General features: G+C 37.4%; 51 protein-coding genes, 2 tRNA genes and 1 other RNA gene (2 of these 54 cut by a window edge). 38 read left to right on the forward strand and 16 right to left on the reverse strand.

What is annotated here, in order from left to right; translation table 11 throughout:
- From rfbA to mtaB, 5 genes are all read left to right on the forward strand, one after another.
- Positions 1-557 carry the 3' portion of a glucose-1-phosphate thymidylyltransferase RfbA gene (gene rfbA, locus H9I37_RS05455; protein WP_187381449.1) on the forward strand. It extends 316 nt beyond the left edge of the window, so 557 of the gene's 873 nt are visible here — the last part of the coding sequence; its start codon lies off the left edge, out of view; it ends in the stop codon at positions 555-557.
- A 110-nt stretch (positions 558-667) separates the two neighbouring features.
- Positions 668-1,264, forward strand: a complete 597-nt coding sequence (gene rfbC, locus H9I37_RS05460; RefSeq protein ID WP_187381450.1) for a dTDP-4-dehydrorhamnose 3,5-epimerase — start codon at positions 668-670, stop codon at positions 1,262-1,264.
- A 1-nt stretch (position 1,265) separates the two neighbouring features.
- Positions 1,266-1,640, forward strand: coding sequence for a bactofilin family protein (locus tag H9I37_RS05465; protein WP_187381451.1), 375 nt, complete (start codon positions 1,266-1,268; stop codon positions 1,638-1,640).
- Positions 1,630-2,265, forward strand: a complete 636-nt coding sequence (locus H9I37_RS05470; protein ID WP_187381452.1) for a tetratricopeptide repeat protein — start codon at positions 1,630-1,632, stop codon at positions 2,263-2,265. Before H9I37_RS05465 ends, H9I37_RS05470 begins: the two co-directional genes overlap by 11 nt.
- A 22-nt stretch (positions 2,266-2,287) precedes the next feature.
- A complete protein-coding gene (gene mtaB, locus H9I37_RS05475; protein ID WP_222864182.1) occupies positions 2,288-3,748 on the forward strand; it encodes a tRNA (N(6)-L-threonylcarbamoyladenosine(37)-C(2))-methylthiotransferase MtaB in 1,461 nt (486 codons plus the stop codon).
- Positions 3,749-3,812: 64 nt separating this feature from the next.
- Here mtaB and H9I37_RS05480 read toward each other — a convergent pair.
- A tRNA-Pro gene (locus H9I37_RS05480) sits at positions 3,813-3,885 on the reverse strand.
- Positions 3,886-3,994: 109 nt separating this feature from the next.
- Entirely contained in the window at positions 3,995-5,749 is a 1,755-nt protein-coding gene (gene thrS / locus H9I37_RS05485; protein WP_187381453.1) for a threonine--tRNA ligase, read from the reverse strand.
- Between the two features lie 227 nt (positions 5,750-5,976).
- Between thrS and H9I37_RS05490 the strand changes: the two genes are divergently transcribed.
- Both H9I37_RS05490 and ssrA read left to right on the forward strand, forming a co-directional pair.
- Entirely contained in the window at positions 5,977-6,942 is a 966-nt protein-coding gene (locus H9I37_RS05490) for an Hsp33 family molecular chaperone HslO (protein ID WP_187381454.1), read from the forward strand.
- Between the two features lie 136 nt (positions 6,943-7,078).
- Positions 7,079-7,462, forward strand: a transfer-messenger RNA (tmRNA) gene (gene ssrA / locus H9I37_RS05495).
- Between the two features lie 62 nt (positions 7,463-7,524).
- Here the strand turns inward: ssrA and H9I37_RS05500 are convergent.
- The 6 genes from H9I37_RS05500 to H9I37_RS11630 form a co-directional block, all read right to left on the reverse strand.
- The gene (locus tag H9I37_RS05500) at positions 7,525-8,079 is read right to left on the reverse strand and encodes an ATP-binding protein (protein ID WP_187381455.1); all 555 of its coding nucleotides are present in this window, start codon (positions 8,077-8,079) and stop codon (positions 7,525-7,527) included.
- 49 nt (positions 8,080-8,128) lie between these two features.
- Complete coding sequence (locus H9I37_RS05505; RefSeq protein WP_187381456.1) at positions 8,129-8,467, reverse strand: anti-sigma factor antagonist; 339 nt, start codon at positions 8,465-8,467, stop codon at positions 8,129-8,131.
- 21 nt (positions 8,468-8,488) lie between these two features.
- Entirely contained in the window at positions 8,489-10,033 is a 1,545-nt protein-coding gene (locus H9I37_RS05510; protein WP_187381457.1) for a GAF domain-containing SpoIIE family protein phosphatase, read from the reverse strand.
- A 182-nt stretch (positions 10,034-10,215) separates the two neighbouring features.
- A complete protein-coding gene (locus tag H9I37_RS05515; RefSeq protein WP_187381458.1) occupies positions 10,216-11,184 on the reverse strand; it encodes a transcriptional regulator in 969 nt (322 codons plus the stop codon).
- 9 nt (positions 11,185-11,193) lie between these two features.
- Positions 11,194-11,904 (reverse strand): metallophosphoesterase, encoded by a 711-nt coding sequence (locus H9I37_RS05520; protein ID WP_187381459.1) that lies wholly within the window; start codon positions 11,902-11,904, stop codon positions 11,194-11,196.
- Positions 11,904-13,262 (reverse strand): tetratricopeptide repeat protein, encoded by a 1,359-nt coding sequence (locus tag H9I37_RS11630; RefSeq protein WP_370586896.1) that lies wholly within the window; start codon positions 13,260-13,262, stop codon positions 11,904-11,906. Before H9I37_RS11630 ends, H9I37_RS05520 begins: the two co-directional genes overlap by 1 nt.
- Before the next feature lie 160 nt (positions 13,263-13,422).
- Here H9I37_RS11630 and H9I37_RS05530 point away from each other — a divergent pair, with 160 nt between their 5' ends.
- Together H9I37_RS05530 and H9I37_RS05535 are read left to right on the forward strand one after the other, a co-directional pair.
- A complete protein-coding gene (locus H9I37_RS05530) occupies positions 13,423-14,790 on the forward strand; it encodes a tetratricopeptide repeat protein (protein WP_187381460.1) in 1,368 nt (455 codons plus the stop codon).
- Positions 14,790-16,682 (forward strand): tetratricopeptide repeat protein, encoded by a 1,893-nt coding sequence (locus H9I37_RS05535; RefSeq protein ID WP_255422556.1) that lies wholly within the window; start codon positions 14,790-14,792, stop codon positions 16,680-16,682. Before H9I37_RS05530 ends, H9I37_RS05535 begins: the two co-directional genes overlap by 1 nt.
- 43 nt (positions 16,683-16,725) lie before the next feature.
- On the opposite strand, the gene mutL is transcribed toward H9I37_RS05535, so the two are convergent.
- From mutL to xseA, 3 genes are read right to left on the reverse strand one after another with little or no spacing between them, the layout of a single operon-like run.
- A complete protein-coding gene (gene mutL, locus H9I37_RS05540) occupies positions 16,726-18,618 on the reverse strand; it encodes a DNA mismatch repair endonuclease MutL (protein ID WP_187381462.1) in 1,893 nt (630 codons plus the stop codon).
- Between the two features lie 30 nt (positions 18,619-18,648).
- Entirely contained in the window at positions 18,649-18,909 is a 261-nt protein-coding gene (xseB, locus tag H9I37_RS05545; RefSeq protein ID WP_187381463.1) for an exodeoxyribonuclease VII small subunit, read from the reverse strand.
- A gap of 39 nt (positions 18,910-18,948) precedes the next feature.
- Positions 18,949-20,160 (reverse strand): exodeoxyribonuclease VII large subunit, encoded by a 1,212-nt coding sequence (gene xseA, locus H9I37_RS05550; protein WP_187381464.1) that lies wholly within the window; start codon positions 20,158-20,160, stop codon positions 18,949-18,951.
- Positions 20,161-20,220: 60 nt separating this feature from the next.
- Between xseA and H9I37_RS05555 the strand changes: the two genes are divergently transcribed.
- From H9I37_RS05555 to H9I37_RS05605, 11 genes are all read left to right on the forward strand, one after another.
- Positions 20,221-21,750 carry a spiro-SPASM protein gene (locus H9I37_RS05555; protein WP_187381465.1) on the forward strand — a complete coding sequence of 510 codons (1,530 nt, stop codon included), beginning with the start codon at positions 20,221-20,223 and terminating at the stop codon, positions 21,748-21,750.
- On the forward strand, positions 21,725-22,687 hold the full coding sequence (locus tag H9I37_RS05560; RefSeq protein ID WP_187381466.1) for a glycosyltransferase family protein: 963 nt from the start codon (positions 21,725-21,727) through the stop codon (positions 22,685-22,687). Before H9I37_RS05555 ends, H9I37_RS05560 begins: the two co-directional genes overlap by 26 nt.
- A complete protein-coding gene (locus tag H9I37_RS05565; RefSeq protein WP_187381467.1) occupies positions 22,674-25,139 on the forward strand; it encodes a cytidylyltransferase domain-containing protein in 2,466 nt (821 codons plus the stop codon). The genes H9I37_RS05560 and H9I37_RS05565 overlap by 14 nt, the downstream gene beginning before the upstream one ends.
- Positions 25,140-26,774 (forward strand): ATP-grasp domain-containing protein, encoded by a 1,635-nt coding sequence (locus H9I37_RS05570; protein WP_187381468.1) that lies wholly within the window; start codon positions 25,140-25,142, stop codon positions 26,772-26,774.
- Entirely contained in the window at positions 26,771-27,796 is a 1,026-nt protein-coding gene (locus H9I37_RS05575) for an N-acetylmuramoyl-L-alanine amidase (RefSeq protein ID WP_187381469.1), read from the forward strand. The genes H9I37_RS05570 and H9I37_RS05575 overlap by 4 nt, the downstream gene beginning before the upstream one ends.
- Positions 27,793-28,275, forward strand: a complete 483-nt coding sequence (locus tag H9I37_RS05580) for a hypothetical protein (protein WP_187381470.1) — start codon at positions 27,793-27,795, stop codon at positions 28,273-28,275. The genes H9I37_RS05575 and H9I37_RS05580 overlap by 4 nt, the downstream gene beginning before the upstream one ends.
- An 83-nt stretch (positions 28,276-28,358) precedes the next feature.
- A complete protein-coding gene (locus H9I37_RS05585; protein WP_187381471.1) occupies positions 28,359-29,426 on the forward strand; it encodes a flagellar filament outer layer protein FlaA in 1,068 nt (355 codons plus the stop codon).
- A gap of 104 nt (positions 29,427-29,530) precedes the next feature.
- Positions 29,531-30,778 (forward strand): tetratricopeptide repeat protein, encoded by a 1,248-nt coding sequence (locus H9I37_RS05590; protein WP_187381472.1) that lies wholly within the window; start codon positions 29,531-29,533, stop codon positions 30,776-30,778.
- An 81-nt stretch (positions 30,779-30,859) separates the two neighbouring features.
- A tRNA-Glu gene (locus tag H9I37_RS05595) sits at positions 30,860-30,931 on the forward strand.
- A gap of 73 nt (positions 30,932-31,004) precedes the next feature.
- The gene (locus H9I37_RS05600; RefSeq protein ID WP_187381473.1) at positions 31,005-33,464 is read left to right on the forward strand and encodes a helicase C-terminal domain-containing protein; all 2,460 of its coding nucleotides are present in this window, start codon (positions 31,005-31,007) and stop codon (positions 33,462-33,464) included.
- A gap of 50 nt (positions 33,465-33,514) precedes the next feature.
- The gene (locus H9I37_RS05605; RefSeq protein ID WP_187381474.1) at positions 33,515-34,276 is read left to right on the forward strand and encodes a lysophospholipid acyltransferase family protein; all 762 of its coding nucleotides are present in this window, start codon (positions 33,515-33,517) and stop codon (positions 34,274-34,276) included.
- Between the two features lie 148 nt (positions 34,277-34,424).
- Here H9I37_RS05605 and H9I37_RS05610 read toward each other — a convergent pair whose 3' ends face one another.
- A complete protein-coding gene (locus tag H9I37_RS05610) occupies positions 34,425-34,598 on the reverse strand; it encodes a hypothetical protein (protein WP_143064140.1) in 174 nt (57 codons plus the stop codon).
- Positions 34,599-34,753: 155 nt separating this feature from the next.
- Between H9I37_RS05610 and rpsT the strand changes: the two genes are divergently transcribed.
- The 9 genes from rpsT (at position 34,754) to H9I37_RS05655 (ending at position 44,492) form a co-directional block, all read left to right on the forward strand.
- Positions 34,754-35,029, forward strand: coding sequence for a 30S ribosomal protein S20 (gene rpsT / locus H9I37_RS05615; RefSeq protein ID WP_187381475.1), 276 nt, complete (start codon positions 34,754-34,756; stop codon positions 35,027-35,029).
- Positions 35,030-35,127: 98 nt separating this feature from the next.
- On the forward strand, positions 35,128-36,684 hold the full coding sequence (gene lnt, locus H9I37_RS05620; RefSeq protein WP_187381476.1) for an apolipoprotein N-acyltransferase: 1,557 nt from the start codon (positions 35,128-35,130) through the stop codon (positions 36,682-36,684).
- 4 nt (positions 36,685-36,688) lie between these two features.
- Positions 36,689-37,117, forward strand: a complete 429-nt coding sequence (locus tag H9I37_RS05625) for a bactofilin family protein (RefSeq protein ID WP_187381477.1) — start codon at positions 36,689-36,691, stop codon at positions 37,115-37,117.
- A gap of 173 nt (positions 37,118-37,290) precedes the next feature.
- The gene (gene rho, locus H9I37_RS05630) at positions 37,291-39,051 is read left to right on the forward strand and encodes a transcription termination factor Rho (protein ID WP_187381478.1); all 1,761 of its coding nucleotides are present in this window, start codon (positions 37,291-37,293) and stop codon (positions 39,049-39,051) included.
- Positions 39,052-39,064: 13 nt separating this feature from the next.
- Entirely contained in the window at positions 39,065-40,219 is a 1,155-nt protein-coding gene (gene murG, locus H9I37_RS05635; RefSeq protein WP_187381479.1) for an undecaprenyldiphospho-muramoylpentapeptide beta-N-acetylglucosaminyltransferase, read from the forward strand.
- The gene (locus tag H9I37_RS05640; protein WP_187381480.1) at positions 40,216-40,698 is read left to right on the forward strand and encodes a CvpA family protein; all 483 of its coding nucleotides are present in this window, start codon (positions 40,216-40,218) and stop codon (positions 40,696-40,698) included. Before murG ends, H9I37_RS05640 begins: the two co-directional genes overlap by 4 nt.
- Positions 40,691-41,917 (forward strand): DNA polymerase III, encoded by a 1,227-nt coding sequence (locus tag H9I37_RS05645; protein WP_187381481.1) that lies wholly within the window; start codon positions 40,691-40,693, stop codon positions 41,915-41,917. Before H9I37_RS05640 ends, H9I37_RS05645 begins: the two co-directional genes overlap by 8 nt.
- Positions 41,902-43,137, forward strand: coding sequence for a two-component system sensor histidine kinase NtrB (locus H9I37_RS05650; protein WP_187381482.1), 1,236 nt, complete (start codon positions 41,902-41,904; stop codon positions 43,135-43,137). Before H9I37_RS05645 ends, H9I37_RS05650 begins: the two co-directional genes overlap by 16 nt.
- Positions 43,134-44,492, forward strand: a complete 1,359-nt coding sequence (locus H9I37_RS05655; RefSeq protein WP_187381483.1) for a sigma-54-dependent transcriptional regulator — start codon at positions 43,134-43,136, stop codon at positions 44,490-44,492. The genes H9I37_RS05650 and H9I37_RS05655 overlap by 4 nt, the downstream gene beginning before the upstream one ends.
- A 69-nt stretch (positions 44,493-44,561) precedes the next feature.
- On the opposite strand, the gene H9I37_RS05660 is transcribed toward H9I37_RS05655, so the two are convergent.
- On the reverse strand, positions 44,562-45,107 hold the full coding sequence (locus tag H9I37_RS05660; RefSeq protein ID WP_187381484.1) for a hypothetical protein: 546 nt from the start codon (positions 45,105-45,107) through the stop codon (positions 44,562-44,564).
- Positions 45,108-45,109: 2 nt separating this feature from the next.
- A complete protein-coding gene (locus H9I37_RS05665; RefSeq protein WP_187381485.1) occupies positions 45,110-46,408 on the reverse strand; it encodes a glucose-1-phosphate adenylyltransferase in 1,299 nt (432 codons plus the stop codon).
- Between the two features lie 301 nt (positions 46,409-46,709).
- On the opposite strand from H9I37_RS05665, the gene flgF reads away from it, so the two are divergent.
- The 7 genes from flgF (at position 46,710) to H9I37_RS05700 (ending at position 53,537) form a co-directional block, all read left to right on the forward strand.
- Positions 46,710-47,513 (forward strand): flagellar basal-body rod protein FlgF, encoded by an 804-nt coding sequence (gene flgF, locus H9I37_RS05670; protein ID WP_187381486.1) that lies wholly within the window; start codon positions 46,710-46,712, stop codon positions 47,511-47,513.
- Between the two features lie 12 nt (positions 47,514-47,525).
- Entirely contained in the window at positions 47,526-48,320 is a 795-nt protein-coding gene (flgG, locus tag H9I37_RS05675) for a flagellar basal-body rod protein FlgG (RefSeq protein ID WP_187381487.1), read from the forward strand.
- Between the two features lie 153 nt (positions 48,321-48,473).
- The gene (locus H9I37_RS05680) at positions 48,474-48,986 is read left to right on the forward strand and encodes a rod-binding protein (RefSeq protein WP_187381488.1); all 513 of its coding nucleotides are present in this window, start codon (positions 48,474-48,476) and stop codon (positions 48,984-48,986) included.
- A 203-nt stretch (positions 48,987-49,189) separates the two neighbouring features.
- Positions 49,190-50,722, forward strand: a complete 1,533-nt coding sequence (murC, locus tag H9I37_RS05685) for a UDP-N-acetylmuramate--L-alanine ligase (protein ID WP_187381489.1) — start codon at positions 49,190-49,192, stop codon at positions 50,720-50,722.
- Positions 50,719-51,585 (forward strand): YicC/YloC family endoribonuclease, encoded by an 867-nt coding sequence (locus H9I37_RS05690; protein WP_187381490.1) that lies wholly within the window; start codon positions 50,719-50,721, stop codon positions 51,583-51,585. Before murC ends, H9I37_RS05690 begins: the two co-directional genes overlap by 4 nt.
- Before the next feature lie 11 nt (positions 51,586-51,596).
- Entirely contained in the window at positions 51,597-52,142 is a 546-nt protein-coding gene (cmk, locus tag H9I37_RS05695) for a (d)CMP kinase (RefSeq protein WP_187381491.1), read from the forward strand.
- A 51-nt stretch (positions 52,143-52,193) separates the two neighbouring features.
- On the forward strand, positions 52,194-53,537 hold the full coding sequence (locus tag H9I37_RS05700) for a bifunctional folylpolyglutamate synthase/dihydrofolate synthase (RefSeq protein ID WP_187381492.1): 1,344 nt from the start codon (positions 52,194-52,196) through the stop codon (positions 53,535-53,537).
- Positions 53,538-53,558: 21 nt separating this feature from the next.
- Here H9I37_RS05700 and alr read toward each other — a convergent pair whose 3' ends face one another.
- Positions 53,559-54,743: an alanine racemase gene (gene alr, locus H9I37_RS05705; protein WP_187381493.1), complete on the reverse strand. Its 1,185-nt coding sequence runs from the start codon at positions 54,741-54,743 to the stop codon at positions 53,559-53,561.
- A 235-nt stretch (positions 54,744-54,978) separates the two neighbouring features.
- Between alr and H9I37_RS05710 the strand changes: the two genes are divergently transcribed.
- Positions 54,979-55,944: a hypothetical protein gene (locus H9I37_RS05710; protein WP_187381494.1), complete on the forward strand. Its 966-nt coding sequence runs from the start codon at positions 54,979-54,981 to the stop codon at positions 55,942-55,944.
- 60 nt (positions 55,945-56,004) lie between these two features.
- Entirely contained in the window at positions 56,005-57,417 is a 1,413-nt protein-coding gene (thrC, locus tag H9I37_RS05715; RefSeq protein ID WP_187381495.1) for a threonine synthase, read from the forward strand.
- 6 nt (positions 57,418-57,423) lie between these two features.
- Here thrC and H9I37_RS05720 read toward each other — a convergent pair whose 3' ends face one another.
- Positions 57,424-57,671 carry the end of a D-2-hydroxyacid dehydrogenase gene (locus H9I37_RS05720; protein WP_187381496.1) on the reverse strand. It continues 700 nt past the right edge of the window, so 248 of the gene's 948 nt are visible here — the last part of the coding sequence; its start codon lies beyond the right edge, outside the window — the gene reads right to left on this strand; its stop codon occupies positions 57,424-57,426.

The raw sequence follows: 57,671 nt of genomic DNA on the forward strand, positions 1-57,671 counted from the left end.
TCGGAGACAATATTTTTTATGGGCAGAGCTTTACTCAAACTTTAAAACGTGCTCGCAAAAAAGTTGAAAGCGGAGACGGCAGCGTGATATTCGGTTATCTTGTAAAAGATCCTACATCATACGGAGTTGTCGAATTTGATAAATCAGGAAAAGTTTTAGGAATTGAAGAAAAACCCGCAAATCCGAAATCAAATTATGCTGTTCCGGGACTTTATTTTTACAGCAACGAAGTTGTGAATATTGCTGCAAATGTAAAGCCAAGTGCCCGTGGAGAAATCGAAATAACTTCAATCAACAATGAATATTTGAACCGCGGAGAACTTTCCGTAGAGCTTTTGGGACGAGGAATGGCATGGCTCGATACGGGAACTTATGACGGGCTTTTGGAAGCGAGCAATTTTATCGCTACAATCCAAAAACGACAGGGGATGTATATTTCTTGCATAGAAGAAATTTCGTTCAGAAACGGCTGGATTACAAAACAGCAGCTTCTCGATATGGCAAAAGGCTATAAAACCGATTACGGCAGATACTTGGAATATATTGCAAACAGTTGATGTCGTTCACTGCAAAACGGAGATGCTATTGTGTAAGTAAATGCGGCGGATCCAAAGAAATGCATGTACGTAAACTGTAAATTGTAAATTGTAAAAATGAAGGAATTTATATGAGTTTTGAATTTAGACAGTGTGAAAAAGAAGGCGTAAAGTTTGATGGACTTTATGAAATACAGCCGAAACTGTTTGGTGATTCACGAGGATATTTTGCAGAAACTTACAGCGAGCGAGATTTTTTTGAAGCTGGACTCAAGATGAAATTTGTGCAGGACAATCAGTCAAAATCAAGCAAAGGAGTTCTTCGCGGTCTTCATTTTCAGACAAATCATCCGCAGGGAAAACTCGTCCGCGATCTTCAGGGAAAAGTTTACGATGTCGCTGTCGACATCCGCAACGGTTCAGACACTTTTGGAAAATATTACGGTGTAATTCTCGACAGTGAAAAACAGAACATGTTTTACATTCCTGAAGGTTTCGCTCACGGTTTTTATGTTTTGTCGGATGAAGCAATTTTCACATATAAATGCACTGATTTTTATGACCCGAGCGGAGAAGGCGGTCTCATGTGGAACGATCCTCTAATCAATGTAAATTGGACTGAAATCGCCCCTGATGTAAATCCTCTCCTGTCGGAAAAAGATGGAAAACATCCTGCATTCGACCCTGATAAAAAATATTTTGATATAAAAGGTAAATGGCAAAAATAATATGTTTGACGTAAAAGATACTGATTTTTTTGATTTAGACGACTCAGCTTTTGATACAATTGTTGAAGATGACATCTCTTTTACAGGTGAAATCAAAATTAAAAAGACATTTATGATTCGCGGCAAAGTAAATGGCAAAATCTCTTCAACAAGTGATATTGTGATTGATTCAAATGCAGTCGTAAATGCCGATATTGAGGCAGAGCGTGTCCTGATTCGCGGAAAAGTAAAAGGAAATGTAATTGGAAACAAATTGATCTTCATCACTTCATCAGGTGCTGTGGACGGCGATATTACGACAGGAAAAGTAGTGCTTGAACCGGGCTGCGTATTTTCCGGCAAATGCACAATGGTAAAAAATGAAAATGAAAAATAAATCTATACTAATTATCTCTTTATGTTTGCTATTTTCTTCACAATTGGTTGCACAGGTATCTAATGCAAAACAAGATGCGCTTGTCCTTTATCACAACGGAAAATATCGAGAATCTATTCAAGTTTGTGAAGAGGAACTGAAGTTAAATCCAAACCGCATTGAGTCGTATGTTGTCATGTGCTGGGCGTTGATCAAAAACAAACAGTATGCCGAAGCCGAAGAACGTGCATCTGAGGGGCTTGCAGTCAGTCCTTATGATTTACGTCTGATTGAAGCGCTCGGTGAAGCTAAATACTATCTTGGAAAAAACACAGGTGCGATGGAACAGTTTCAAAGATATGTCGCAGGTGCTTCTGAAAGCGGTTCTCGAGTTGGCGTTGCATATTATTATATGGGAGAGATTTTTATTCGCCAGGCTCGTTACCAGCATGCAGATATAGCGCTTTCATCGGCTGTAAAAAAAGAACCTCTGCTCGATACTTGGTGGGTTCGACTTGGCTACGCTCGTGAAATGGCAAAAAATTATCGCAAAGCACTTGAAGCGTATGAAGAAGCTCTCAGACTGAATTCCTCTTCGTCAGATGCTTCTCGCGGTTATGAGCGAGTCAACGCAAAATTGCAGTAAAATTACCGGAAGATAACGTTAATTGCCAAACTATAACACAATCAGAATTGAAACTCTTGGATGTCGCCTGAACCAGATTGAAAGTGAAGGAATGTCAAGATTTTTTTTAAGCTGCGATTTTCTTGTCGATATGTCAAATATCACATCTTCTTCTGCTGAAAATGAAGATGTAGTTCTTTGTGTTGTAAATACATGCACAGTAACGCAGAAAGCGGAACAGAAAGCGCGCCGAATAATTAGATTGCTGTTGACTAAATGTCCTAATGCTGCTGTCCTTGTCACTGGCTGTTACGCGCAATTATCACCGGAAAAAATAAAGCAGATTGACGAAAGAATCTGCGTGATAGGTGGGCAGATAAAAAGCCGTATAGCAGAAGTCCCACAATTAATCAAAAAATATTTTGATAATTTACTTGAAAAAAAACTTTATAACCCTGTAAAGCTCGCAGAGTTAATCGATTCAGAAATCGGTAAAACGCCGCAAGAAAAACCAACCTATCCTGAAAATTCATTTAAACTTTCCGCAACTTCTTTAATTGCGCATTCGCGTGCAAGCCTGAAAATTCAAGATGGCTGCAACAATAACTGTTCTTATTGTGCAATTCACATGGCTCGTGGGCACAGCGTTTCAATAGAAGTCGAGACGGCAATTGAGCGTGTGAAACAGATGGAAAAAGAAGGGCAGTCAGAAGTAGTTCTCACGACAGTCAATATTTCACAGTATCATGGGAAATATAAAAATGGTTATTGTAATTTTTCAAAACTTCTAAAAATTCTTTTGGAAAATACAGATAAAATCAACTTTAGAATTTCAAGCCTCTATCCAGAAATTGTAGATGATGAATTTTGTGCTGCAATTTCAGATAAAAGAGTTCGCCCTCATTTTCACATTTCTGTACAAACAGGGTCAGATAAAATCTTACGATTGATGAACAGGACTTACACAGCTTCCGATGTCGTAAATGCGTGCCGTAAGTTGCGTCAGGCAAAAACAAACCCTTTTATCGCATGTGATATAATCACCGGTTTTCCCGGCGAGACTGACGAAGACTTTGAGAAGACGATGAAGCTCTGTGAGCTGTGTGATTTCTCTTGGGTTCATGCATTTGTGTTTTCAGAGCGTCCGGGAACGCCTGCAGCAAATATGAAAAATAAAGTCGCTCAAGTGACAGCTGACGAGCGCTCAAAACGAGTGACTGCATGGGCGATAAAAAATAAGATAAAATATATTGAGAATTTTATAAATGCGGAATTAGACGCAATTTTTGAAACTGTAAAACGCCCTGCTGTTTTGTCGCCTTTTTCATCAGATTTCATATATCACGCTGTAACAGAAAATTTTATTCACTGTGAGATTCATTGTCAAAATGGAAATCTTTCAAATCAACAACACCGAGTAAAAATACTCAAAACGCTAAGAGAAAAAATATCAAAAGGCGGTGAAATAGAAGCCGCCGCAGAATTGCTGAATAGTTGCACTTGAACAAGTTTTTACCGGATATTATTTAAAATAAAAAAAACACTTGCAGCTTTACAAGTGTTTTAAGTCGGGCAGACAGGATTTGAACCTGCGACATCCTGGTCCCAAACCAGACGCGCTACCAGCTGCGCTACTGCCCGATGTGATAACAAATATATACTAAATCATGTTTTTAATCAAGTACCCTAAATGACTTTTCGTAAAATTATTCTACTTCAGATTTATTATATGATTTTATCACTTACAAAATTATATGCCAGTTCCTCTTTCTTCATTTTTTGTAAGAACATATTTTATGAAGTCTGAAATTTTCATTGTTTCCTGCGGTTTTTTGCTCGAAAAACGATAGCGGACACAGACTGAATTTTCCGATTTTTCTTTTTCGCCTACAACAAGTACATAAGGAGTTTTGTGTTCCATAGAAACTTGTTTAATCTTTGCTTTCATGTTTTCATCACCAAGGTAAACGTTTGAACGGATATCTGCTGACAACATGGCATCATTGACTTCTTTTGCATAATCGTTAAATTCTGATGAAACAGGAACTACGGCGACTTGTTCAAATGCAAGCCATGCAGGAAATGCCCCTGCAAAGTTTTCAATCAAAATACCTAAAAATCGTTCCAATGACCCAAGGACAGCGCGATGGAGCATGACAGGGTGGTGTTTTTGATTGTCGGCACCGATATAAGTTGCATCAAGGCGCTCTGCAGAAGGGAGCTGATAGTCTACTTGAATTGTACCACACTGCCATTCGCGTCCAAGACAGTCGAACAGCTTGAATTCGAGTTTTGGTCCATAAAATGCACCTTCACCCGGCTGAATTTCATATTCAAGTCCGGCGGCGTGACATGCATCTGCAAGCGCTTTTTCTGCATGCTGCCACGTTGCAAGGTCTCCAACGTGATCTTCCGGCATCGTAGAAAATTTTACGACTAGATCTTCAAATCCAAAATCATGATAAACAGCTTTTAATAGTTTACAGAATTTTGCAACTTCTGAACCTATCTGTTCTTCTGTGCAGATGATATGTGCGTCGTCCTGAACAAAACCTCGTACACGCATGATACCATGCAATGTTCCCGACGGTTCATTTCGTACACAGTGCCCAAATTCTGCAAGGCGAAGAGGAAGGTCTTTGTAAGAACGCTGCTTTGAATTAAAAATCTCGAGCGCTCCTGGACAGTTCATCGGTTTTATTGCAAATAAGCGCTTTTCAGATTCTGTTATAAACATGTTTTTCTGATAGTGTCCCCAGTGACCAGAACGTTCCCACAATGTACGCGGCATGATTGCAGGAGTGTTGACTTCTTTATACCCGTCGCGAATAGTCATCTTTCGCATATAGTCTTGAATAATTGTATAAATTGTCCAGCCGTTTGGATGCCAGAAAATCTGTCCTGGATCTTCGGGCTCTAGATGGAATAAATCCATCTCTACACCGATTTTTCGGTGGTCACGTTTTTCAGCTTCCGCAATCATATCAAGATATTCTTTCAGTTCTCCCGGTTTTGTAAAACAAAGGGCATAAACTCGCGTCAACATCTGACGGTCGGAATCGCCACGCCAATATGCACCTGCAACGCGGCTAAGTTTAAATGCCTGTCCGTTGATTTCTTTTGTGCTTGCGACATGAGGTCCGCGGCACAGGTCTATAAAGCCATCCTGTTCGTATGTTGAAATAATTTCATCATCTGGTAAATCGTTTATAAGTTCAACCTTATAAGGTTGGTCTGAAAACAATTTGAGTGCCTCTTGCTTTGAAACTTCTCTGCGGACAAATTCGTGGTTGCCGGCAAGAATCCTTCTCATCTCTTTTTCAACAACGGGAAAGTCAGTCTCGGTGAATCTTGTGCCGTTTGGAAATTCAAAATCATAGTAAAATCCGTTGTCAATTGCGGGTCCGATTGCAATTTTTGTCCCTGGATATAATTTTAAGATTGCTTCTGCCATCACGTGTGCGCAGCTGTGTCTTACAGTCTGCAATTTGTTATCAACAGCCATTTTTTTGCTACTCCTGAACAAGGATGGAATTTTTCACCCTTTGATTATAAATTTAATTCCCCGAGACGGGTTTATAATTTTTTTATTATATAACTTTGAATTACTCTATTCAACAAAAAAATCAGCAGATGTCTGCAGTCAGACTGACAGAAGTTTGCAATCAATCTGTCAAAAAAAATCTGCTGACGATCTTTCTTTTAGTTGTGATTTTGTTTATATTAAGCATTATGATTAAATCAGAATTAAACAGTGAGCTGCAGACTTATCTTGGTACTTTAGAAGATGATAAACTTCATATTTTTACAATGGCTGACGGTCGCCTTCGTGGCGCATTATTTCACGGCACTCGTTTTGTAAACAGGATGAGGGCACAGCATAAACTCGGCATTCTTGAAACTTATATTTTGGGGCAGGCGAGCTTGTGCGGCGCTCTTACAATTCCAATGATGAAAGACCTAGAGCACAATGTTATCCGTTTTGAAGGAACCGGTTCTGCAGAAGGATATTCCGTAGAGGCAGATTCAACCGGCTACGTGCGCGGATATATCTACAACAGAAATATCCCTGTATTAAAACCTCTTGAAAACTGGGATTTAAAGCCTTTTCTCGGCGCCGGAAATCTGACGTTTTCTCGCATTCATAAAGATGATAAATTTCCGCAAAGCTCTACCGTCGATGTAGATGGAAAAGATATTGCAGCTGATTTCGCTTCATATTTCCTGCAATCAGAACAGATAAACACAGCATTTCAGGCGAGCATAAAATTCGACAGAGATGGGGCTGTGATTGGAGCCGGCGCAATGTATCTTCAAGTTATGCCAAAAACCGGTGGAACTGCAAAATTGGGAGCACAGGTAGACAGCCACGTACAGGAAAGCGATTATGAAGAGGAAATCCTTTTAAAAGCTGAAAATGCTTTCAGAGCATGTCCAAGTCTCGGGCTTTTATACAGCGAAAAAAAAGTGACATCTGCCGACATAATAATAGGAATGTTCCGTGAATTTAATCCGGAAATCACATTAGAGCGCGATATAAGATGGGACTGCCCTTGCAACAAAGATTATTTCATCAGCTATCTCAAAAATTTACCGAAATCTCAAATCGAAGACTTCAAAAAAAATGGACCGGATCCATTGGAAATAACGTGCCGCAACTGTGGCAGCGTTTACGAAATTCCTGTCTCTGAAATTTAATTTATTGATTTTTGCATGTTTATACTGCTTTTACAGCGCTGCTGCGAACTCATTTATCTTTATGATTTAATTTTATCGCAGATTCGAATAACAGTTGACTAATGAAAATTTTATGATTATATTTACTAGTGGTAATGGGGGTGTCCCGGTTTCGACGGAATTGGGAAATCTTGTATTGCAGGTGAGGGTGAAGGTCCTCTAAACTGACGAAAAAATAACTGCAATTTTCGCAAGAAAAGAAGAAGAAGCTGAAGAAGCTTCTTTCGAAGCAGAAGCACTCGCTGCGTAAGCAGCTGTGCAGGAACTCAACCGACTCTGTTCCGCGTTGGATGATGTTCTTTCACTTTTCGGGACTCGCTTGCTATTGTGTCCGGTCTTTAGCAGGGACTTTTAATCGGAATACGGAGACGACGCTTGTTATGCTGCTACCGTCTCTCGACAAATACCTCGCATAACTAAACTTGTAGATGTACCTGGTTTACTTTTTCGGACGGGAGTTCAATTCTCCCCACCTCCAACATTGCGTTAAACAAAAAGAACTCGGACAAAACCGAGTTCTTTTTTTATTCATAAATAAATTAGTTATTCGCCGTCGTTGTTTGCGTTGTGAAATTTCTGCTGGAATTTTTTCAACATAGCAACAGCATTTCGTTTTGCATTGTAAACAAATCCACCGTTCCAGTATTCCAGAGCAGCGAACAAAGCGTTTCCGCCGTCTTGACTGTCAGATTCTTTTGTACGGAATGACACATAATTAGCTAATTCCATAAAGTCATTTTTGTGAAGGCATTCGAGACGTTTTCTATTGAATTCGTTCCATTTTTCAAGTTCTTTAAATCCTTCACCTTCGTCTTGTACTATGATATGTGCGTGAGTAGGGCTGAATGAATACCATACAGTAACCTTTTTGTTGATATCACAGTGATTTCCGTGTTTTACAGCATTTTTTATAACTTCGCTAATCTGCTGTTCAAGAAGGTTTAATTCCTTAATTTCTGTCGGTGCCGACTGAACAATAAGCAATGTGAAATAACGAATTTGTCTGAAGTCAGAAGGAAATTCCTTCTTAAGCATATTTGTTTTGTCAAATAATGGATCATTTTCATCCGATCTAAGTTCTTTTATTTCCTGAACCATTTTTTAGTTCCTCCAAAAGCGTCAAATTATTAAATAAACTCTCTTTTTTTTATTCTTTTACCATAAGGAGAGCTTCTTCAATGCTGTTAGCGATAGGGAAGTACCCCATCAATTTTGTAAGCTCAATTACCTTTTTTACTGAACCGTGAATGTTTGCAATCGCAAGACTCAAATTCATTTTTTTAATTGTTGAGCAAATGTAGATAAGAGCACCGATTCCAGATGAGTCGATATAATCTACCTGTTCAAGATTGATAAGGAAATATTTTACATTTTTTTCAAGCATTTTCATAACAAGTTCTTTCAACTTATATGAATTGTAAAGATCCATTTCACCTGTTACGTCTATAATGTAAACGTCTCCATTCTTGCGTATTTTAAGTTCCATACGAAGCTCCTTACTTGTTTATTATTGAACTTTGACAATCAAAAGTGACTGATCATCATATTGTTGTGCTGTTCCACAGTATCTCTTCAAATTATCTTTTACACGATTTGAAATATCTTTTGCGGATGCATTGCTATTTTTAATAATCACTTTTTTTAGATTTTCAAGTGAATATTGTACACCATTTTCGTTGAGAGATTCAAGTAATCCGTCTGTACAAGTCACAATGATATCTCCGGGTGATAAATGAATAGTATCGCTTTTATAAACAGTGTCTTTAGTAACACCCATCGGCTCACTTGGAATTGAAATCTGTTTAACTGTTTTATCTGATGCACAGTAGTGGAAAACAGGATTATTTCCACATGTACAGATGTCAGCTTCTTTTGTGAGAGGATTATAATCTATCAGAGCAACACTTGCAAAATGGTCGATTTTTGAATTTTCAAGACAAATTCCTCTGTTTACCCAAGACATAACTGTTGATGCTGATTGTGCTGTATGAACAGCAAGGCGGAGAACTGCACGAATCATAATCATCACGATAAGCGAATTCATTCCTTTACCTGCAACATCTGCCATTACAAATGAGATTTTGTCTTTCCTTGAAACTAGAATATCGTAATAATCTCCGCAGACATTTTCCATCTGGTTTGTAAAACATCCAATTGAGAGTCCGGGAATAACTGGAAATTTCTGAGGTAACATGTCTTTTTGATATTTAGAAGCTATGCTTCCTCCCTTGTGCAACTCTGTGTGTTCAGCATAATCAAGGAAGCTGTACAGAGGCTTCATAGAGGTTGAAATTGCATCTGCAAGAATTATTGCGCTGTCAAAATCGGCTTTTGTAAATTTTTCATTGCCGTAATTTCGTGAAAGTGCGATAAGTCCAATTACAGTATCAAACTGCTTTAGCTGCACAAAAATATAACTTCCGCATTTTAAGAATTCTTCCGGACCATTTTGAAAAACACGAGAATCTTTTACCGAGTCTTCAATTAAAACAGGCTGTCCGTCTGTGAAAATCTGACCGAAAATATTGTCTGTCAGAGGAAACTGCGCAAATTTAAGGTTTGTCTCAACTCTTATAGGTTTGTGCGGCAAGTCTTCCGGCAATTTATATGGAGGTGGAAAATTTCCTTTAAATGATTTTACAGAGAGAGTGTTGTCGTAATCATCAGCGATGATGAAAATACAACCGTCCGCTTTTACCTTTTCCGTAACAAGATTATTACAATATTCAAGGAAGTTTTCCAGTGAGTTATTGCTTGAAAAAAATGTTGAAAGTTTAAATATCAAATCTTTATTGATGTTGAGAAGTCTCTTGTATTTTTCTTCAATTTGAGCGACTACTTCTTTATTTACCATATCGCTGTCGTGCGAAACATTGATTTCTGTCTGTTTTTTAGAAGCGCGTTTTTCTTCTCGTTTTTGAGGATTGTCGAATGCTTTTAATATTAAATAAGGAAGCAATAATACCTGTGCAATTATTATTGTAACTGCAAGGTAAAAATACTGTTTATTAAACAAACTATAAACAGCTCCTAAAGCGATAATTGCCGACATAAAAAAGAAAATAAAACTGACTTTTGCGGTTTTTTTTATTCGAATGAATAAGAGAAAAATGAACAAAAGTACAGCAATGCCAGCAATTAAAATAAGTGGTACGTTTATAAATGAATCAATATATGGCAACGTTGTTCTCCTAAGTTAAATAGATATTCTATTATCGGCATTATTAGCTAATTTTAACATTGAAATTTTTTGCCGTCAAGTTTTTGTTCTGTAGGAAAAGGATGTGAAGTTTCGATTGATTTCCTCAGAATGATGCATTTTATTCTGTTTAGAATTCGGCGTAGAAATGGAATTCTGTATTTTTTATTGAAATCTGAAACAGCTTTGTCCATAGGAATATCATCACCGAATTTTTGTTTTAGATCATCCCAATAACGCACAGTCCATACGTAAAGGTCTCCTATAGTTCTGCGTGGAAAACGTCTCAACATGTGTTTTTTATTTATGATAGATGCAAGCGGCAAATAAACATTGTTAAACCATGAAAGAATTGCATCTTCCATAGAGATTTCAGTCTTTTCTTGACAGGACATGTAATATTTATGTGTCATGATGTGGTTGTAAATTACGTCGTATTGTCCTGGTGTTGAAAAATCAAGCACCCAATAATCTGTGATATCGCCAAAACATGTCATGCTGTAAAATTCACGCTTTTCGTAATTGATAATTTGTTTAACTATATCTTTCAAATTTTTTGGACGACGAAGTTTTATTTCACTTTGGAGAGATACAACTTCTGCATCTATAAATTCTATTCCGCGTGCTTTTGCAACTGAAACACGGTGGTTTCCATCGCGCACAAAATAAAGTCCTGCAATTTCATATACTTTAATCGGTGGGAGTGTTATCGATTCTATTGCAGCTTGATCTACATGTTCCCATCTGTTTTTTAGATGTGTGTGCTTTGGAAAAAACTTGTTATCAAAATCATTGTAACGCCCTTCGCTTCCTACTATTTTATCGATAGGAATCTCTTTCATTCCGATGTAAGTCTCTGCGTTTGACTTAATCATCTGTTTTACATCGTTTAACGATATAAGAGATGCTTCTTCGGGTGAAAGCAAGTGCTGAATTGAGTTAAAAAAAGCTTTTGTATGTGCTTTGTAAAAATCATCTTCCGACTGAGCTAAAGTAAAATTCATTTCCCATCCTTATCCTGAAGGTAATTCTATAACTGTATGTGCATAAGCGTTGACAATTGTTGTATCAAAATATTTACCGATGCGTTCTTCGCGCACATCGTATAGATGGATGTGCCCGTGAACCATAAATGTCGGTTTAAATTTTTTAATGAACCAGTTATAGCATTCAAAACCTTTATGGCAGGGATCTTCATGATCGTGAATGTGACGAGGAGAAGCGTGCGTCATGAAGATATCAAGATATCTGCCATATTTAATTTTATTTTTGATCAATTTTGGAATCATTTTTAATAATTTTAATTTCATTGCAAAATCCGTGTACTGATTTAAGCCGTGGTTGTATTCGATTGAACCTGAACACCCGGCTATCAAAAGCGGAGTCTTTTTTCCGGTTTTAGGGTCAATATACGATAAATCATGGTTTATAAAAGTTTTGAATCCAAGATATATTGCCCCGTGACCGGGAGAACATATTTCTCTGCTGTTAAAATTTTTTTCGTTTAGATTACAGCTTTTATTGTGAAAATAATGGAACTCATTGAGGTTGTGATTTCCGAAAATAAAGTAAGTCGGTTTATTAAAGACTGTTACTATAAAGTCAACGTAATCCATCGGTAAGTCGCCGGCACACAATATTAAATCAACATCAGAAAAAGTCTGCTTGACATCCTGATTGTATATTAGAGGATCTACATAGTCAGATACACATAATATTTTCATTATTTACCAGCTTTTGCCAAAAGAGCTTCCAGTTTTGCTTTTTCTATAAGTTCAACAGGTCTGTTTTCTGCAAATCTCTTTGCTGCTGAATGATAATCAGAGCTCGAGAACATATATGCTTTTACACTGTTTAATGTTTTCATTTCATCAAGACAGTTGTGTATTTCTTGTTCGGGAACAGGTTCGGGATCACGGTAAAAACGAATCATCATAACCTGTTTGCGTACTGCCATCCATGATTCGTCGCTTTTGTTGACACATGTAATCTGACAGCCCCATTTTTTTAGATCGCAGCTTAAAACCTGAAATCCGAGCCCTTTTATTGTCGCATTCTTGCAGATTTCTGCAAATTCGTCGTTGCTGCATGTCAGATAATCTTTTAGATAATCGTTTGATTGTAAATCTTTGTATTCGGAAATTTTTGCTGCCACATCGCGAAATCCTTTGTTTTTCTTGTAAATCGATTCCCACTGTTCAATCGCTTTGTCGATTTTGCGTGATTTTTCGTAACAACTTGCAAGAAAGTAACGAGCGTAAAGAGTTTCCGACTGGGTGTTTGTTTTGTCGAGTTCAATCGCTCTTAGAAAATCTACAATTGCGTTATCGAGCCGTCCAGCCATCATATAACATGAACCGTGTTCGATGATTGCCTTTTGTTTATATTCTTGATCGCGCTGGGCTTTTTCGAACGCCTTTATCGCACCCGGCAAATCTTTTGCATCTTTGTAAATCTTTCCAAGATAATAATATGAAGAATAAGTTTCCGGACTCAACCTTATAGCAGTGTCGATTTCTTTTTTTGCATCGTTGAAATTCTTTGCGCGATAAAGCATAAGTCCGATTTCGGCATGCGCTTTTGCGTGCTTTTTATCGAGCATTGCACATTTTTTCATAAATCCCAAAGCGATGTCATATCTGTTCTGCATTTCATAGAGCCGTCCAACCTGATAGAAGTTTTCAGCATTTCGCGGATCGAGTTTTGTCAGAAGAAGATAATTTTTTAGAGCTTCATTTTGATTGTTGTATTTTAATAAAATCTGAGAATACTCTGTGCGGAATGTAAGTTCATCGATTGAATCTCCAAAAAGAGCGTTGTCGTTGACAGTTTTGTATTCCATCACAGCGAGTTCGGTTCTGTTTTCTTTTAGATATGCTTTTCCAAGATAATAATGAGCAAGATAATTTTTAGGATCTTTTGAAATTATCTGCTTTGTAAGCTTTATTGCATTTGTAGTTTTTCCCTGCTTTAAGAGACGAGGAACTGCTTCGAGCCTTTTTGGAGATAGAAAACCTTTGAAAATGAAAAATATTAAAACTAAAACAACAACTGCAAAAATAGTAATTAAAACAAAAATCACAATATATTCCTTAAAATAAAAGCAAAATGTTACTATAATTTATTAAATACTGGAATTTCGTAAATCGTTAAAGCAGATTAAGTATTAACAAATTCACTCGATAATAAGAGTAGTAAATTTATGTCAATATGTCAAACACGAAGGTTGTATAAAAGGTTATATGAAGCAGAAATCTAAATTATTTATCGTCGTATTTTTATTTATATTGTCAGGTGTAAACGTTTTTGCGCAACCTGCAGATGGCTCAAATAACAAATCTGAGTTTCAATCTCAAGGTGAACTTTTGTTCAAACAAAACAAAACACAAGATGCCGTCGAAGTTCTTGAATATGAGATTTTGAATGGTCAGATTTTTGAAAATACATATAACATACTTGGATTGGCTTATTATCAGCTTGGAGATTATGAAAAATCAGTAGATGCTTTTAAACGCGGATTAAAATATGGAAAAGTTGATGTAAAAATAATAAATTACAATCTTGGAAATACATTTTACGCAATGAAAGATTACAATTCTGCAAAAGAATGTTATTCGCTAGCCCTCGCCGAAGATGATAAATTTTACGATGCGATTTTAAATCGAGCAAACGCACTTTTAATGTCAGATCAATTGAAAACGGCACATGACCAATACGTCGATTATCTTAAAAAAAATCCCACAACAGAACAAAAAGATTCTATAGAACAGATGATTCAAGCATTGGAAGAAGATATTGCACGGCGCGAAGAAGAAGCTAGGCTTTTAGCGGAAAAGAATAAATCAGTCTGGGAAGAATACGATGCGTCAATCACTGAAAATCAAAGCGGTTCAAAAGGACCGAAATGGGAAAAAATAGAAAATGAGTTTAAAAACAAGCAGATAACCGAAGAGTCTTCGCAATGGGAACCTATCAATCATGATGAGAAAACAGGCGAACGCAAAGATTATGAAAATCTCGTTGGAGAAAAAAAATGGGAAAATATCGGTGTAACCGATAACGGGAAAAAGTCAGCGATGACAAAAAAAACAGATTGGGAGCACATCGACTCTAAAATTGCAGAAGCATATAAAAATGAAGATGACAAACATGTAGACTTTGAGCAGTTTAAAAAATCGCTTCAACCTTCTGATTTATTGAAAGCTAACGGCGAATATATATCTGATGAAGAACTTGAAAAATATTTCTACGAAAACTATAAATCGGATAGAGAAAACGGCGAAAGATGGTCAGGTCTGAGCGATGAAGATATACTCGAACTCGAAGAACTCGACGCAGATTCGAAAGCCGCTCATCAGCGATGGCTGAACGAACAAAAAAGAATTAAAAAACAAAAAGAAGAAGAAGCCTTAAAGCAAAAAAAACTTGAAGATGAGAAACGAAAACTCGAAAACAGACAATTGATTGAAGATATGATGGAAGCTGAAGACAAACGCCGCAAAAAATTGCTTGACGATATGGCAAACTCTCTGCAGAATTCCGACAATGCGAACAAATCGTCAGGAACTGAAAATGCTTTTGAATATGATATAGAAGGAGAACTCGATTGATGAAGTTTTATCGCAATTTTACAAAAGAGCAGAAACGTCAGCTGAAAAGGAAATCAAAGTATGTGTGCGGAATTGCTGCAATTATAATAATTTTGCTTTTGATTTTTAAATGCGGCATTCGAGATGATAAACAAAAAAAATCAAAAGCTCAGGCGCCATCTGAGCAAAAAATATTAGAATTTTCTGAAGATTCAAAGATAATTGAAGAAGACAAAGTCGGTGAAAAAATATCAGGAAGAGAAAAAACTGATGAAAAAGGGAAATCTGATGAAAAAAAATCAGACGGCAGAGAACTGTCTGACAAAGAAAAATCTGGCGAAAGCCGCAAAGGCATCGAAAAAAAAGACGATGTAAATAAAAATACCGCCGAAAACAAAGGAGACAGCAAGCAAAAGTCCTCTGGAAAATCCGCAGAAAAAGCGGAAAAACAATCCGCAAAAAAATCTGCGGGAAAATCTGAGGAAAAATCTGCCGAAAAAAAATCCCGAGAAAAATCAGATAAAACTTCCCCCACCGAAAATAAAAAACTTGACGAAGCTCGCTCAACCGAAAATAAAAGCAGTCAGAGCGGTCGCCTTGAAAATCTTATTGAAAAATTAAATGACGCAGAACTTCCCGCAGAAAAAAACAAATTGATTGACGAAGGCGCGGAACTTGCAAAAAAAATCATTGAAACTGAACCAGAAAACGAGTCAGCGCATTACATGCTTTCTGTTGAAGCTCAAAAAAATAAAAATTATGAACAGGCGTTGCGAGAACTCGAAAAAGCCATCGTCAAAAACGAAAACAATTACCTTTATTACTACGACAAAGGCAAAATCGAATATATTTTGAAAAAATATGAAGATGCAATCAGCTCTTTTAAACATTCGATGAGCCTAAACGATTCTTTTGCGCAAACTTGCTATAACCTCGGTTTGTCTTACGTTAAGATTGGCAACGAAAATGAAGCGCTGATATATCTCACTCGTTCAACGAAAATAAATCAAAACTATGAAAAAGGTTATCTTGAGATTGCGAGAGTGTATAATCGGCTTGGCAAATTTGAACAGTGTGTAAAAGCGTACGAGACTGTAATCCAAAAATTCCAAAATAATTTTCAAGCGATGATGGAGCTCGGTTCTGTTTACTATCAAAATGGAAAACTTGCAGAAGCTGAAAAACAATATAAATCTGCCCTTTCAAAGCTTCAAAAAAGTGAGATGCAGACTTTGACTGAATACAATCTTTCAACAGTTCTTTTCGATGAAAGAAAATATGAAGAAGCACAAAATTATGCCAGACTTGCTTATGAAAAAAAAGATTTTATCTCAAATAATTCCGCAAAAGCAAATATTGTCTACAACTATGCTCTGATTGAAAATACGCTTGGAAAAACAGAAGCTGCAATAAAATTGTATAACGAAGCTTTAACTTTAAATCCCAATCATGTAAAAGCAATGATAAATTTGGCTTCATCGATGATGACATTAAAAAATCCTGATTTTGATAGAGTTTATAAACTTTTGTCACAAGCGTACAGCGCAAACAAAGATAATTTTGAAGTGAACAACAATCTAGGAAGCTATTATATTTTAAAAAATGATTTTGCAAATGCCGTAGCGTTTTATGAAAAAGCTTCAAAAATTAAACCTAACGATACTGAAGTTCAGTCAAACCTCGGGAATGCATATCTGAAAAACGGAAATCTTGAAGAGGCAAAAAGAGTTTTTAATGAGCTTATTTCAAAAAATGCAAAAGACTGGGACTCTTATGTGAATCTGGCTAAAGTTTATATTCAGCTGCGAGACAAGGAAAACGCTCGAAAAAATCTTTTGTTTGTAAAAGCGAATCAGCCTGATTTTAGGACTGAAGAAGTGAACAGCCTTATTTTGCTTCTTGTTGAATTGTGATTTTTTGTGAAAGACATGTTTTGCAAAAGCAGGACAGAGACTTTTAAGTTCTTTTTACAAGCTCAAACAATTTTTGACGGCTTATCACAGTGTAGATTGGGCGTCCGTGAGGGCAGTGTGGATCTTCAAGCTCAAAAGCTTGTTCCGCAAGCCTAGTTGCTGTAACTTCGTCTAAAACGTATCCGTCTTTTACAGCTGCTTTGCATGACGTCATCGCGGCAATTGAACGGATTATCTCTTTCGGTTCAACATTCTTCACAAAAATCATCGTGCGCAGTTCGTATTCAGAGCCTGTCCATCGTTCCGGAATTGAAGTGATTTCCCAATATCCGTCTGAAATGTGACTAGTTGAAAATCCAATTCTATCTAATTCCGGCTTAAGCTTTTCAAGGAGATTGTCTTGAGTCTTTGATTCCGTATGTATTTTATATGGGATTAAAAGCGGCTGGCTTCCTTTTCCATTTTGATTGCTTATGATTTTGTCGAACAAAATGCGTTCGTGTGCAGCATGCTGGTCTATTATAAAAAGATTGTCGTTTTTTTCTACAAGCAGGAATGTCCCAAGACACGCTCCTATGTATCTGATTTTTTTGCTTTCGCTTGCATCTGAAAATTTTGAAAATGTTCCAAATGCTGAGCCTTCATTTTCTCGCTGACTTTCTTTTTGCGCTGATATATTTTTGCTTTGAGCTTGAATTGCCGCTTCTGCAAGAGATTCTATTGAGCTTGATGAGCCTGAGCTTTTGATTCCAAGATATTTAGAACGAAAATCGCTCATGCTGTGTGCTTGAGTCTCTGAAGTTTTATAAGAGATATGTTTTTGGTACGTTGGATTGGAATTGCTTTTTTCCCAAAAATCAAATTCTTCATTTCTGATTTCTCGTATATCATCTGCAGGTCTGTCTTCTGCAAAATTTGAAAAAGTATACTGGCGGAAAAACTGTTTGATTGTAGAACTTAAACCGTGATGAAGGGGAGAGATATCGAAAAATCGTGCTTCTTTTTTTGCAGGATGGATATTAAAATCGACTAAATCTGCCCTTACGTTTGCAAATACAGCCGCCACAGGATAGGTCCCGTTTGGAAAAAATCCCTGGCTGCCGTATTCAACAGCCTGAACAAGCGAATATTCTTGAATTCTTCTTCCGTTTGCGTATATAAAAATATCTTTTTTATTTGAACGGGAGACAGCAGGCTCTCCGATAACAACATCAAAACTCCATTCATCGTTTTCTTTGCCGTCTGCGTCTGAGCCTGGGCATGAACTTTTTAATTCAAAAAACAGTTCCGGAGCTTCGGAATAACTGTTTGCGCCGGTAAATCTGTCTTTCAGAGATTGTCCGGCAGGCAAATTGATTTTTGTCTGACCGTCTTGAATAAAGCGGAATGCTATGTCTGGACGTGCAAGCGATTTTTCTACAAAAGTGTTTTTGCACATGATTCCTTCTGTAGCAGCCCGTTTTAAAAACTGACGCCTTGCAGGAAAGTTTTCAAAAAGCCCTTCAGATTGCACAATTGACCCTTTTATATCTGCAACAGGTTCAAGGATGTGATCTTCTGTGATGCTCGCAAGCATCTTCCAGCCACCGCTTATGATTGAAAGTCTTGCAACTGCTGCAACAGATGCCAGTGCTTCTCCACGAAAACCTAAAGTTGAAAGATTCATCAAGTCAACTTCTGTCGCTATTTTGCTTGTTGCGTGGGGGCGGGCGCAATTGTACAAATCTTCCTTTGTCATTCCGCAACCGTTATCTATAACCCTGATTTTTTCTATTCCACCACCTTCAATTTCTACAGTTATGCTTGTAGCGCCGGAGTCAATTGCGTTATCTATCAGTTCACGGACAATTGCGTTAGGACGGTCGATAACTTCGCCGGCTGCAATTTTGCGTGCAACTTCTGGATTCAGTGTTTTTACAGGATTATTCACACTCATTTTTACTACCGAATATTTGAGAAATTAAAATCATTTCCTAGTTCCGCTGATTTCACCTTCATCAGCAAACAAGTCAAACTGAGGAGGATTGTTTTTTGTCATCGGTTCCGGCTCGTTCATCAAAATCTGGATTTTCCCTTCGATTTCATCAAGCTGTTTTTCCATCCCTGACGCGAGCTTAATTCCCTCTTCAAAATCTTTCAGCGCATCTTCAAGGCTTATATCGCTTCGTTTTATGTCTGACGTAAGTTCTTCGAGTTTTTTTAAGTTTTCTTCAAATGTATTTTTCATTTTTTTCCTCTCGTAAAATAAATTGTCATCTGTTTTATTTTATTGTTTTACAACAGCGACTATCTTTCCTTCTGCCGGTTTTATGATGATTTCATTTCCGACTGCGACTTGAGCGCTGCTTCTTATTATGTTTCCGTTTTTATCTGTCACCATCGAATAACCTCGTTTTAAAATTGTCTGGGGACCTGCGTTTTCAAGAATCGTCATGCTGTTTTTAATTCTCGTTTTCAAATCTTTTATTTTGTCCTGCATATTTTTTACAATGTTTTCGCGTGCGTTTCCATAGCGGTTCAACAGCGGTGTCTGAATGTTTCGGAACTGAATTTCCATATTTTCAGGATTAAATGATTTTATCATCAGCCTTGTTTTGTATACATGCTGCTTTATGGAATTGTACAAATCGTCTTTATACGAAAAAATATTTTGTTGAACATCTGCCAGGACAGGGACAGCCATTTCAGCTGCCGCAGATGGAGTTGGAGCACGCCTATCCGCCGCATAATCGCACAGCGCCCAGTCAATTTCATGACCGACTGCGCTTATCACTGGAATTTCAGATTTTGAAACTGCCCGCACAACTGATTCTTCGCTAAAAGGCAGTAAATCTTCCAGAGAGCCGCCGCCGCGTCCGACAATTAAAACATCGCACAAATTGTAGAAATTTGCCAATTCGATCATCTTGACAATCGTCTGAGCGGCTCCATCTCCTTGAACAATTGCCGGGAGAACTACAACATTTACACAGCGGTTTCTGCGTTTTGTGACGTTTAGAATATCCCGAATTGCAGCCCCTGTCGGACTTGTCACTACGCCGATTGTGTTTGGAAACAACGGAAGACTTCTTTTTTTGCTTTCGTCAAAAAGTCCTTCCGCAGCGAGTTTTCGTTTGCGTTCTTCAATCATCTGAAGAATGTTCCCAAAACCTGCGAGTTCCATTGTGTTTATGATAATCTGATAATTTCCTTGAGGGGCATATACTGAAATGCTTCCCAAGCAGCGGACTTTGTCGCCGTCCTTTGGTTTGAACGATAATTTTGATGCAGAGCCGCGGAAAATAACCGCTTTAATCTGAGCGTTGTTGTCTTTTAATGTAAAATAAACGTGTCCCGCTGCGCTTGGTCGCCAGTTTGAAATTTCACCTTCTATTGTGATTGTGCGAAACGAAGTCTCGAGAATCTCTTTTATTAAATCTGTAATCTGTGAAACTGTAAAAATGACATCTTGATTTGCGGCATCGTTGTAGGTATTCATCTTATCTTCAAAATATCTTATTTTATTAACTTATTCAATAAAATGCCGATAAACAAAGCGATGAAAACCATTGTAATTTTATACAGTCAAAAAACAGATTTTACAGATAAAAAAGAATTCGGCGGAAAAAGCGCTGTTCAACTTTGCTCGGAGAACATCGAAGTTTTAAATCTTCCGGTATTTACAATTTGTGCAGAAAAGATAAAAACGCTCTGTTCTCTTTTGGGCGAAATAAAATTGCTCTGCGACAAGCAAAAAGCAAATTCTGTTGTTTTTTCTTTCGACGACCTTCCTTTTTTTGATTCAAAACTCGCTGAAAAATTGATTGATTCTCACACAACTTACAAATCGGAATATACATTTGCCGACGGTTATCCGTACGGTTTTGCGCCGGAGTTGATAAACACAGGAACTGTCGGGATTCTTTTTCAACTCGCTTCAACAACTCAAAAAACGCTCGGAGATGCTCCGGTTTCTCGCAATTCAATTTTCAATCTTATAAAGACAGATATAAATTCATTTGATGTAGAGACAGTTTTAGCAGACTCAGACTGGAGACTCTTGAGGCTCGCTTTTCACTGCGGCTCAAAAGATAACTTTATGCAGTGCAAGGCTCTTTTTGATGTAGGCGTTGAAAATGCAGATTCTGACAAAAAATCAGAAATTGCAAGTAAAACTATCGGCTGCTTAAAAACAGTTCCGTCATTTTATAATATTCAGATTTCAAATAAAACTTCATCGAAACCGATTTATCTTCCTGACTGGCAATTTGATACACAGGATTTTATGCCGTATTCTCAGTTTTCAGATTTAGTTGACAGGATTGCAGATTTTAGTCAGAAGGCTGTGATAAGTCTTTCAGCTTGGGGAGACCCGCTTTACAACAGCGAAATCTTAAAAATGATAGAAAAAATTTTGTCACACGACGGACTTTCAGTTTTCATTGAAACTAGCGGTCTTCTTGTCGATGAAAACTTTTGTGCCAAAATTAAAGATATTTTTGTCTCCGCAAAAGAAAGGATAAACGGCTGGCAAAAAATCATGATAGCTGTTTCTCTCGATTCGTTTACAGCTCAAACTTATATGACGATTCATCGCAATTCTTCAGAAGATGCATTTGACAGCGCTGTGAAAGCAGTCGGTTTGCTTTCAAAATCGCTCCCGGGCTGCGTATATCCTCAATTTGTCAGAATCAATCAAAACGAAGCTGAACTTGAAAACTTTTTTCGCTATTGGACTGAAAAATCAAACTGCTCGGAAGGAAATCTCATAATTCAAAAATATGATGATTTTGCAGGCGAACTCCCTCCTTTTAAACCGGCTGACCTCTCTCCTGTTGAACGATATCAATGCTGGCACTTGCGCCGCGATATGATAATCCTTGCAGATGGAAATGTGCCTGTTTGCCGCGCGGTGATGAACTGTGCAAATGGAAAATCTTGTAAAAGCGAATTCTCTTTAGGAAATGTTTTTGAACAATCATTGGAAAAAATCTGGCATAAATCTGACGATATTCTGACGGCGCATATCGAGAAAAAATACAACAAAAAGTGTGGAAAATGTGATGAATGGTATACCTACAACTTTTAATGAACATCAGATAAATTGCACAATTCTTGGCGGAAGAGAAAAAAAATCTGAAAATGTCTTGAACATCTCTGTGATTCTTTTGAACAGCAGCGGAAGCCATTATAAACTTCACGTGTTTGAAAAGCTGCTCGAAACGAATTTTAAATCTATCATATCTGTAGAACACAATGCTGAAAATTTTACAGATGATATATCAAAAAAATATCCGGAGATAAAATTTATTGTTCCGCAGGAAAATGCAAACGATGGAGAACTCATAAATCTTGCAATCAGCGAAATCAGCTCCGAATATGTCCTTGTTCTTAGAGATACATTAAATATAGACTCAAATTTCATCCTACCACATCTTGCAGAATCTCTTACAAAAGATAAAACTTTTTGCATTGTCCCGCGACTTTTTGATGCTTTCAAAAACGGCATCTCATGTACTTTTAATCCAAGCGTACGGAAATCTCATTTCATTGTTGAATCTTCCACTGCAATGACTGACGGAATTAAAACTCTCTATCCGTTTGATTCAATTGCCTTATACAATAGAGAAAAGTTTATACAGCTGGGAGGTTTTGATTGGACAATAACTTCTCAGTACTGGCAAACTCTTGACCTTGCCTTGCGCTCATGGCTTTGGGGCGAGCAGACAAAAGTCACTTCATTTTTGCAATTCTCTTACATAAAAGAACCTCCTGTAGAAGATCACACTTATAACATCGATTATTTAAGATATTATTTAAAAAATGAACTTCCTAAAATTAAAATAGAGCAGGGATACATAAAAAAATCATCTTTTTTTACTTTTTTGCATCATTCTTCTTGTGGAGTTCTAGAAGCATTCAAGCAATTTAAAGAAGCTCGCATTTGGGTAGAAAAAAACAAATTCAGATTCAAGACAGATTTACAAAACCTCGTTCATAATTGGAGTAAAGATGAAAACAAATAGGACTGTCATAGTGCAATGCAGATTATCATCGACAAGACTTCAGGGAAAAGCTCTTAAGATTCTCGGTGATAAAACTATTTTTGAATGGGTGCTCGCTTCAATGAAAAAAGTTCGCGCTGATTCGTATTATGTCGCAACAGACGAGGACTCTTATGAAAAATTAGCCCCATTGTGTAAAAAAGCAGGTTTTCATTGCTTTAAGGGCAGCCTTGAAGATGTCTTAAAGAGATTTGCAGATTTGCTTGATACAATAAAAACTAAAACCGTGATTCGTGCGACGGCAGACAATCCTTTTTTGTTTTACGAAGCAGCGGAAGAATCTGTCGAACTTTTTGAAGAAAAAAATAAGGGAAAATCTCACTGCGATTACCTTACGTACAAAGGTCTTCCTCATGGAAGCGGAGTAGAAATATTTTCTGCCGACTCAATAAAAAAAGCGGCAAAGGAGACAGACAACCCTTACGACCACGAACATGTAGGTCCTGCTCTTTACAATCACAGAGATAAATATATATGTGAATTTGTTGAAGCTCCACGCCGTTTTAGACATCCTGAACTTCGCACGACGATAGATACATATTCTGATTATATTCATGCCATTTCAATCGTAAAATATGTTGGGCTTAAATCTGAACCTTATACGACAGAGCAAATTATAGAAGCGTGCAAGTCGAACAGTGTAAAATATCCTGTAGTTTTAGTGCCGTCTGTAGTAAAAGGTCACGGGACAGGTCACCTCAGAAGGTGTTTAGGCGCTGCGATAAAAAATAATTTTTTTGTATATATCCCGCAAGATAAAACTCTCTCTGAAACAGATAAAATCGTAGAAGAATATTTAGAAAAAGGATTAGATTCAAACCAGATAATCACATCGCTACCTGATAAAACTTTTCCACCTATAATGATAACAGATACTTTTGAACTCACTCAAAAACAGCTCAAAGAGTTTTCAGAAAATAAAAGTTTGATTTCCATAGACGAAAGTTCATCTTATTCTGATTATTGCGACTATCTTTTAGACATAATTCCTTCATATAACTGCCTGAGAAAAGCTAACAGATTTGACACAAGCTTTATCACAAAACCTGCCAAAGTAAAACAAGAGAAATGCAACTCAGTAAAAAATATTTTGATATGTCTAGGCGGAGAAGATCCTGCCGGGTTTACAATTCCAGCCTCTAAAGCTTTTACCAAATCATTTCCTCAATCTAAAATCACAGCTATCGTTTCTGGCAATGAAAATTCTTATGAAAAATGTTTTAGTGAATCAGAGAAGAAAAATATCGAGATTGTAAAACCAATTCCAAATTTGCGCGACAATCTTTATAAATATGATTTAGTCGTAACTCATTACGGGCTTACAGCTTTTGAATCTGTTTATGCAGGCTGCGGCGTAATTTTGTTGCCCACAACAAAACTCCATAAAAAACTTGCAGAAAAATATGATTTTGCATTTATCGGAGATGAAAAAATTACAGAAGATGCGGTGAAAAAAGTGTTCAATTCAGAAAACCTTTATCCGAAACTTAATATCAAAGGTGATTCTCTTTCGCTCGGAGATTTTCTTAAAGATATTTCAAAGGGAACTAGAATCGAGTGCCCTGTCTGTGGAAAAAAAGCTTCAAAACTTAGTCCTGTCGTTGCAAGAAATGAAAAACGCACTTACCGCCGCTGTGCAGAGTGTGGGATGATTTATCTTTCGTACTCAATCGATGAAGAGAAAAAATATCAAAAATCATATTTTTTTGAAGACTATAAAAAACAATACGGTAAAACCTATAAGGAAGATTTTCAATCTATAAAAAAACAAGGGCTGCGCCGAATAGGAATCATAAAAAGTATTGAAAAAGATCTCAAAGATAAAACGATTCTAGATATTGGCTGTGCATACGGACCATTCCTTTCTGCAGCTTTAGACAGCAAGATGATCCCTTTTGGAACAGATATTTCATCAGAGGCAATAGACTACGTTCAATCGGAATTAAAAATCCCGGCTGCCTGCTCTGCCTATCCTGATATCAACGTTGCTGAGGAATTTGGAATTGCCCAGTTTGACGTTTTAACAATGTGGTATGTAATCGAACATTTTAAAGACTTGGACAGTGTCTTGAGAAAAACAAGTTCAATAGTCCGCAAAAACGGAATATTTGCTTTTTCAACTCCATCCGGCGAAGGTGTATCTGCAAAAAGCGATAAGGATAACTTCTTTGAAATAAGTCCGTCAGATCATTATACTGTCTGGGAACCGTCACGATGCGGTTCAATTTTGAAAAAATACGGATTCAAAATCGAAAAAATAGTTTCAACAGGTCATCACCCGGAGCGTTTCCCTTCAATCAAAAAAAGCGGAGCAAAACCGGGAAGTTTGCAGTGGAAGATGATTGAAAACATCAGCCACATAAATAAACTCGGTGATACAGTAGAAATTTATTGCAAAAGGGTTGGAAAATAAATGAACATTCTTATACTCGGTGCAGGTTTGATGCAAAGACCGGCAATATTGAGCGCAAAAAAAATGGGATACACAGTTCACGTTGTCGACGCAGATTCTGACGCAGTTGCAATTCCATGTGCAGACATATTTAAAAAAATAGATTTAAAAGATAAAGACTCAATCCTCAAATACGCCGATTTTTTGAAGAAAAGCGAAGGCGGTCTTGCTGCTGTTTTTACAGCTGGAACAGATTTTTCTTCAAGCGTAAGCTACGTTTGCGAAAAACTAGGTTTAAACTCACACAGCTTTGAAGCGGCAGTGAATGCAAGCGTAAAAACTCAGATGCGTGAATGTTTTGAAAAACAGGGAATCCCATCTCCGAAATTTTTAAAAGCTTCAAAAGGCGATGTAAATGAATTGTTTGTTGAAAAAGTTTGTGGAAAGCTCTCGTTTCCGATTGTCGTAAAACCTGTAGACAATATGGGAGCTCGAGGCTGCCGCATGGTTCGCTCAAAAAAAGAATTTCTTCCTGCGCTGAAAATAGCAACAGAATGTTCTAGAACGGGATTTGCGATTGTAGAAGAATTTATGGACGGCGCTGAATTTTCTATCGATGCACTTGTTTATAAAGGAACTTTTACAGTTACAGGGTTTGCAATCAGGCATATAAAATATGAACCGTATTTCATTGAAGTCGGACACACGATGCCAGCCGGAGAAAAAGATATCACTCAAAAAATGCATGACGAACTTATTTCCGTATTTGCACTTGGGGCAAAATCTCTAGGACTTTCCTGTGGAGCTGCAAAGGCTGATATCAAGTATACAAAAAACGGTCCGATGATAGGAGAAATCGCAGGTCGCCTTTCAGGTGGCTATATGTCGGGCTGGACTTATCCTTATGCTTCCGATTTAAATCTGACAGAACAAGCTCTGCAAATTGCATGCAATAAAGAACCAGTAGATTTGGTTTCGCTCAGAAAACACGTTGAGTATGTTCCACCTGAAAGCTGCAAAAGTCATTCAAAACCATACGAACTATACGAAGTTCCTTGCAAACGCACTTCGGCAGAACGCGCATGGCTCAGTATACCGGGGACTGTAAAATATATAGAAAACATAACAGAATACACAGATAAAGCAATTTTTGATATTTTGCCACGTTCTGTTGTAAAAATTGGTTCTGATGTAGATTTCCCAAGAAACAATGTTGAAAAATGCGGAAATATAATTGCAGTGAGCAATCAGCGCGATGTTGCAACAAGCGCCGCAGAAGACGCTGTTTCAAATATTTTTATAACTCTTGAACCGAACAACAAAAAAACAGATGATTATTTAAAGTATTCCGAAGCGGAATATGAAGCAGCTTTTCCTCCATCTGCATTTGGAAAACTCTCGGCTGAAGAGATTGACCAGCTCTCAGGGACAATTCCTGCAAACTCAAAAGTGTCCGACGAAATTCCTGAAGTTTTAAAAAAATCAAAATATAAAAATCTGTGCGACTGGAATTACAATACAATAGAAAAAACAACTTTGAAGTTCGATATTCTTCGTGCAAAACATCCAAAGCTCGATGCAAAAAAATTTTGGACAGCGCTTATGCGCGGCGGAATTCAGGCAGCTGTATATATTTGTGATTCGGAGACAAAATGAAACGACTTATATCATTTTTTATTTTTTTACTTTCAGCGATAAACTTTTTTGCCGCAACAGATATTTCTCTTTTAGATAAAGGTGAGAAATCAGGGATGACAATCTATTGGGATCCTCTTTCGGAAAGCGGAATGATAGAAAAAAACGGACATCAGCTTTTATTCAGAAAAGGAGAACAGATAGTCCTTTTGGACAGCATGAAGATGATGGTGACAGATGCCCCCGAACTTCGCGACAATAAAATATTCGTTTCAAAAAAGTTTCTCGATGATTCTGAAGAATTTTTTAATCAAAAGTCGGAACTGCCATTTAAAGTCGGCGCAATTTTAATCGATGCAGGACACGGCGGAAAAGATCCTGGAGCTTTGAAAGCTTATAAAATAGGCGGAAAGACAATCACCATAAAAGAAAAAGATATAAATTTAAAAGTCGCAAAACTTCTCGGAGAGAGGCTTCAGTCAAGTTATCCGCAAAAACAGATAATTTTAACGCGCAATTCCGATGTTTTTTTGTCTCTTGGAGAGCGCACTGACATCGCAAACAACGTAAAAGTCGGGGAAAACGAAGCTGTTTTGTTTATTTCAATTCACGTAAATTCTTCGTTGAACAAAAATTCATCTGGTTATGAAGTGTGGTACCTATCGCCCGGATATCGCAGAACTGTTTTAGATAAATCTACAGTTTCCGATGACAAAAACTTGTTCCCAATATTAAACTCAATGCTCGAAGAAGAATATACAACTGAAAGCATCATGATTGCAAAGTTTATCATGGACGGATTACAAGCTCAGATAGGAAAAGAATCGACAGCTCGCGGCATCAAAGCGGAGGAATGGTTCGTAGTGAGGAATTCAAACATGCCGAGCGTTTTGATAGAACTCGGGTTTGTTTCAAACGAAAAAGAAGCGCTTCTTTTAAATGATGAAAAATACTTGAAAAAGGCGGCGCTTGGAATATATAATGGAATCGTAGCGTTTATCACACACTTTGAACGTTCTCAAGGGTTTACTTCAATAAAATGATTTTATCAAACATAAAAAACAATATGACTTGCAAAGAAAATTTTTCAAAAACAATAATTTTTTCATTAATTATACTTGTTTTTATAATTTCTTCTTTCACGTTTTTAATAAAAAGAAAGGGGACACGGTATACTTTTGTATTTCCTTCTGCAAACAATGGAAAATACATAATAGAAGCGAGAAGACTTACAAAGCAAAAAAACAAAGATAATGTCAATATATATGCAGATGAAATTCTACTCGGCTCGACATTAGAACGTACAAAACTCTTATTTACATCTGGCACAAAGTTGATTTCATGTTTTCAACGTGGCAAAGTGCTTTACTTAAACCTTTCAGCGAAATCGCTTCAGATGGGGGAAGGAGTGATAGAACTTAAAGAAGGCGTTGAATTATTAAAGAAAAATATAAAAAGAAACTTTAAAGACATTGATGTAGTTGAGGTTTTTATCAATGGGAAACTCGCTTTTGAAAAATAAAAGCGTTGACAAAACGATGTAGTTATTAGATAATTAGTTTAATACAAGGCTACATCGAATATAGAATAAAAAGGAGCTTCAATATGAAGAAGACTTTGGGTTTATTTGCAGCTGCTATGCTGCTTGTTGGTGGCGTTGCTTTCGCTGAAGAAGCTATGCTCATCGATTTTACACTTCTGGATGCTGACTGCTGCGAAGATGACAATGGCAACAAAACTCAGAATAGCCATACAGTAATGGACTATTCAGTTAGTGCAGGTGCTACTTTCACAGAAGATCAGAAGAACCTGATGAAAACATCATTGGCTCTTCCAGAATGGGAAGTTAAGTTGAACTCTTCTGCAAAAACAGTTGGAAGTTTGGCTGATTCGACAATAGTTGCTGCACCTGTAAAAGGTGAAGCTGACGTTCCGTTCGCAGGAAAAAATGTGATGGGTGTTCGTGTTGTTTTCCCAACATGGAATTCTAACGCAAATGCTCGTATCGAACCTCCATTTGTTATCCCTGCTTATGAACCGTTGGCAACTGCTGACGAAAACGGTAACCGTCAGAAACAGACAGATGAAGAAAAAGCAAGCGGTAAGACTCTTTTTGAAGGTGGTTACGGACTTGTAAAAAATGTTGGAACATTAAAAGCTGTTTCTGTAACAACAATGGGAATGAACTATCCTCATGGACTTTATGTTCTTATCTCTGACACTGACGATGTTGAACGACGTTATTTCATGGGATTCCTTGAATTCGATGGTTGGAAATCACTTCGCTGGAACAATCCACAGTACATTTCTGAAATCCGCAACCGCGAAATTCGTGTTTACCCGATTTATCCACGCGGAATGCCATTTGTTAAGTTTAAGGGTTTCCAGATCACACGAGATGCATCACACATCGGTGGAGATTTCATCGGTTACTTCAAAGATGTAAAAATCATATATGATAAAGCACTTCTTACAAGCGATCGTGACATCGATGATGAAGATATTTGGGGAATCATCGCTAAAAAAGAAGATGCTCGCCAGAATGCAGAAATGCAGAGATTCGGTAACAAACAGGTTAACCGTTATCTCGAACGTGTAAAACTTGCTAAAGAAGATGAATTTACTTCAAGCTTAAAAGAAAATTCTAATTCTAACGCACAGGTTTCTGAGTAATCTATCTGATAAATAGTTCAAGCGCTTTGGAAATTATTTGTAAATGGTAATTCCAAAGCGTTTTTTATTTTAAATTTACACAATCCGATAATATAATATCAAAGATGGATACAACAACTTTAATTTCAAAAAAACAGCTTAAAGAAAATTATGAATCATATTCAAGTTATTTTACAGATATAATGAATGGTATAGTTGAAATTTTGCAAGACAAAATAAAACTTTCAACTCAGCCAACATATAAAAGTCGTGTAAAAAGCTTTAACAGTTATTATAAAAAAATATTGCGGTTAAAATCCGACCAGATTGAAAAAAATGAATTGCTGATTTACCTTTCAGACATGATGGGAATCCGCATGATTTGCGCATTCCTTGAAGATATAAACATAGGTCTTGAACAGATAAAAAAAGTATTCGAAATAGAAGAAGTTGAAATAAAAGGTGCCGAAAAAAAATTCAGCGAATTCGGATATGAATCAATTCACGTTTTAATAAAAATTCCAAAAGAATTAAAAAGCAAAATCGATAGCAAATATAAAGGGCTTCCGTCAATTTCCGACCAACTTGTTTGTGAAATTCAGATACGAACAATTCTTCAAGATGCATGGGCAGAAGTCGAGCATGAATTGATTTACAAGACAGAATTCAATCCTTTTGATATTCCTCTCCGACGAAAACTTGCATCGATAAACGCTTCATTGACTTTGGCAGATATAACATTTCAGGAAATACGCGATTATCAGAATAAGCTACAGAGAGAACTTGATGAGCGACGCCGTTCCTTTTACAACATTGCAGATGGCTTTTTGAATGAGAAAAAAGAACGACTTGATGAAAATATTTCGAGAGTAACCCCTTACGTTCAGGGGACAATAGACGATCTGCTTTTAAGGGCGATACAAGCTCATAACGAAGGACATCTATTTGAAGCTGTCGAAATCTATACTCGTATTATTGACGTAGTTCCTAAAAGCGATAAAAACATCCTTGCTGTCATCACAAAACATCGCGGTATGGCATATTTTGCTATGAATAAACTCGACGAAGCGCTTGCTGATTTTGAGGAGAGCATCAAAAATGATCCAACTGCGTTCCGTTCTTATTATTACAAGGGAATTGTCTATTCAATCATGAAAAAATATGATCAAGCGATTGAATGCTACAACAAATCTCTTGAAATAAATGATTTTCAGGCTCATACGCATTTCAGGCGTGCAATTGCGTGGTACGAAAAAGGCGAGTATGAAAAATCGATGAATGACCTTGATGTATCTATTAAACTTGGAATTGATACTGATGAATGCAAAACACTTCAAGATAAACTTGTCAAAAAGTTCGGTATGAATATGTAATTTTATAGAAAAATGGCATTATACATATTGACGAAAAAAAAAGTATCTGCTATATTAAAGCAGTCGTAATAAATGATGCTTGTCTCCTTCGTCTAGTGGTTAGGACATCGGGTTTTCATCCCGACAACAGCAGTTCAATTCTGCTAGGAGATGTTTCAAAGCCTTGTGAGTTTTCTTGCAAGGCTTTTTTTTTGCTTAAATTTAATTTAATGCATATGGGTGGAAAATGGACGTATCAAAATATCTTTCAAATGAAGTCAGAAAGAACCTCAAAGAAGGAATAGAAGACGCTGGCGGAAATGAAGTTTTTTTTACCGGCGATATAGATGAAAAAGGGCTTGTTGTAAGAGCAAAAATCGGTTCGCGTGGAACAGAGAATACAGTTCCTGTCAATTTTTTTGATGCCTGCGAGTCTTCTGTTTTAATTCACAATCATCCAAGCGGAAATCTTAAACCTTCTGATGCTGATTTGGCTGTTGCTTCTAAGTCATCTCAAAAAGGTCAGGGATTTTACATCATAAACGATGATGCGTCTGATATTTATGTCGTTGTAGAACCTGTCCTTCCGCGAAAAATCACAAAGGTCGATGCAGAAAAGGCTGGTGAATATATTTCAGATGGAGGCCGGCTTTCAAAAATCTCTGAAAACTTCGAGGAGAGACCTGTTCAGATAGAGCTTCTTGAAAATATCGTAAAAACATTTAATGAAAATAAAATCGCAGTGTTTGAGGCTGGCACCGGTGTCGGTAAATCATTTTCATATTTGATTCCATCAGTTCTTTGGGCGCTTGAAAACAACGAACGTGTTGTAGTTTCGACAGGAACAATCAGCCTTCAGCAGCAGCTTTGCGAAAAAGACATTCCGTTTGTTGAAAAGATACTTGAAAAGAAAATCAAATATGTTTTGATGAAAGGACGCCAGAATTACATCTGCCGTCGACGCCTTGTAGATGCAGCTTCAATTTTAGACTTGTTTGAAGAAGATACGCAGGAACTGAAAAAAATCGCTGAATGGGCGGAAAATTCTGCTACCGGAAGTAAAAGTGATCTTTCTTTTATGCCGTCAGAAAATGTTTGGACAAAAGTCAATTCGGAAAGCGATGCATGCATGGGAATGCGTTGTCCTTTTCACAAAGACTGCTTTGTGATGAAAGTTCGAAAAGAAGCAGCAGGGGCAAACTTGATCGTTGTAAACCATCATCTTTTGTTTGCAGATATTCAATCGCGTATCAATGGTTCGGGTTACGATGATGCAGCAGTTTTGCCTCCATACAGGCATATTGTTTTTGATGAAGCGCACGGAATTGAAAGTGCGGCAACGAGTTTTTTCAGCGAAAGCGTAAATAAATTTAAAATATACAAGCTTGTCAATCCGATGTATAGAAAGCGCAAGAACAATGCATCGGGATATCTGTGTACAATCGCATTGCTTTCATCGGAAGAAGAAAAAGCAGACAATGCTCATGAAATAACAGTGGCAATCAAAAATTCTCTGTTGAATGTAGAGTTAGCGGCAAAAGATCTTCTTGGTGACGAATATACAATGCGCCTTTTTGAAGGGACAGCGCGAAATTTCGGTCCGCTCTTGGTTTCTCTGAATGAATTAATAAAAAATATTTCACTTTTCAACGATCTTGTAATGCAAATCATGGAAGGCGTAAACGATGACGACAAAGATGTCCCGGCTTTTTTTGAAGCAAAAATAATTTTACGTCGCCTTCAAGATGTTGTCTGTCTGTTAAAAGATTTCATAGTTTGGGACGAAAAGCGTGATTGTGTCTTTTGGGTTCAGAAAAAACATCTTTCACCTGCGATGATTAAGGAAAAAGACGACGAAAATTCCGATTATTTTACGTTTACACAAACTCCGCTTGATATATCAAAACTTATGAGCAGCGGTGTATTTGAGCAGATGGAGTCTGTAATCTGCACTTCTGCTACATTAAAAACAGGACGCGATTTTAATTACTGGATGCGCAGAACAGGAGTAAATTATTCTGAATGGGAAAGGGTTCTCTGTGGAGAATATACATCTCCGTTTCCATATCATAAAAATATGCTTTTTGCAGTTCCAAGCGATGCTCCTCTTTCTGGAAGCATGGAATTTCAGCAGTATATAGAAACTGCATTATCAGCTTTAATTCAGGCAGCGGAAGGAAGAACTCTTGTTTTATTTACATCGTATGAATCATTAAAAAGTGCGCACAAAACAGTCAGCTTGAAACTGCGTGGGTTTACAGGGCGCATAATGAAGCAGGGCGATGATGATAACGGAAAACTCCTCGATGCATTTAAAAAAGAAAAAGAAAGCGTGCTTTTTGCGACAGATTCTTTTTGGCAGGGCATCGATATTCCGGGAGAATCTCTATCGCAAGTGATCATTGTAAAATTACCGTTTACCGTTCCAAACGATCCTGTTTTTGTGGCGCGTGCAGAGGCGATTGAAAAAAAAGGCGGCAGCTCTTTTATGGAATTAAGTGTCCCTGAAGCTGTCATAAAATATCGTCAGGGAATAGGTCGTTTAATCAGGCGGTCTGATGATAAAGGCGTAGTTGTAGTTCTCGATCGCCGTATTTATGAAAAAAGATATGGCCAGATTTTTATAGCAAGCATGCCTGATTGTAAAAAAGTTTATGAGCCGTTATCTGAAATAACAAAAAAAATAAACGCCTTTATTTTTGAATAGTTCTGATATATAATATCTTCGTCTAAGATGTTTGGATAGTTGGAGTTCTTATGTTAAGTATCATTACATTAATATGTTTATTTTGTTGTGTAATTCCAGCGAGTGTTGGAAATATCATTGCATATCCTGTATCAAAAAAAATTAGCCTCAGGATTTCAAAATATATAACTAAAGTCTGTGCTCCACGTGTATTTGCTATTCTGAAAACATATAGACATTTTAACTTTTGGGGATACAAAAAATCAAAAGAAGGTCTGCCTCAGCAGTTTATTGCAATATCAAATCATCAGAGTTTGCTCGATATTCCGGTTTTTATGAATTTTTTCCGTGAAAAAAATCTTCGTTTTGTTTCAAAAGATACGCTTGGGCGTCACATTCCGCTTGTATCGGAGATGCTCAGGGTAGAAGAGCATTGCCTTATTCCTCGCAAAGCAAAACCTATGGAAGCCATGGAATATGTTGGAAAATTTGGCAAAAGATGTGTAGAGAGAAATCAGATACCTGTTTTATTTCCTGAAGGCTCGCGCACAAAAAACGGCAAAGTTGGAAAATTTTATTCTGCCGGTTTTAGAAGGTTAGCTGAATCTTCGCATCTGCCGATTGTCGTGTTTGCTCTCGACGGCGGATATCAAATTAGAGACTTAACAAAACTGACAGCAAACCTCAAAAGAGGCTGTTACAGGATTAAGGCGTTAAAAGTTTATGATAATCCAAAAACTAAAGAAGAGTGCAATATAATACTTGATGAAGCACAAAATATGATTCAGATGCAAATTGACGAGTGGCGAAAAATGCCTTCAACTGAAAAATAAATTGTCTGCTGTAAATTGCCTGTTATTGAAAGAAGCCTTGTTTTCAAACTAAAGTGCAGTTTCATTTAGAACATTAAATGCATTTAAAACAAAAAAAACGACACAGCTCATGAATCTGCGTCGTTTTTTTTATGTCCAACAGTAAATCTTATTTGAAATCCTTAGGACGTCTTTCAACACGTTTACATTTTTGGCATTCAGCTTGGTTTTTTAGTCTGCCATTTTCAATCATTGTTTTCATTATGATTTCGCCACCACAATCAGGGCAAATGAATTTTTGTGTTGCAACAGTTGTACGAGAGTTTTTACTAGCTCCTGCCATTATGTGCCTCCAAATCGAATATTCGCAATTAAACATAATAATGAGAAGAGATATTTCTGTCAATAATTACGGTCTAAAATCGACAAAACTTTCATTGACACAGAATGTTCAATTTGATAATATAAAACACAGTTAACTATTTTTGGGGGCTTCAATTGGCTAAAAAACAGACATCTGCAGAAAAAAGATACGCTCAGAGTGAAGTTCGTAGACTTCATAATAAAGCTATAAAAAGCACTTGCAGAACTTATGCAAAACAGTTTGTTCAGGCTGTTCAGGCTAAAGATCAGAAACTCGCTGAAGAAACATACAAAAAACTTCAGAAAGAACTTGACAGTGCTCGCAGCAAAGGTGTTTTAAGTAGAAATGCCGTATCTCGCAAAAAATCAAGAATGATGAATCTTTATAATGTTAATTTTGCAGCAAAATAAGTTGTAAATCAGATTATAAAAACTAGTTGATTTTTTAGAAAGCCAGTTGTCTTATATTTCAACTGGTTTTTTTTATCTTTTTCCGATAATCAGAAGTGATGAAAAACAAGTTATTAGTTTTAATAGCAGCTATATTATTTTTTATTTCAAACCCAAATCCGATTTTTCACAACGGGCTTGGTTTTCTCGGATTTTTTATCTACTTACCGATTTTGTTGTGCGTTCACAGAGCAAATCTGAAAAATATTTTTATTGACGGCGGACTATATGGAGCGCTTTCGTATGGAATATATGCATATTGGCTTTTTGCATACGAACCTCTTGGACTGTTGATCGTCTGCGTTTGTTATTTTTTTATAATGATGGCCGTTTTTGCCGGCTTAAAAGTGATCGATGTTTTGTTTGAGAAAAATGGCTGGATTGTTCAATTGTTTTTTATCTGCGGATATGAATACTTAAAAACTCTAGGATTTTTTGGAATGGGGTATGGAGTTACAGCGTACACCCAATGGAAATTTCTTCAGCTCATTCAGATTTCGCAGATTGTCGGAGTATTTGGCTTAAATCTCATTGTGATTTTTCCATCAGCTTTTTTATATTGCTTGATGATTAAAGATTGTGTCAGAGGGAAAAATACGTATATTGTGGGGAGTATATGGTGCATTCTATTTTTGCTTTCGATATTTTATGGGAATCAAAAGATAAAGCACACTCATTTTGACAATTATGTAAAAATTGCAGCTATTCAGAACAATGAAGACCCTAGAAAAAATGGGATAAGTGAATACACAAAAAATGTCCGGCAACTTATTTCTCTATCCGATGAAGCGTTAGAATTAAATCCTGATATAGACATCATTGTGTGGCCGGAAACTGCTGTAACGCCATCCATCATTTATCAATATTATTCTAGAAAAGATGCAAGGCGCTTTGATTTGATAAGTTATCTTTTGAAATATATAGATTCGAAAGATGCCGTCTTTGTGATTGGAAACTCGCACGAAGTTGATACAAAAAAAGCTTTCCGTGACAGATATAACAGCGCTTTTGTTTTTGAACCGAAAGCAAATGTAATTCCTCCTAACCCGGAAATATATTCAAAAATCCATCTTGTACCATTTTCAGAAGATTTCCCGATGAAAAAATATTTTCCCACACTTTATGAAAAGTTTTTAAACGGAGAGCCGCAGATGTGGGAGAAAGGAACAAAATATAAAGTATTTACAAAAAAAGGATTGTCGTTTTCAACTCCCATCTGCTTTGAAGATACTTTTAGCGAAGGATGTAGACAGATGGTTTTAAATGGTTCCAGATGCTTTCTCAACCTCAGCAATGATTCGTGGTCAAAAAGTATTGCATGCCAGAAGCAGCATTTAGCTATGGCAGTTTTCAGATCTGTTGAAAATCGTGTTCCATCTGTCAGAAGTACTTCAAGCGGTCAGACTTGCGTAATCGATGTTAATGGAAAAATTATTGTTGAAATTCCTGCATTTTGCTGTCTGTATACATCAGCTCTCGTCCCGATTATTGATTCATGTTATAAAGCTACCTTATTTACAAAATTTGGCGACATAGCCGGGATTTTCGAAGTTTTACTAACTGTTGTGATATTGATAATTCAGTTGATTCGCACTATAATTAAAAAAAACGAGTGAAATAATGGCAGAAAATAAAGATTCAGAAAAAAGAAACATCACGATTTTTGGAGCAGAAACAGAATTCTATGGAGTTCTCGAATTTACAGATAGACTCGTTATAACCGGAAAATTCGATGGAAAAATTATTGCGCCTTCAGGAGATCTGGAAATCGCAAAAAATGCTGTTTGCACTGTTACTAACATCGATGCCAATTCTATTGTTGTTTCCGGTACTATTGAAGGAAATATGAACGCTCCTGAACGCGTTGAAATCTGCGCAGGGAGCTCTGTTACTAGCAACATCACTACGTCAAGAATAAGAATTGCAAACAATGTCGAATTCAGTGGGGAAGTTAATATGCTCGAAAAAGAGCCAGACGTTGATTTGTTTTCTGTAGCTTCATCGGAATACAAACAGGCTATGGTTATTCATTCTGATTCAATCAAATAAGTAAAATAATTTTAATTGACAGAAATGATAAAAAACTGTAATAATAGATATAGTAACTTTCAGTAGGTTACCGGTCTTATTTTTTAATCAATATTATATTTAGAGTATTTTTATAATCATAATTTAAAATCAATTATATTTTAATCATATTTTAATTTTTTGGAGTATTTTTAATGGCACCATTAAGAAGACGACGCACTACAGAAGTTAGTGAAGAGCAGGAACAGACAGAGGCTCAGGCAGCTCTTGATTTTGGTTCTGAAACGGAAGGTCAGCATGTTGAGGCTATGTGGGAAGAATCTCAGCAGCCTGAAGAACCACAAGATGTTGAGTCATCGCAACCGAGAGACGGAAATGAAACTACTTCAGAACAGGAAGAAACAGAAAAAGTTGTTGTAAGAAAACGGAGGGTTGTAAAAAAAGCAGATGATTCTGATTTATCACAATCTGTTCAAAATCAAAATAATCAGTCTGATCAGACAGACGATCATCAAGCTTTCAATAACCACAGGAAAAACAATCAGAGTTTTCAAAAATACAATAAAAATAACAAAGGTTCAAAAAAATCGTTCGCGCGTCCATATTATCCGACACCAAACGGAGAAGTTGATGAAAGCATTGGAGAATCAACTGCTGCAGAAGATAATACAGACAGACCACGCCTTGTTATCAATAATTTGACAATAAAATCTATGCCGGAGCTTCGTGAACTTGCAAAACAGTACGGTTTTACGGAAGACGATTTGGCTCCTATGAAAAAGCAGGATTTGATTTTTGTAATCTTAAAAGCTCACACAGAACGAGGCGGAATCATCTTTGCGTCTGGTGCGCTTGAAATTTTGCCTGATGGATACGGATTTCTTCGTTCCCCACAAAATAATTATTTACCTGGTCCTGATGATATTTATATCAGTCCAAGTCAGATCCGATTATTTAATTTAAAAACAGGCGACACTGTTTCCGGTCAGACACGTTCTCCAAAAGAAGGCGAACGCTTTTTTGCTTTGCTCAGAATTGAATCTGTAAACTTCGACGAACCTCGCGTTGTGCAGACTCGTGTTCCTTTTGAAAATCTCACACCTTTATATCCGAATGAAAAACTTCGCCTTGAAACTGTTTCGACAGAAGTTTCCACTCGAATTGTAGATTTATTCGCTCCTATTGGGAAAGGACAGCGTCTCTTAATTGTCGCTCCACCTAAGGCAGGTAAGACAATACTGATGCAGAAAATTGCTAACGCCATCACGACAAACAATCCTGAAGTTTATTTGATTGTATTGCTGATCGATGAACGCCCAGAAGAAGTTACTGAAATGGAACGGGCGATCAAAGGTGAGGTCATCTCTTCAACTTTTGACGAACAAGCTACACGCCACGTTCAGGTTGCAGAGATGGTGTTGGAAAAAGCAAAGCGACTTGTTGAACACAAACGCGATGTTGTTATTTTGCTTGATTCTATCACTCGTCTTGCACGTGCATATAACCAGACAGTTCAGACTTCCGGTAAAGTTCTCTCAGGTGGTGTCGATTCAAATGCTTTGTTTAAGCCGAAGAGATTTTTTGGAGCTGCCAGAAACGTAGAAGAAGGTGGTTCATTGACAATCATATCAACAGCTTTGATTGAGACCGGTTCTCGCATGGATGAAGTTATATTTGAAGAGTTCAAAGGAACCGGAAACAGCGAAATTGACCTTGACCGAAGACTCGCGGAACGGCGTTTGTTTCCTGCTATCAACATCAAAAAGTCGGGCACTCGCAAGGAAGAATTGCTGCTTACAGAAAATGAACTTCAAAAGATTTGGATTTTGCGAAAAGTTTTAAATCCGATGGAAGATGTAGATATCACTGAGCTTATACTTGACAGAATGAAGAAGAGTAAGACAAACGAAGCGTTTTTAGCAAGCATGAATGCAGGAACCGCAGCAGAACAATAGTCATAAATAAAATATGGATTTAAATAAAAATACAGTTATTTTTGCCGGTGGTGGTACCGGCGGTCATATTTATCCGGGACTTGCCGTCGCTGATGAACTTCGTGTTTTGGCTGCAAAAAACAACCGTGAGCTTAGAATTTGTTGGATCGGAAACTCTAGGGGAATGGACAGAAATATTGTTGAAAAAGCCACCGAAGAGAAACAAACAAAGACTATCGATATTTTTTATGGTATTTCTTCCGGCAAGCTTCGTCGTTATTTTTCTGTTAAAAACTTTTTTGATCTGTTTAGAATTCTTTTTGGCTTTTTTCAGGCATTCCATATTCTACGCAGAGAAAAACCAGCCGTCCTTTTTTCAAAAGGGGGATTTGTCAGTGTTCCGCCATGTTTTGCTGCACGTATATTAAAAATTCCTGTTTACACACACGAATGTGATTTTACTCTCGGTCTTGCAAACAAGTTGAATCTCAAATGTGCAACCAAGATGTTTGTTTCATTTAAAGAAACTAAAAACAAATTGAGCGATATCGACCAAAAAAAAGTGATTGTAACAGGAAATCCTGTGAGAGCCGTTTTTTATAATGCCGGCAAAGAAAAAGGGTTGCATTTTTTAGGAATAGACGATTCTCGCCCAGTTTTATTGGTTCTAGGCGGTTCTTCCGGTGCCCGTCAGATAAACGAACTTGTTTATTCTAATATTGATTTTTTGTGCCGGCACTTTACTGTTGTTCATCAGACAGGACTTGTCAATTCTGATGAATGCAAAGCTTTGGAACTCTCAAAGAAATATTCTGATTATAAGCCGTACAGTTTTATCTATTCGCAGATGCCTGATGTTCTAGCTTGTGCTGATGTAATTTTAAGCCGCGCCGGAGCAAATTCGATTTGGGAAGCAGCTGTACTTTTAAAGCCGATGATTCTTGTTCCTCTTTGCGGAAACGGTACTCGCGGAGATCAAGTCGATAATGCCGAGTTTTTTAAAAAGTCGGGGGCGGCAGAAGTCTTGCTTGGAAATCATGCTGATGATGACAATTTAAAATCAGAACTTTCTAAAATGCTTGATAAAAATACACGTGCAGGTTATGTTGCGGCAGTCAAAAAACTTGTTGCCGGCAAAAAACCTGCCGAATATATCGCGGAAATTATTTATTCGGAGGTCTCAAAATGACTTTTGCTGTAATTGACTGGATCTTTGCAGGTGTTATTCTTTTGTTCGCTTTGGTTGGTGTGATCAAAGGATTTATCGACAATATTTTTGGTAAACTCGCATGGATTTTAGGGATAATCTTTGCGTGTCTTTTTTATGATGAAGGCACTGCATATTTGCTTTCATTTGTAAAAAATCGGACGGTGGCAAATGTTTTGTCATTTTTAGCTGTTTTTATAATTGTCTTCATAGTGATAAAAATAATCCAAATTATAATTTCAAAAGTCTTTGAATGGAGCATTTTAAAAAGCCTTGACCGCACGCTTGGTTTTTTCTTCGGAGCTGTTGAAGGGCTTGCCGTTGTTGGATTGTTTATATTTTTGGTTTCAGCACAGCCTTTTTTTGATATAAGCAATATTTTTGAAGGAAGTTTTTTTGCTGCTCTGATTGGGACTATTGTCGCAAACAGAACTCCGAAAGGATTTGGTTCTAATGTTTGAAAACTTATGCAATCAGGATGCGGGAAATGCTCTTTTATCCGATATAAAAAACGATCGTTTTCCGCGTGCAGTGCTTTTTTCCGGCAATGAAGCGAGCGGAAAATTGACAGCGGCTCTTGAAACAGCGCGGATAATCTCGTGTCGTCAACATCCTTTTGGAAAGTGGACTTGCAATTGCAAATCATGCAGTCAGCATAAAGCGTTGATATGTTCAAATCTCATGATTTTAGGACCGCGTGATTGTTCACTTGAAATAAATGCCGCTAAAGATACTTTTTTGAACGCTATCAAACAAAACGTACCTTACATAGACGCAGCTCGCTATCTTTTTTTGCGGAGTATCAGAAAATTGACGCTGCGATTCAATCCCATAATATGGAATGATGATAAAGATTTAAGCAAAATCGGAAGCATAATGCAGGAAATCAACGAAAATATTGAAGAACTCGACTTTCCTCACAATCTTCCGAATTTTTTCGAAGTTGAAAAACTTTCTTTTGACATCGCAAAACTCGCTTTTAAACTTGAAAACGATTACTTTTATGATTCAATACCAATCAGCCATATCCGCAACATGGAAACGTGGGCAAACATAAAATGTGATGAAGGAAAAAAAACTGTAATTATTGAAAATGCCGATAGAATGCAAGTCAATGTACGCAATGCTCTTCTAAAAACTCTTGAAGAACCGCCGGAAGGTTGTGTTTTTATTCTTTTATCCTCTAAAAGAAATTCAATCATACCTACGATTTTGTCTCGTGTCCGCACGTACAATTTTAAAGAACGAACGCTTGAACAGCAGCAAGATGTCATAAAACGCGTTTTCCATAATGACTATTTTAATGGAAGCATCAACGATTATCTTTTGACCTTTTTGCCTGTTCCTCCTGCTGAAATCAAAAATCAGGCTGAATATTTTTATAAATCAATCGCACGCCATCAGATTCCGGACGTTGCAGAGATTGTAAAAAACTGTGGAAATTTTACACCAAGACTCGAGCTGCGGCTGTTTCTTCATTACCTTGCAGTTATGCAGAAAAAACTTTTGTACAGCCAAAACGGTGTGGAAGCCAGTGCTCAATGCATGGAACTTTTGCGAAACTGTTGGGATAACATCACTTTGTATAATCAGACTCCGGTTGCTTCACTTGAAATATTATTAAGAAATATGTCATCATTGAATGTTGCAAATGGAGGCGTATTTTGCGTGGATATGTAAAACGAGCAGCTCAAAAAGCCGCGAAAATGTCGAAAGAGCAGGTTTTAAGCCTTCTCGACGACGTAGTTGAAGAAAACGAAAGCTTATATTCACTCTTTGAATCTATTTCAGCCGGACTTTTGATCCTAGACGACAATTTTTGCCTTCAAAGATATAATACGATTGCAGAAAGCCGCCTTAACTTTACAGAACATCTCGATAATATCGTCGATACCGGTTTTGCGATTTGGGAATATATCGATGATGAAGAGATATGCGAATTCTTAAAATGCTGCAAAGAAAAAAATATCACAAACAGTACGGAAGAATTTTCTACAGTTACTTCAGGCGGTTCTGTTAGGTTCATCAGCCTTACTATTTCTCCTTTGATTACGGAAAACAAAATAAACGGAAAAGTCGTTTTAATCCGTGACATCACCGACAAAAAAAATCAAGATGTACTTGTCCATCGCATGGAAAATATGGCGAACCTTACAAACCTTGCGGCAGGAATGGCTCATGATATTAAAAATCCGCTTGGCGCAATAAGTATTCATATTCAGCTCATTCAAAAAGCGCTGAAAAAAGCTCGTGACAATGAAAACATTCTTCCTCCAAAGAAATTCATTGAAGATCACATAGATATTGTAAATGATGAAATCGACCATCTCAATCAGCTTGTAATGAACTTTTTGCTTGCGGTAAGACCGGTAAAAGCATGTCTTGAACTGAAAAATCCTGATAAACTGGTTAGCGCTGTCGTTGATTTTTTTTCGCCTGAGTTTAAAAAAAATGGCGTAGATGTGAAATTTATTGAAAGCGGTTCAAATCAGAGAATTATGCTCGATGAAAAATTGTTCCGTGAAGTTATATTAAATCTTTCTCAAAATGCACTTTACGCGATAAAAGCAAAATTTCGCAACATAAAACAATTTGAAGAAAAATCTGATTTTTCCTCAGGTATTTTTAAAATTGAAAACTCTATTCGAGAAAATAAATTTTTGATTACAGTTAGTGATAACGGTTGCGGAATGCCTGAAGATACTGTCGCAAGAATTTTTGAACCGTATTTTACGACAAAGGCAAATGGAACAGGACTTGGAATGACGATGGTTTACAAAATTGTAAAAGAATTTTCTGGAGAAATCAGCGTGGAGAGCCGTGTAAATGAAGGAACAAGATTTGTCTTGACTTTTCCTATTCCTCAAAAAAATGCAAAACTTCTTGGGAGTGATAAATGAAAAAGTTTACAATTTTGACAATCGACGATGAAGAAAATATCCGTATCGGGCTTGCAGATTACTTTGAACTCGAAGGTTACAATGTAAAAACGGCATCGAGCGGTAAAGAAGGGCTTTCAATCATAGAAGAGGGCGGAATAGACATAGTTATCACTGACCTCAAAATGGACGGAATCTCAGGGGAAGAAGTTGTCAGGCGAGTAACTACAGAACATCCTGGAATCCCGGTCATCGTGTTAACAGGGCACGGCAGCATTGATGATGCGACTGCCTCTATAAAAGCAGGTGCTTTTGATTTTTTGACAAAGCCGCTTGACCTTGATCACTTGTATATTGTTGTAAAAAATGCACTTCATGGGAAAATCCTTGCAGAACAGAACAAGGAGCTTAAGGAAAAACTATCGAAGTCGATATCAGGTTCTGATGACGATATGATTGGAAAAAGTTCTGAAATTGCCAAAGTTCGTCAGATGATAGAAAAAGCCGCTCCTTCGAAAGCCAGTGTTTTGATAACAGGGGAAAGTGGTGTCGGAAAAGAACTTGTCGCAAGAGCGATTCACAACAAAAGTGAGCGAAAAGATAAGCCGTTTGTCATCGTCCATTGTGCCGCACTTTCAGAAAGCCTGATTGAAAGCGAATTGTTCGGGTTCGAAAAAGGTGCATTCACAGGAGCGGAGAGTATGCACAAAGGCCGTTTTGAATTGGCAGACGGCGGTACAATCTTTTTAGATGAAATCGGCGAAATAAATCAGGCAACGCAAGTAAAACTTCTGCGTGTTTTACAGGAGCGAAAGTTTGAAAGAGTCGGCGGCGAAAAGACAATCGAAGTCGATGTGCGAGTTGTAGCTGCAACAAACAAAAACATTGAACAGGAAGTAAAGCTAGGTAATTTTCGAGAAGACCTTTACTACAGGCTCAATGTTATCAGGATTGAGATGCCGAGCCTCCGTGAACGAAAAGACGATATTCCGCTTTTGATGCATTCATTTTTGAGGCGATTCAATATTGAGAACGAAAAAAACATCACGGGATTTGACAACCGTTCAAAATCAGCGATGATAAAATACAATTGGCCGGGCAATATCCGCGAATTAAAAAACTGCGTCGAAAGTGCAGTTGTCATGTGTACCGGAACTCAGATTAAAATTGAAGATTTGCCTAATTCTGTAAGAGCAAAAAGCGAAGAACATACGATTCAGATTCCTGTAGGTATCACGATGGATGAAGCTGAAAAAATCATAATTCAGGAAAATCTCGCTGCAAATAATGGAAACAAAAGTAAAACAGCTGATATGCTTGGAATAGGGCGAAAGACACTCCATCGAAAGCTTGATGAAATCAATATAAATAGCTAAATTTTCTTGAAAAAATACTGTATAGTAAAATATACGGTCATATTGTGTATAAATTTTAATACATGTCTATTATTTTATCTCAAAATAGTTTTTAAGAGTTTCGTATGCAGTCTGTATCTCGTCTATTGAAAGTTGTCTATTTTTGTATACATTTTCAGTGTTTTGTATAGTGCTTTTGTAAAAACTCGTGTCCGGATGATGTTTTTTCAATGCGATGTGATATTGACTTTTTAATTTACTAGACGTGAATGGGTACGCTATATCTAGCGTATACATTGCGTGTAATATCTGTGTTGGAAATTGTATATTTTGTGTATATTTATACATTTTTATGACGGTTGCAGTATGTTTTTGAGTGTTTTTCCTGTTATCACATTGATTTTTTTGTTTTTTTGTATCTTTATTTTTTGTGTAGACTTTTGATTTTTCAAAGTCCTGTTCATTTTTTTGTTTTTCTTTTTGATTTTTAAAATTAAAAAGACCGGATTTCATATTGTCTTCACTGAAATTCCGGTCTTCATCTGTCTGTCTTGTATGAGCATTTTCATTGGGAATCTTACCGTTTTCCAGAGCTTGGTTCAGTAAGTCCCCTAGTTTGTCATACATATCAGTCATAACTAAATTTCTGTTCCAGAAGGAATTACGGCATCTTTTCGGATTACGATGATTCCATCTGCACTGTAGAATGCGCCGTGGTCACCGTCTTCATATTTGCAACCTGTTATACCTATCTTACAGTTGTCGCCGATTTTTGCATTTTTATCGATAATTGTGTTTGAAATCTGGCAGTTTTTGCCAATTCCTGTAAAAGGTTTTCCTTCTTTTTTGAACTCATTTATTTCTTCTTCAGAATCGTAATAATCGGCACCCATCATGATAACTCCGGAAAGTTTTGTGCCTTCTTTTATTATTGAGCGCACACCTATTACAGATTTTTCTATTTTTGCATCTGTAATGATACATCCCTCCGAGAGCAAAGAGTGATTTACATCAGCACTATTGATTTTGGATGGTGGAAGATTGCGCATGTGTGTGTATATCGGTTGTTTTTGATATCCGACAAAATCAAATTCAGGGTTAGGACCACACAAAGCTATATTTGCGTCGTAGAAACTTCGGATTGTTCCGATATCTTCCCAATATCCGTCAAAAATATATGAATTTATTTTCTTTTTTCCGATAGCAAGCGGCAAAATCTCTTTTCCAAAATCAGTATATTTTTCGTTTTCGCCGCCGAGCATGTCTTCCATCGTCTTTGCGTTAAAAATATAAATACCCATTGAAGCGAGGTATTCTTTTTCTTTCGGCAAACTTCCGCGCGCTTCTTGTGGAATTTTCCATGCATCGATGTTCATATCAGGTTTCGGCTTTTCCATGAACTGCGTAACGTTGTTGTTTTCGTCAATCTTCATTATACCGAATCCAGAAGCATCTTTACGATTTACGGCTGTTGTAGCTATTGTGATTTCTGCACCTGAGCGAATATGCTCATTCATGAATGCGCGCAAATCCATTTTGTAAAGCTGGTCCCCGGAAAGGATGATGTAATGTGTTGGTTTTTGTGTTTTAAAGTGAATAAAGTTTTTGCGAACCGCATCTGCTGTTCCTTCATACCATCCGCTGTGTTCGAGAGTCTGTTCTGCAGCAAGGATTTCTACAAATCCGCCAGAAAAACGGTCAAAATTATACGACTTTGTGATGTGAAGGTGCAGTGAAGCCGAGTTGAACTGTGTCAGTAAATAAATCTTTTTATATCCGGAATTGATACAGTTGGAAATTGGAATATCAACTATTCTGTATTTTCCACCAAAAGCAACTGCCGGTTTTGACCGTTCCTTTGTCAATGGATAAAGGCGTGTGCCTTTTCCTCCACCCAAAATAATTGCCAAAACTCTTGGCTCTTCGTCTATAGGCATAGTATGACTCCTTTTTTGCATGATGCCGGATATTTATTTAACATCAGTATAAAACCGAAAATCAGTATTTGCAAATTTATTTAGAGCTTGCAATGTTATGCTACAAAGTTACAAAAGTTACCATGTGGCGCTAGTTTCAGAGACAAAATTAACTTTTTCATTTTGAAGAATTTACCTAAACAATTTTTTTTCATTTCCGATGATAAAAGAGATGTAAACAAATTTTTAGGGTAGTAAAGCAAACAGAATGCTTTGCTATCTGCAAAAGACCGTTATTAAGGTCAATGCAGGAGGCAAAATTATGATTCGTGGCTGGTACATTGGTGCTTCAGGAATGAATGCCGAGCAGAACAGACTCGATGCAATCGCAAATAATCTTGCAAATGTTGATACTGCAGGTTATAAACGCGATGTCACTGTAAGCAAGTCATTTTCAGAACTTTTACTTCGACGTACGAATATGGACGGGGTAAATCAGATTCCCAATGGGATGGGCAGCTATGATACGGCTCCTGTTATCGGGAAACTCGGACTTGGTGTAGAGACAAATGAAAACTACACCGATTTTTCACAGGGGTCTTTCAAAATCACAAATACTAAGACCGATGCAGCTTTGAGCGGAAAAGGGTTCTATGCTATTGAGACACCAAACGGTGAGCGGTATACACGCAACGGAAACTTTTTGGTCGGCAAAGAAGGAATCCTTGAAACTAAGGATGGGTATCCTGTCCTTGGAGAAAATGGATATATTTTTGTAGATGATGATAAATTTACTATAAACGAGGATGGAATCATAACACGCTCCGATAACGGAGAGCAGATCGACCGTTTTAAGATTGTTCGCTTTGACAACGAACGATACCTAAAGAAAATGGGAGAAAGTTTTTATTCCTCTAACGATATTTCGGGTCCGGCTCACATTGCGGAGGGAGCTGAGCGTCCAAAGTTTTTACAAGGATATTCGGAAACTAGCAACGTAAATGTTGTGAATGAAATGGTTCAGATGATTGAAGTAAATCGTGCATACGAAGCAAATCAGAAAACAATTCAGTCTCAAGATTCTATGATGAGCACACTCTGGCAGAAAGTTGCCGAATTAAGCTAAGGTGGGTAAAAAATGGTAAGAAGTTTATGGACAGCAGCGACCGGGATGAACGGTCAGCAAGCAAATATTGATGCGATTTCAAACAATCTTTCAAATGTAAATACGACAGGCTACAAACAACAGCGTGTAGAGTTTGAAGATTTGGTTTATCAGAATTTAAAACTTGCAGGAACTCCTGCAACTGAAGATACAGTTACTCCTGTTGGAATTCAGCAGGGGACAGGCGTTAAAGTCGGTGCGACACAGAGAATAATGAATCAAGGTTCATTGCAAAACACCGGCGTAGATACAGATGTTGCAATTGTTGGGGAAGGTTTTTTCCGCATTCAAAAATATGATGGAAGTTTTGCCTACACTCGCGACGGCTCTTTTAAAGTTGATTCAAACGGTCAGCTTGTGACAAGCGGTGGGCTTCGAGTGCAGCCGGAGATTATTCTGCCGGAAGGTTACGACGTTTCAACTTTGAACATAACACAGACAGGTCTTGTGAGCGTAAAAGTGAACGGCGGCAATGACCCTGTTGAAGTTGGTCAAATTGAGTTGTATCGTTTTCCAAATGCAGTCGGTTTGCAAGCGGAAGGCGACAACATGTTTAAAATTACGGCTGCAAGTGGAGAAGCGATTGCAGGTCGTCCCGGCTACGAAGGATTTGGCGACACCCGCCACAAATTCTTGGAAATGTCAAATGTCAGCGTCGTAAATGAAATGGTTCAGATGATTGTCGCACAGCGTGCATACGAGTTCAACAGCAAAACAATTCAGACTTCTGATAATATGTTGAGCAGTGCGGTAAATCTTAAGAGATAGTGTGATTCACGCATATACCGCAGATAGACAAAGATAGACAAAGATATATGTAAACGATTAATCTTGTCGACAATATAAATCAGCGGGAAAGCGTGAGCAGTGCACTGAAAATTGTTTACTGTTTACGAATAAATTTTTACAGGAATTTTTTATATGAATGTAGGATTAGTTGGAAATACTTTTAGCGGCATAACAAACGGAAACGGTGCCCTCTCGTCTGTTAAAAACAATGCGGATAGCGCAAAATTTTCGGAGCTTTTAGAAAGATTGACTTCGCAAAACGACAGACGGGGAACTGTTTCATCAGAGCAGATTGCAGAAAAAGGTCGTTTGAATGGCGATTACACATCTGGTTTTAAAGGCACTTTTACAGCTAGCAGCGACAAAAAATCAAAACCGACAGGAGCAGCTGTCAATCAGGCGAATTCTCATGTAAAATCTAAAGATATTGACAGAACATCTGAACTTTACGAAAAATCTATGGAGCTTGAAAATTATTTTGTAAAACAGATGATTTCAGAGATGCGCAAAACTGTCATGCGCGGTAAAGATTCTGATTTTGCAAGGCAGACTTATGAAGACATGCTATACGATGAGTATGCGGCTTCTATGACAAAAAATGCAGGTTTTGGACTTGCAGATCAGATTTATTTAAGTTTGGTATAATATATTGCTCTAATATATTTGTTTACATTCTTTCTAATCCCATCGCGTCGTCGACCGGTGGGATTTTTTTTACGTTATAATGTCGTTTTCAATCTTCATTTTTCGCCGCAGTTTTCATTATAAGCTGCATGCGATTTCCATTGTGCCGACACGCAATTTTCATTGTGCTGTATATTATATTTTAAATGTGATAAAATACTTTTATGGAAATCAAAAACAATACGACTTTGTCTTTGCCGAAAGTGATACGCAATGTTCATATACATTTTGTCGGGATAAAAGGGACTGGGATGGCAGCGCTTGTTGAAATTCTCTTTCACAACGGTGCAATTATCACAGGTTCTGATGTAAGTGAATATTTTTACACTGACGAAATTATTGAAAAACTCGGTCTGAAGGCGCTTCCTTTTGATAAAAAAAATATCACAGATAAAACTCTGTATGTGATATATTCATCGGCTTACAAACTCGATAAAAATCCTGATTTGATTGAGGCAACTCGACGCGGAATTCCATGTCTGCTTTACACTCAGGCTTTAGGCTCTTGGAGTTCTCGCGCATATTCTGCCGGCGTCTGCGGAGTTCACGGAAAAACATCTACGTCGGGCATTATAGGCACTATTTTGAAGGAAATAGATTTGCCTGCCCAAGTTCTTTCAGGCTCGATGATAAATTCTTTTGGAAACACTTGCACTTATACATCGCCTTTAATCTCTGAAAATCACGAAGGCAAAAATATCTTTGTTGCTGAAACGTGTGAATATCAGCGTCATTTTATGAGCTTTTGCCCTCAAAAAATTCTTTTGACTTCTGTCGAATCTGACCATGAAGATTATTATCCGACTTATCAGGATATCAGAGATGCATTTGTAGACTATGTTTGTAAATTGCCGGATGGCGGTGATTTAACTTACTGTGCAGATGATGACGGGGCTGTGGAAGTTGCCGAAATCGCAAAAAACAAAAGAAATGATATCAATCTTGTTCCTTACGGTACAAAAGCTGATGGTGAATTTAAGCTCACTTTTGGAAACGTTGAAAATGAACGGAATAAATTTAAAATTGCTCTTTTTGATGATGAGTTTTTTCTCCGTGTTCCCGGTCGCCACGAAGTTATGGATGCATGTGGAGCAGTTGCCCTAGTGTGTAAGCTTTTGCGCACTTATGGAAAAGAACCAATCGATTATGTTAGGCAGATTGCGCTCGGTCTTGAAAACTTTTCCGGCGGCAAACGGCGCAGCGAGATTGTCGGAACCGGAAAAAATAAAAATGGAGATTCTGTCATCGTAATCGACGATTATGGACATCATCCGACTGCTGTTCGGACGACGCTCGAAGGGTATCGTGAATTTTACAAGGGACGTAAACTGATTGTCGATTTTATGAGCCATACGTATAGCCGCACTCAGGCGCTTTTAAAAGAGTTTGCATCGAGCACAGAATGTGCAGATGAAATTATCCTTCATAAAATCTACAGTTCAGCTCGTGAAAATGCATCTGATTTTAAGATAACAGGGCGCTCTCTCTATGAAGAGACTGTAAAACATGCAAAACTCTCCGGTGCGGAGCCTAGTAAAGTTCATTATTTTGAAGAACCGTCAGGTGCTGTAGATTTTATATATAATAAATTAAACGAACCACTTCCTAAAAAATACAATGATGGATATATATTTGTTACAATGGGAGCCGGAGATAACTGGAAAGTTGGAAAAGCTATTTTGGAGAAATTAAAATGACATCTATGACAGGATACGCCTGCGAAGAAGTTTCTTCTGAAAAGGCGATTGTTTGCGTTGAAATAAAATCTGTGAATTCCCGTTTTCTTGATTTGACGATAAATCTTCCGCCGTATCTCAATCAGCTTGAAAGTTTATATCGGGCTAAAATCAGTGAAAAAGTTATGCGCGGTAAAGTTGATGTTTTTATCAGAATAAAAGAACTCGAAACTGATGTACAGATATCGAGCGATACTGTCGCTGCAAAAGCGTATCTCGACGCAATAAAAAAAATTGCGGAAGCTACAGGATATTCATCAGATATTCCGCTGAGCCTTTTGATTGCTCAGCCCGGTGTGCTTAATTCAAATAAAGTTTACGATGTTGAAAAATACAAGACGATGATTGACCCTGTTTTTGATGTTGCTTTCAAAAAATTTATCTTTGACCGGCAGCGTGAAGGCAAAAATATGAAAAAAGACCTTGAAGAAAAGCTATGCAAACTTGAAGAATGCGCGTTTTTTTTTAAAGAATGGCTGCCGAAAATGGAAACTTATTTTAAGGAACAAATTACAACCAAGTTTAAAGAGCTTCTTGGAGAGCATGCCGATGAAAACAGAATCATGTCAGAAACTGCCGCGATGCTTGTAAAATATACAATCAACGAAGAAGTTGTCCGCCTTGCCAGCCATATTGAGGCGATGAAAAATGAAATAGAGAACAATCATGCTCCTGGTAAAAAACTCGACTTTATATGTCAGGAAATGAACCGTGAAATAAACACAATCGGCAGCAAAAATCAGTTTGCAGAAGTTGGAGCGATGGTGATTACAGCGAAAGACAGCCTTGAGAATATCCGTGAGCAGAGTAAAAATGTTGAGTAGATGAGGTTTTTATGAAATTAAACAAAGATATCAGAGTTGCGATCAGCGGAAAGTCAGGTTGCGGAAATACTACAGTTTCCTCATTGCTTTCTAAAAAACTTGGAGTAAAACTCGTAAATTATACATTTCGTCAACTTGCTAAAGAAAAAAATATGACACTTGAGCAGGTGATTGCCGCTGCAAAAAATGATGACTTTTACGATAAATACGTAGATAAACATCAGGTTGAACTCGCTCTTGAAGAGCCTTGTATTCTTGGAAGCCGCCTTGCAGTCTGGATGCTAAAAAACGCAGACTTGAAAGTTTACCTTCATGCAGATGATGAAACTCGAGCAAATAGAGTCTTTATGAGAGAAGGCGGCGATCTGAATCAGATTAAAGAATTTACTGCAATGCGTGACAGAGAAGATACGTCACGATACAAGTCATTTTATGGAATCGACAACAACGACTATCAGTTTGTAGATATCGTCATCGACGTCAATTCAAAAACTCCGGAACAGATTGTCGATATCATCATTGACAAACTTGAAGAAAAGGAGCTCATAACAAAGTAAACACGGTGAAAAAAAATCACCGGCGAAACTCTGTTTTATTATAATATGAATGTGACTGCTATAGACGTTTTTCAAGAGTGGCTCGACGATTATTTAAATTTTGAACGTGCCCCTCAAAAAAATATATTTTGGTTAGATACAATTGATTATCTATGTAAACGCTTTGATAATCCTCAGGACTATGCTCCTTGTGTTCATGTCGCAGGTTCAAAAGGAAAAGGCTCCGTCTCTCGAATGATTGCATGTATTTTGCAGGAAGCCGGATACAATGTAGGTCTTTACATGTCTCCTCACATCACTGATTTTAGGGAGCGTATATGTAAGCCGACTTGTTTTTTGTCTGAAGAAATATACGAAAAGACTATAAAGGAACTTATTCCAAACATCAATTCCATTATTCCTGAAAGCCTTCCCGCAGAGCGACCTATTACGTGGTTTGAATTGGTGACATTGTATGCATTTTTATGCTTTAGAAACGCCAAAGTTGACTGGGCTGTGTATGAAGTCGGACTTGGAGGCAGACTAGATGCGACCAATATCATCAGACCAAAAATATGCTGCATAAATGCTATTGAACTTGAACACACGGAATTTCTTGGCGACACTCTTGAAAAAATTGCTGCGGAAAAAGCCGGAATCATAAAAAACTGTACGCCTGTCATAATCGCCCCACAGCAGTCTGAAAATGTAAAAATTGTGTTGCGTGAAAAGGCAATAGCGCGGCATGCCCCTTATTATTTTGTCGAAGAACTCATAAATCATTCATCTTATAAGTTTGATGAAAAATCTAAGAAGATGAATATTCATCTTGAAAGCAATCTTTTTAATCACCAGATTGATGCAAGCTTGCAGATGCTTGGAAAAGCTCAGATTCTAAACGCATCAATGGCAGCGATTGCAGTTAAAAAGATACTCCCAAACCTCGATGAAGATGTTATCAGACGTGGGCTCGAAAAAGCAAAATTGCCAGGTCGCTTTGAAATTGTTGAAAAAATAAAAAAGTATGACGATATTCCTGCTGTAATTCTCGACGGTGCACACACTTTAAACAGCATCAGTCTTACAATCGACACTTTGAATAAACTGTACGGCGCAAAAAAAGTAAATCTATTATTCGCTTGTGCCGCTGATAAAGATGTCAAAGATATATCGATGTTGTGCAAATATCGGTTTGAGCACGTGTATGTCACGCGCCCTGGTGATAAAAAAGAATCAAATCTTGATTCTGAAAAAGAGGCTTTTAATGCTGCCGGAATTGATTTCACAGCAGATGCTGATTATAAAACGATGATAAAAAAAGCTTTTGACGATTCTGCAGAGAATGGAAACTTGCTTTTAGTGACAGGTTCTTTTTATCTTGTCTCAGAAGTAAAACAGTTTATAAACAGCATATAAAACTGTTTATTTTATTTTATTTTATTTTATTTCTCGCTTTACACGCTTGCTCAACGAAGTTAAAACTTCATAAGAGATAGTGTCTCCGATTTTTGCTAAATCATCGGCAGTGTTCAAAGCACCGCATTCTTTTGGTCCAAAAATAACAACTCTATCCCAGAGTTTTACATCTTTATTGTCTTTTCCAATATCTACCATGCACTGATCCATACATATTCTGCCGATTACAGGGTAGTTTTTTCCGTTGATTGTGACTTGTAATCCAGGTGAAAAACGGCGCAACAATCCATCTGCATATCCAACAGGAAGAACTGCAATATCAGTGTCATTTTGGGCCTGCCACGTCCTTCCGTAAGATACAGATTTTCCTTTTGCAATACGGCGGATTGCGACAACTTTTGTTTCAAATGAAAGAACAGGTTTTATTTCAATTTTTTTTCCAATCGAACTTAGATATTTTTCTGTTATTTCATCAGGATAGTAGCCGTAAGTTATGATTCCGGGTCTGACCATGTCAAAATGCATGCGTTCGTCGTTGAGTAAGGCTGCACTCGCACTGCAAGAGCGAATACCTGGTTCAAGTCCCATATCGCAGACATTGTTCACAGCTTTTGTGAATTCGTCGTACTGCTGAGCTGTATATTTTTTATTGTCTTCTTTAAGAGAATCGCTCACTGCAAAATGTGTAGTCATTCCTCCGAGTTTGAGATGTTTTGAACTGTCAATCATTTTTGCCTGAATGCCGGCTTCATCAGGATAACAGCCGATTCTTCCCATCCCCGTGTCGACAGCGAGGTGAACAGGGAATCTAGAATCACATTTATCAGTTTTTATGCAAGTTGCAGGGGAGTAAAATGCGTCAGCGATATCGGAAATCAATTTTATGTATTCTTTTGAAAATACAAGAGGCGTGATATTGTATTCAAAAAGGCTTGGCATTTCTTCTGGAGTGCACAAACTCAAAAGCAAAATGTCAGTTTTAATCCCATTTTGTCTAAGTTCTGCGCCTTCTTCAACAGTTGCGACGGCGACAAAATCTATTCCTAATTCTTCAGCGAGTTTTGATGTCAAAACTGCGTTGTGACCGTAGCTGTCGGCCTTTACTGCGATGCAGATTTTTACATCAGTCTTTACATATTTTTTGATCTGTTCGATGTTAAATTTTAGATTTTCTTTATAAATAATTGCTTTTGTACAGCGTTCCATTATCGTAAATCCTGAAAAACGGCGGCGATGACGTCATCAAAAATTAATTTTTTTGACAGATTCATTAATTTCCGGTGCCAAAAAAGCAGCTGATTTTGATTTTTCATCTGCCTTGATTTATATATTATGCTTTCTTCTCATTATAATGTTTATGATAAATAAATCTCAATACTTATTGTAAAATTTATAAAATAAATTATAATATAGTGCTATATAGCGTTATAGGTATTAAATTATGAAATTAAAAATCAAAAGTATAATTGTTGTATCGTTAGTTGTTGCACTTGCAAGCTGTGTATCTGTGCCTTCAGATAATAATGAAAAAAATCAATCGAATAAAGAGCATTCGGTTTATAAAAAAACAGCTGCCAATTCAATAGATTCCGCTGAAAAATCTTTTACAGCATCTCTTGACAACATTAAAATTCAATTGAAATCTTTTCCAAAAAAAACTTCGGTAGGTGAATCTTTCAAATCAGGATTTACAGTTCTGGCAACAGATAAAGACGGAACTCCATTGAGCGGTTTTAAGCTTACTGTCGATTATCCGTCTTCAAAAAATGATGATGTGATTTCTTATTCAACAATTGATATTCTTACTAATTCTGATGGAAGTTACACATTTGTCCCTGATGTTCCTTCTTTTTCTGCAAATGCAGTTGTCAACTTTTATCCGACGCCTATTTCTGACAATAAAGAAGTTTTAGACAAATGCAAAAAAATGGGGGTATCTGCTGGATGGAAAGTTCAATCAGATATCATAAAAACTGGGGCTGTTTTGTTCGTTTGGGATTTTAACGAAAAAGATAAACCTGTAAATAATTCTTATGAGATTCTTTCTGAATTCAGAACACGCGGAATGACACTTGTAGGAAATGCCCCTGTAAATGAAACGTCATACATAGGAAAATCAATTCAAACTCTATACAAAGAAAATTATGAAATTATTGAAAATGCATACGGGTATTTGATTGTCGGTACAGTTAAATATTTAACGCCTGTCGCAGCTCTTGAAGATGGAAACGGATATTCATGCACATTTTCTGCTGATATAACTGCGGTCAGAATGAAAGACGGTGCAGTTGTATTTAATAAAATATTTAAAAAAGAATCGTTTGGAAAAAACTGGACAGAATGCACTTCAAAAGGTAAAGAACAGCTTTCTAAAGAAGTTGTCGATGCCTTAGTATACGGGCTTTGATATACGGCTTATATACGGCTTATAGATATAAATACTGATTATATTTTTACGAGGACTGATATGATTTATACAGACACAAGGGACAGCAGTGTAAAAGTTACTTTTAAACAGGCTGTGATGGGAGGTATGAATCCTGCAACCGGCGGATTGTACATGCCTTTAAGTTTTCCAAAACTTGAAAGTTGTCTTTTGAATAAAGATCCTGCCCCTTCTTTTAGAGATGTAGCTTTTAATATGGCAAAACCTTACGTTGAAGGTGAAATCCCTGATAACGATTTGGTTTCTCTTATTCAAGACGCATATCCGTTCCAGCCGAAAATTGTTCCACTTGATTCAATCTCTTATGTCCTTGAATTGTTCCACGGACCTACATGCGCTTTCAAAGATTTTGGTGCTCGTTTTATGGCTCGGGCAATGTCGTACTTTAATAAAAGTGAAGATACTCCGCTTCATATTTTAGTTGCAACATCAGGCGACACAGGTTCGGCTGTCGGAAGCGCTTTTCATGGTGTATCAGGACTTGATGTTACAATCCTTTATCCAGACGGAAAAATCAGTCCGTTACAGGAAAAACAACTTTCTACTTTTACAGGAAATGTCCGTGCGCTCAAAGTGAAAGGTACTTTTGATGATTGCCAAAAACTCGTAAAGACTGCGTTTACAGATGATGAACTTCGAAAAAAACTCAGGCTTTCTTCTGCAAATTCAATCAATATCGCACGCCTTTTGCCGCAGAGCTTTTATTACATGTATGCTTCGTTAGTTGTCAGAAATCGCTGTGCTTTAGACAATAAAATCTCCAACCCGTCAATCATAATGGTTGTACCGTCGGGAAATTTTGGAAACCTTACATCAGGTTTGATAGCAAAAGAGATGGGAGCTCCAATTGCAGGTTTTACGGCAGCAACAAATTCAAACAGGACAATTCCTGACTGGATTGCTACAGGTGACTATAATGCACGTCCTTCTGTTGAAACTTTTGCGAATGCCATGGATGTCGGAGCTCCGAGCAATTATGAACGAATAAAAGCAATGTACACGCTTGAAACAGTCCGCTCTTTGTTCGCTTCATACTGGCAGAACAATGAAGGAATCATCGCCGGTATAAAATCTTGCAACGATAAAACAGGTTATATCATAGACCCGCATGGAGCAATCGGTTGGTCTGCATGGAACGATATAAGAAATGGCGCTATGGAGCAATTGATGAACGGTCAGAAAAATGATTTCAATGTTCCGGGTCTCACACCAAATGTTCCTGTTTGGGCGCAGGCAGTAAAAGATAAAAAAGCAGTCGGCATAATCCTCGAAACAGCTTCTCCTGCAAAATTCGGTTCAATCGTAAAAGATGCAATCGGCAAGGAACCTCCAATGCCGTCTCGCTTGGGACAGGTGATGCGTTTACCGGACATGGCAGTTTCAATGGAAAACGATTACAACATGTTCAAAGATTGGTTGCTGGCTAACCGCTAATTTATTTTATTTTGTTATAGAGTTAGTCGGCGTTCCGTTTATAAAGTTTTTGAGATTATCGTAAGCGATATTTTGCAGCCTTTTCCTTGATTCAAGTGGTGACCACGCTATGTGCGGCGTGATTACACAGTTTTTTGCGGTCAAGAGAGGAGAATCTTTGTTCATCGGTTCTTGGGAAACGACATCAGCTGCATAACCTGCAATTTGCCCTGAGTTCAGGCAGTCTGCAAGTTCTTGTTCAACTACAAATCCTC

The organism is Treponema sp. Marseille-Q3903 (genome assembly GCF_014334335.1).
Taxonomy (GTDB): domain Bacteria; phylum Spirochaetota; class Spirochaetia; order Treponematales; family Treponemataceae; genus Treponema_D.

Bases quoted from the DNA above. Each gene is read 5' to 3' on its own strand.
- rfbC (WP_187381450.1), top strand. From the start codon at position 668: ATGAGTTTTGAATTTAGACAGTGTGAAAAAGAAGGCGTAAAGTTTGAT.
- H9I37_RS05465 (WP_187381451.1), top strand. From the start codon at position 1,266: ATGTTTGACGTAAAAGATACTGATTTTTTTGATTTAGACGACTCAGCT.
- H9I37_RS05470 (WP_187381452.1), top strand. From the start codon at position 1,630: ATGAAAAATAAATCTATACTAATTATCTCTTTATGTTTGCTATTTTCT.
- thrS (WP_187381453.1), bottom strand. From the start codon at position 5,749: ATGGCTGTTGATAACAAATTGCAGACTGTAAGACACAGCTGCGCACAC.
- H9I37_RS05490 (WP_187381454.1), top strand. From the start codon at position 5,977: ATGATTAAATCAGAATTAAACAGTGAGCTGCAGACTTATCTTGGTACT.
- H9I37_RS05500 (WP_187381455.1), bottom strand. From the start codon at position 8,079: ATGGTTCAGGAAATAAAAGAACTTAGATCGGATGAAAATGATCCATTA.
- H9I37_RS05505 (WP_187381456.1), bottom strand. From the start codon at position 8,467: ATGGAACTTAAAATACGCAAGAATGGAGACGTTTACATTATAGACGTA.
- H9I37_RS05510 (WP_187381457.1), bottom strand. From the start codon at position 10,033: ATGTCGGCAATTATCGCTTTAGGAGCTGTTTATAGTTTGTTTAATAAA.
- H9I37_RS05515 (WP_187381458.1), bottom strand. From the start codon at position 11,184: ATGAATTTTACTTTAGCTCAGTCGGAAGATGATTTTTACAAAGCACAT.
- H9I37_RS05520 (WP_187381459.1), bottom strand. From the start codon at position 11,904: ATGAAAATATTATGTGTATCTGACTATGTAGATCCTCTAATATACAAT.
- H9I37_RS05530 (WP_187381460.1), top strand. From the start codon at position 13,423: ATGAAGCAGAAATCTAAATTATTTATCGTCGTATTTTTATTTATATTG.
- H9I37_RS05535 (WP_255422556.1), top strand. From the start codon at position 14,790: ATGAAGTTTTATCGCAATTTTACAAAAGAGCAGAAACGTCAGCTGAAA.
- mutL (WP_187381462.1), bottom strand. From the start codon at position 18,618: ATGAGTGTGAATAATCCTGTAAAAACACTGAATCCAGAAGTTGCACGC.
- xseB (WP_187381463.1), bottom strand. From the start codon at position 18,909: ATGAAAAATACATTTGAAGAAAACTTAAAAAAACTCGAAGAACTTACG.
- xseA (WP_187381464.1), bottom strand. From the start codon at position 20,160: ATGAATACCTACAACGATGCCGCAAATCAAGATGTCATTTTTACAGTT.
- H9I37_RS05555 (WP_187381465.1), top strand. From the start codon at position 20,221: ATGAAAACCATTGTAATTTTATACAGTCAAAAAACAGATTTTACAGAT.
- H9I37_RS05560 (WP_187381466.1), top strand. From the start codon at position 21,725: ATGAATGGTATACCTACAACTTTTAATGAACATCAGATAAATTGCACA.
- H9I37_RS05565 (WP_187381467.1), top strand. From the start codon at position 22,674: ATGAAAACAAATAGGACTGTCATAGTGCAATGCAGATTATCATCGACA.
- H9I37_RS05570 (WP_187381468.1), top strand. From the start codon at position 25,140: ATGAACATTCTTATACTCGGTGCAGGTTTGATGCAAAGACCGGCAATA.
- H9I37_RS05575 (WP_187381469.1), top strand. From the start codon at position 26,771: ATGAAACGACTTATATCATTTTTTATTTTTTTACTTTCAGCGATAAAC.
- H9I37_RS05580 (WP_187381470.1), top strand. From the start codon at position 27,793: ATGATTTTATCAAACATAAAAAACAATATGACTTGCAAAGAAAATTTT.
- H9I37_RS05585 (WP_187381471.1), top strand. From the start codon at position 28,359: ATGAAGAAGACTTTGGGTTTATTTGCAGCTGCTATGCTGCTTGTTGGT.
- H9I37_RS05590 (WP_187381472.1), top strand. From the start codon at position 29,531: ATGGATACAACAACTTTAATTTCAAAAAAACAGCTTAAAGAAAATTAT.
- H9I37_RS05600 (WP_187381473.1), top strand. From the start codon at position 31,005: ATGGACGTATCAAAATATCTTTCAAATGAAGTCAGAAAGAACCTCAAA.
- H9I37_RS05605 (WP_187381474.1), top strand. From the start codon at position 33,515: ATGTTAAGTATCATTACATTAATATGTTTATTTTGTTGTGTAATTCCA.
- H9I37_RS05610 (WP_143064140.1), bottom strand. From the start codon at position 34,598: ATGGCAGGAGCTAGTAAAAACTCTCGTACAACTGTTGCAACACAAAAA.
- lnt (WP_187381476.1), top strand. From the start codon at position 35,128: ATGAAAAACAAGTTATTAGTTTTAATAGCAGCTATATTATTTTTTATT.
- H9I37_RS05625 (WP_187381477.1), top strand. From the start codon at position 36,689: ATGGCAGAAAATAAAGATTCAGAAAAAAGAAACATCACGATTTTTGGA.
- rho (WP_187381478.1), top strand. From the start codon at position 37,291: ATGGCACCATTAAGAAGACGACGCACTACAGAAGTTAGTGAAGAGCAG.
- murG (WP_187381479.1), top strand. From the start codon at position 39,065: ATGGATTTAAATAAAAATACAGTTATTTTTGCCGGTGGTGGTACCGGC.
- H9I37_RS05640 (WP_187381480.1), top strand. From the start codon at position 40,216: ATGACTTTTGCTGTAATTGACTGGATCTTTGCAGGTGTTATTCTTTTG.
- H9I37_RS05645 (WP_187381481.1), top strand. From the start codon at position 40,691: ATGTTTGAAAACTTATGCAATCAGGATGCGGGAAATGCTCTTTTATCC.
- H9I37_RS05655 (WP_187381483.1), top strand. From the start codon at position 43,134: ATGAAAAAGTTTACAATTTTGACAATCGACGATGAAGAAAATATCCGT.
- H9I37_RS05660 (WP_187381484.1), bottom strand. From the start codon at position 45,107: ATGACTGATATGTATGACAAACTAGGGGACTTACTGAACCAAGCTCTG.
- H9I37_RS05665 (WP_187381485.1), bottom strand. From the start codon at position 46,408: ATGCCTATAGACGAAGAGCCAAGAGTTTTGGCAATTATTTTGGGTGGA.
- flgF (WP_187381486.1), top strand. From the start codon at position 46,710: ATGATTCGTGGCTGGTACATTGGTGCTTCAGGAATGAATGCCGAGCAG.
- flgG (WP_187381487.1), top strand. From the start codon at position 47,526: ATGGTAAGAAGTTTATGGACAGCAGCGACCGGGATGAACGGTCAGCAA.
- H9I37_RS05680 (WP_187381488.1), top strand. From the start codon at position 48,474: ATGAATGTAGGATTAGTTGGAAATACTTTTAGCGGCATAACAAACGGA.
- murC (WP_187381489.1), top strand. From the start codon at position 49,190: ATGGAAATCAAAAACAATACGACTTTGTCTTTGCCGAAAGTGATACGC.
- H9I37_RS05690 (WP_187381490.1), top strand. From the start codon at position 50,719: ATGACATCTATGACAGGATACGCCTGCGAAGAAGTTTCTTCTGAAAAG.
- cmk (WP_187381491.1), top strand. From the start codon at position 51,597: ATGAAATTAAACAAAGATATCAGAGTTGCGATCAGCGGAAAGTCAGGT.
- alr (WP_187381493.1), bottom strand. From the start codon at position 54,743: ATGGAACGCTGTACAAAAGCAATTATTTATAAAGAAAATCTAAAATTT.
- H9I37_RS05710 (WP_187381494.1), top strand. From the start codon at position 54,979: ATGAAATTAAAAATCAAAAGTATAATTGTTGTATCGTTAGTTGTTGCA.
- thrC (WP_187381495.1), top strand. From the start codon at position 56,005: ATGATTTATACAGACACAAGGGACAGCAGTGTAAAAGTTACTTTTAAA.